The organism is Allobosea sp. CCNWLY174 (genome assembly GCF_037120455.1).
In the GTDB taxonomy this organism is placed as follows: domain Bacteria; phylum Pseudomonadota; class Alphaproteobacteria; order Rhizobiales; family Beijerinckiaceae; genus Allobosea; species Allobosea lupini.
This window is the reverse complement of sequence record NZ_JBBBBQ010000018.1, coordinates 1-44,314: the sequence shown is the minus strand read 5'-3', so window position 1 is coordinate 44,314 and position 44,314 is coordinate 1. Positions and strand designations below refer to the sequence as shown.

44 protein-coding genes are annotated in these 44,314 nt (G+C 66.0%); 25 read left to right on the top strand and 19 right to left on the bottom strand.

Translation table 11 applies throughout. From position 1 onward, the window contains the following. The 3 genes from V7S63_RS28285 to xth all read left to right on the top strand — a co-directional run. Nucleotides 1-435 (top strand): DNA translocase FtsK (locus V7S63_RS28285; protein WP_336532767.1); only part of this gene is annotated, 435 nt, incomplete at its 5' end. 154 nt (nt 436-589) lie between these two features. Then, entirely contained in the window at nt 590-1,435 is an 846-nt protein-coding gene (locus tag V7S63_RS28280; RefSeq protein WP_091835989.1) for an outer-membrane lipoprotein carrier protein LolA, read from the top strand. A gap of 78 nt (nt 1,436-1,513) precedes the next feature. Continuing rightward, nucleotides 1,514-2,329 carry an exodeoxyribonuclease III gene (xth, locus tag V7S63_RS28275; RefSeq protein WP_336532766.1) on the top strand — a complete coding sequence of 272 codons (816 nt, stop codon included), beginning with the start codon at nt 1,514-1,516 and terminating at the stop codon, nt 2,327-2,329. A gap of 6 nt (nt 2,330-2,335) precedes the next feature. Here xth and V7S63_RS28270 read toward each other — a convergent pair whose 3' ends face one another. Further along, nucleotides 2,336-2,800 (bottom strand): cyclic nucleotide-binding domain-containing protein, encoded by a 465-nt coding sequence (locus tag V7S63_RS28270; protein WP_091835983.1) that lies wholly within the window; start codon nt 2,798-2,800, stop codon nt 2,336-2,338. Between the two features lie 6 nt (nt 2,801-2,806). Further along, entirely contained in the window at nt 2,807-3,493 is a 687-nt protein-coding gene (locus V7S63_RS28265; RefSeq protein ID WP_091835979.1) for a response regulator transcription factor, read from the bottom strand. A gap of 195 nt (nt 3,494-3,688) precedes the next feature. Here V7S63_RS28265 and V7S63_RS28260 point away from each other — a divergent pair, with 195 nt between their 5' ends. The 3 genes from V7S63_RS28260 (at nt 3,689) to V7S63_RS28250 (ending at nt 6,758) form a co-directional block, all read left to right on the top strand. Further along, nucleotides 3,689-4,243: a L,D-transpeptidase family protein gene (locus V7S63_RS28260; RefSeq protein WP_100961963.1), complete on the top strand. Its 555-nt coding sequence runs from the start codon at nt 3,689-3,691 to the stop codon at nt 4,241-4,243. 132 nt (nt 4,244-4,375) lie between these two features. Continuing rightward, nucleotides 4,376-4,753, top strand: a complete 378-nt coding sequence (locus tag V7S63_RS28255) for a VOC family protein (protein WP_336532765.1) — start codon at nt 4,376-4,378, stop codon at nt 4,751-4,753. A gap of 235 nt (nt 4,754-4,988) precedes the next feature. Then, nucleotides 4,989-6,758, top strand: coding sequence for a sensor domain-containing diguanylate cyclase (locus V7S63_RS28250; protein WP_336532764.1), 1,770 nt, complete (start codon nt 4,989-4,991; stop codon nt 6,756-6,758). Nucleotides 6,759-6,767: 9 nt separating this feature from the next. Here V7S63_RS28250 and V7S63_RS28245 read toward each other — a convergent pair whose 3' ends face one another. Next, nucleotides 6,768-7,433: a YggS family pyridoxal phosphate-dependent enzyme gene (locus V7S63_RS28245; RefSeq protein ID WP_336532763.1), complete on the bottom strand. Its 666-nt coding sequence runs from the start codon at nt 7,431-7,433 to the stop codon at nt 6,768-6,770. 115 nt (nt 7,434-7,548) lie between these two features. Between V7S63_RS28245 and leuS the strand changes: the two genes are divergently transcribed. From leuS to holA, 3 genes are read left to right on the top strand one after another with little or no spacing between them, the layout of a single operon-like run. Beyond that, nucleotides 7,549-10,173 (top strand): leucine--tRNA ligase, encoded by a 2,625-nt coding sequence (leuS, locus tag V7S63_RS28240; RefSeq protein ID WP_336532762.1) that lies wholly within the window; start codon nt 7,549-7,551, stop codon nt 10,171-10,173. Further along, nucleotides 10,160-10,705, top strand: a complete 546-nt coding sequence (gene lptE / locus V7S63_RS28235) for an LPS assembly lipoprotein LptE (protein WP_100961966.1) — start codon at nt 10,160-10,162, stop codon at nt 10,703-10,705. Before leuS ends, lptE begins: the two co-directional genes overlap by 14 nt. Before the next feature lie 4 nt (nt 10,706-10,709). Next, complete coding sequence (holA, locus tag V7S63_RS28230) at nt 10,710-11,732, top strand: DNA polymerase III subunit delta (RefSeq protein WP_336532761.1); 1,023 nt, start codon at nt 10,710-10,712, stop codon at nt 11,730-11,732. On the opposite strand, the gene V7S63_RS28225 is transcribed toward holA, so the two are convergent. The 8 genes from V7S63_RS28225 to hemE all read right to left on the bottom strand — a co-directional run bounded on the left by V7S63_RS28225 (nt 11,733) and on the right by hemE (nt 21,133). Beyond that, nucleotides 11,733-12,614 (bottom strand): ParB/RepB/Spo0J family partition protein, encoded by an 882-nt coding sequence (locus V7S63_RS28225; RefSeq protein ID WP_091835958.1) that lies wholly within the window; start codon nt 12,612-12,614, stop codon nt 11,733-11,735. It abuts the gene before it with no gap. 29 nt (nt 12,615-12,643) lie between these two features. After that, complete coding sequence (locus V7S63_RS28220; RefSeq protein WP_336532760.1) at nt 12,644-13,471, bottom strand: ParA family protein; 828 nt, start codon at nt 13,469-13,471, stop codon at nt 12,644-12,646. Further along, complete coding sequence (gene rsmG, locus V7S63_RS28215; protein ID WP_336532759.1) at nt 13,471-14,073, bottom strand: 16S rRNA (guanine(527)-N(7))-methyltransferase RsmG; 603 nt, start codon at nt 14,071-14,073, stop codon at nt 13,471-13,473. Before rsmG ends, V7S63_RS28220 begins: the two co-directional genes overlap by 1 nt. A gap of 55 nt (nt 14,074-14,128) precedes the next feature. Beyond that, nucleotides 14,129-16,021: a tRNA uridine-5-carboxymethylaminomethyl(34) synthesis enzyme MnmG gene (gene mnmG, locus V7S63_RS28210; protein ID WP_336532758.1), complete on the bottom strand. Its 1,893-nt coding sequence runs from the start codon at nt 16,019-16,021 to the stop codon at nt 14,129-14,131. Between the two features lie 46 nt (nt 16,022-16,067). Then, entirely contained in the window at nt 16,068-17,372 is a 1,305-nt protein-coding gene (mnmE, locus tag V7S63_RS28205; RefSeq protein ID WP_336532757.1) for a tRNA uridine-5-carboxymethylaminomethyl(34) synthesis GTPase MnmE, read from the bottom strand. 806 nt (nt 17,373-18,178) lie between these two features. Continuing rightward, nucleotides 18,179-19,444, bottom strand: coding sequence for a transcription termination factor Rho (gene rho / locus V7S63_RS28200; protein WP_091835939.1), 1,266 nt, complete (start codon nt 19,442-19,444; stop codon nt 18,179-18,181). Between the two features lie 218 nt (nt 19,445-19,662). Continuing rightward, nucleotides 19,663-20,088, bottom strand: a complete 426-nt coding sequence (hemJ, locus tag V7S63_RS28195; RefSeq protein WP_336532756.1) for a protoporphyrinogen oxidase HemJ — start codon at nt 20,086-20,088, stop codon at nt 19,663-19,665. Between the two features lie 19 nt (nt 20,089-20,107). Further along, nucleotides 20,108-21,133: a uroporphyrinogen decarboxylase gene (gene hemE, locus V7S63_RS28190; RefSeq protein ID WP_336532755.1), complete on the bottom strand. Its 1,026-nt coding sequence runs from the start codon at nt 21,131-21,133 to the stop codon at nt 20,108-20,110. Between the two features lie 461 nt (nt 21,134-21,594). Here hemE and V7S63_RS28185 point away from each other — a divergent pair, with 461 nt between their 5' ends. From V7S63_RS28185 to dnaQ, 5 genes are read left to right on the top strand one after another with little or no spacing between them, the layout of a single operon-like run. Further along, nucleotides 21,595-22,425: a pyruvate, water dikinase regulatory protein gene (locus tag V7S63_RS28185; RefSeq protein WP_100961973.1), complete on the top strand. Its 831-nt coding sequence runs from the start codon at nt 21,595-21,597 to the stop codon at nt 22,423-22,425. Continuing rightward, entirely contained in the window at nt 22,422-23,045 is a 624-nt protein-coding gene (locus V7S63_RS28180) for a Maf family protein (RefSeq protein ID WP_336532754.1), read from the top strand. The genes V7S63_RS28185 and V7S63_RS28180 overlap by 4 nt, the downstream gene beginning before the upstream one ends. 20 nt (nt 23,046-23,065) lie before the next feature. Next, nucleotides 23,066-23,899: a shikimate dehydrogenase gene (locus V7S63_RS28175; RefSeq protein WP_336532753.1), complete on the top strand. Its 834-nt coding sequence runs from the start codon at nt 23,066-23,068 to the stop codon at nt 23,897-23,899. Nucleotides 23,900-23,921: 22 nt separating this feature from the next. Then, nucleotides 23,922-24,533 (top strand): dephospho-CoA kinase, encoded by a 612-nt coding sequence (gene coaE / locus V7S63_RS28170; RefSeq protein WP_336532752.1) that lies wholly within the window; start codon nt 23,922-23,924, stop codon nt 24,531-24,533. 1 nt (nt 24,534) lies between these two features. After that, complete coding sequence (gene dnaQ, locus V7S63_RS28165; protein ID WP_336532751.1) at nt 24,535-25,254, top strand: DNA polymerase III subunit epsilon; 720 nt, start codon at nt 24,535-24,537, stop codon at nt 25,252-25,254. Nucleotides 25,255-25,265: 11 nt separating this feature from the next. On the opposite strand, the gene V7S63_RS28160 is transcribed toward dnaQ, so the two are convergent. Then, complete coding sequence (locus V7S63_RS28160; RefSeq protein ID WP_091835913.1) at nt 25,266-26,009, bottom strand: TerC family protein; 744 nt, start codon at nt 26,007-26,009, stop codon at nt 25,266-25,268. Between the two features lie 152 nt (nt 26,010-26,161). Further along, entirely contained in the window at nt 26,162-26,662 is a 501-nt protein-coding gene (gene secB / locus V7S63_RS28155) for a protein-export chaperone SecB (RefSeq protein WP_425285444.1), read from the bottom strand. Nucleotides 26,663-26,902: 240 nt separating this feature from the next. Here secB and V7S63_RS28150 point away from each other — a divergent pair, with 240 nt between their 5' ends. From V7S63_RS28150 to V7S63_RS28130, 5 genes are read left to right on the top strand one after another with little or no spacing between them, the layout of a single operon-like run. Further along, nucleotides 26,903-27,628 carry a Tim44/TimA family putative adaptor protein gene (locus V7S63_RS28150; protein ID WP_100961979.1) on the top strand — a complete coding sequence of 242 codons (726 nt, stop codon included), beginning with the start codon at nt 26,903-26,905 and terminating at the stop codon, nt 27,626-27,628. Then, complete coding sequence (mltA, locus tag V7S63_RS28145; RefSeq protein ID WP_336532750.1) at nt 27,625-28,788, top strand: murein transglycosylase A; 1,164 nt, start codon at nt 27,625-27,627, stop codon at nt 28,786-28,788. The genes V7S63_RS28150 and mltA overlap by 4 nt, the downstream gene beginning before the upstream one ends. 3 nt (nt 28,789-28,791) lie before the next feature. Then, nucleotides 28,792-29,349: a Smr/MutS family protein gene (locus V7S63_RS28140; RefSeq protein ID WP_100961981.1), complete on the top strand. Its 558-nt coding sequence runs from the start codon at nt 28,792-28,794 to the stop codon at nt 29,347-29,349. After that, nucleotides 29,349-29,723, top strand: a complete 375-nt coding sequence (locus V7S63_RS28135; protein ID WP_091835899.1) for a helix-turn-helix domain-containing protein — start codon at nt 29,349-29,351, stop codon at nt 29,721-29,723. The genes V7S63_RS28140 and V7S63_RS28135 overlap by 1 nt, the downstream gene beginning before the upstream one ends. Before the next feature lie 56 nt (nt 29,724-29,779). Continuing rightward, entirely contained in the window at nt 29,780-30,778 is a 999-nt protein-coding gene (locus tag V7S63_RS28130) for an adenosine kinase (protein ID WP_091835896.1), read from the top strand. Between the two features lie 18 nt (nt 30,779-30,796). On the opposite strand, the gene hemA is transcribed toward V7S63_RS28130, so the two are convergent. Then, nucleotides 30,797-32,008, bottom strand: coding sequence for a 5-aminolevulinate synthase (gene hemA, locus V7S63_RS28125; RefSeq protein ID WP_336532749.1), 1,212 nt, complete (start codon nt 32,006-32,008; stop codon nt 30,797-30,799). A 183-nt stretch (nt 32,009-32,191) separates the two neighbouring features. Here hemA and V7S63_RS28120 point away from each other — a divergent pair, with 183 nt between their 5' ends. After that, nucleotides 32,192-33,823 (top strand): HAL/PAL/TAL family ammonia-lyase, encoded by a 1,632-nt coding sequence (locus V7S63_RS28120; RefSeq protein ID WP_336532748.1) that lies wholly within the window; start codon nt 32,192-32,194, stop codon nt 33,821-33,823. 120 nt (nt 33,824-33,943) lie between these two features. Here V7S63_RS28120 and V7S63_RS28115 read toward each other — a convergent pair whose 3' ends face one another. The 3 genes from V7S63_RS28115 to rpsO all read right to left on the bottom strand — a co-directional run bounded on the left by V7S63_RS28115 (nt 33,944) and on the right by rpsO (nt 37,425). Beyond that, nucleotides 33,944-34,573, bottom strand: a complete 630-nt coding sequence (locus tag V7S63_RS28115) for a pyridoxamine 5'-phosphate oxidase family protein (RefSeq protein WP_336532747.1) — start codon at nt 34,571-34,573, stop codon at nt 33,944-33,946. A gap of 128 nt (nt 34,574-34,701) precedes the next feature. After that, complete coding sequence (pnp, locus tag V7S63_RS28110) at nt 34,702-36,873, bottom strand: polyribonucleotide nucleotidyltransferase (RefSeq protein ID WP_091835883.1); 2,172 nt, start codon at nt 36,871-36,873, stop codon at nt 34,702-34,704. 282 nt (nt 36,874-37,155) lie between these two features. Beyond that, a complete protein-coding gene (rpsO, locus tag V7S63_RS28105) occupies nt 37,156-37,425 on the bottom strand; it encodes a 30S ribosomal protein S15 (protein ID WP_091836097.1) in 270 nt (89 codons plus the stop codon). Nucleotides 37,426-37,680: 255 nt separating this feature from the next. On the opposite strand from rpsO, the gene V7S63_RS28100 reads away from it, so the two are divergent. From V7S63_RS28100 to ligD, 3 genes are read left to right on the top strand one after another with little or no spacing between them, the layout of a single operon-like run. Continuing rightward, complete coding sequence (locus V7S63_RS28100; RefSeq protein ID WP_091835880.1) at nt 37,681-37,923, top strand: hypothetical protein; 243 nt, start codon at nt 37,681-37,683, stop codon at nt 37,921-37,923. After that, complete coding sequence (gene ku / locus V7S63_RS28095) at nt 37,923-38,801, top strand: non-homologous end joining protein Ku (protein ID WP_336532746.1); 879 nt, start codon at nt 37,923-37,925, stop codon at nt 38,799-38,801. Before V7S63_RS28100 ends, ku begins: the two co-directional genes overlap by 1 nt. Nucleotides 38,802-38,819: 18 nt before the next feature. Next, the gene (ligD, locus tag V7S63_RS28090) at nt 38,820-41,366 is read left to right on the top strand and encodes a DNA ligase D (protein ID WP_336532745.1); all 2,547 of its coding nucleotides are present in this window, start codon (nt 38,820-38,822) and stop codon (nt 41,364-41,366) included. Here the strand turns inward: ligD and V7S63_RS28085 are convergent, their stop codons facing one another. Beyond that, nucleotides 41,367-41,738 (bottom strand): winged helix-turn-helix transcriptional regulator, encoded by a 372-nt coding sequence (locus V7S63_RS28085; RefSeq protein WP_091835870.1) that lies wholly within the window; start codon nt 41,736-41,738, stop codon nt 41,367-41,369. Nucleotides 41,739-41,856: 118 nt separating this feature from the next. Here V7S63_RS28085 and V7S63_RS28080 point away from each other — a divergent pair, with 118 nt between their 5' ends. Beyond that, entirely contained in the window at nt 41,857-42,468 is a 612-nt protein-coding gene (locus tag V7S63_RS28080) for an NAD(P)-dependent oxidoreductase (RefSeq protein ID WP_336532744.1), read from the top strand. A gap of 39 nt (nt 42,469-42,507) precedes the next feature. Here V7S63_RS28080 and V7S63_RS28075 read toward each other — a convergent pair whose 3' ends face one another. Next, a complete protein-coding gene (locus V7S63_RS28075; protein ID WP_336532743.1) occupies nt 42,508-42,894 on the bottom strand; it encodes an Atu4866 domain-containing protein in 387 nt (128 codons plus the stop codon). Between the two features lie 300 nt (nt 42,895-43,194). Here V7S63_RS28075 and V7S63_RS28070 point away from each other — a divergent pair, with 300 nt between their 5' ends. Continuing rightward, nucleotides 43,195-44,094, top strand: coding sequence for an AraC family transcriptional regulator (locus V7S63_RS28070; protein WP_091835861.1), 900 nt, complete (start codon nt 43,195-43,197; stop codon nt 44,092-44,094). The last annotated feature ends 220 nt before the right edge of the window (nt 44,095-44,314 follow it).

Genomic DNA, 44,314 nt, shown 5'->3' with positions numbered 1-44,314 from the left:
CTGCTCGGCCAGGGCGACATGCTCTACATGGCCGGCGGCGGGCGGATCACCCGCGTGCACGGCCCGTTCGTCTCGGACGCCGAGGTCGAGAAGGTCGTCGCGCATCTGAAGACGCAGGGGCGGCCGGACTATCTCGACGCGGTCACCGCCGAGGAGGAGGCCGGAGCGGCCGAGGAAGAGGACGGGGCGGTCTTCGACAAGAGCGCCATGGGCCAGTCCGAGAGCGACGACCCCTATGAGCAGGCGGTGGCGGTCGTGCTGCGCGACAAGAAGGCCTCGACCTCCTATATCCAGCGCCGCCTGCAGATCGGCTACAACCGCGCCGCCTCGATCATGGAGCGGATGGAGAACGAAGGCATCGTCGGCCCCGCCAACCACGCCGGAAAACGCGAAATCCTCGTCGAGACCGGCAGGGCCAGAGAAGACGAGGACTAGCGAGGCTGGCTGCGGCCAAGTGGCGCGAAACCGGTCCTGAAAATGCCATCAGCCCGGTGCAACCTCGTTGCCTGCTAACGCGTTGAACCCTTGCCGGCCCGCCTGGGCGGCACGATATTTCGCCAGAAGGCCGCCAACCGGACACCGGAGCTTCATGACCAGTCTCTCGCCCATGCCAGCCCTCGCAGCCGCCGCCCTGGCGCTCGCGCTGGCGTCGGGTCCGGTCTACGCCCAGCCGCTCGACATCAAGCCGAGCGGTCAGCCCGCAGTCGCGGCCCGCCCGGTGCAGCGCGCGATCCCCTTGCCGCCGATCCGACCGCCGGGCCTGGGGATGCCGCGTACCGATGCAGTCCAGGCCGAAGCGGCCGCACCGGCTCCGGGCGCGCGCGCTCCCGCCCCTGTCGTCACCGCCAATAACGAGCCGCGCGCGGCGGCCCCGGCCCGTTCGCCCAAGCCCAGCGCCCCGCTATCGAAGGCCGAAGCTGTCGAGCGGCTCAACGCGTATTTCAACGGTTTCTCGACTCTACAGGGCGACTTCATCCAGTTTGCCGCCGACGGGCGCCGCTTCGAGGGCAAGCTCTATGTCCTGCGCCCGGGCAAGATGCGTTTCGAGTACCGCCCACCGGTGACGATGGAAGTTGTTGCCGACGGCACCTCGGTCGCGATCCGCGATCGCAAGCTCGCGACACAGGACCTCTATTCGATCGGCCAGACGCCGCTGAAATTCCTGCTCAAGGAGCAGATCAGTCTCGAGCGCGACACCACTGTCACCGGAGTCAGCACCAAGGGCGACATCCTCTCGCTCAAGCTCGAGGATCGCTCGACCCTGGGCGGCACATCCAAGATCACATTGAACTTCGACCTCACCGCCAACGAGCTCCGGCAATGGGTGGTGATCGACCCGCAGGGCTACGAAACCTCGGTCTCGCTCTATAATCTCGACACCCAGCGCCGTCCCGACCAGAAGAACTTCGTGATCGACTATCAGCGCGTGCTTTGAGCACTGCTGCACAGCGGCGCTTGCTTTTCTGGGGCTGACGACCCAGTTTCCGGCTTCCCTTTCCGCCGGAATCCCTGCGTGCAGCTCTCCGTCACCACCTGGAACATCAACTCGGTGCGCTTGCGCATCGGCCTGGTTACCGAGTTCCTCAAGAACCACCAGCCCGACATCCTCTGCCTGCAGGAGACCAAGACGCCGGACGAGCAGTTCCCGGCCAAGGCCTTCGCCGAGGCCGGCTATGTCCACCAGGCCTTCATCGGCAACAAGGGCTATAACGGCGTCGCGATCGTCTCCAGGCTGCCCTTCTCCGAGAAGGAGGCGATGGCGATGTGCGAGCGCAACGACGCCCGCCACATGACCGTGGTGCTCGACAAGGGCGCCGGCGCGGCTGCCGGGATCGCCATCCATAATTTCTACATCCCGGCCGGCGGCGACATCGCCGATCCCGAAGCGAACCCGAAATTCGCCCACAAGCTGCAATTTCTCGACTCCATCGGCGCCTGGGGCGTCTCCCGCAACCCGGCCGGACGGCCGAGCATTTTGGTCGGCGATCTCAACATCGCCCCCTACGAACACGATGTCTGGAGTCACAAGCAGCTGCTCGACGTCGTCAGCCACACCCCGATCGAGACCACGACACTGGAAAAGCTGCGCAGCGAGCTCGGCTGGACCGACGCCGCCCGCACGCTAAAGCCCGAGCCCGAGAAGCTCTACAGCTGGTGGAGCTACCGCGCCGCCGACTGGCAGGCATCTAATCGCGGACGCCGGCTCGACCATATCTGGCTCTCGGACGCCCTGAAGCCGACGCTGCGCGACCTCTCGTTCCTGAGCGAAGCACGCGGCTGGGAACGGCCTTCGGATCATGTCCCGGTGACGGTGCAGCTGGCGCTGTGAGCGCGTTCAGCGCACGTCGATCGCCCTGAGCGCGGTCCCGACTGCGGCCAGCTCGCTGTTGAACGCATGCAGCCGCTCCGCCACCGCCGCCGCGATCGCCTGTGCCGAATCCGGTGATTCGCCAAGCACCCGGCGCATCACGCTGCGCGCCAGGCGCATCACCTGCGTCGGCTCGCGCGCGATCGCGGTCACCGGCCGCTCCAGCGCCGTGAACAGCGCAAGCTCGCCGATCAGCGCGCCTGGCCCGACGACCTCGTCGGCCGGCCGGCCATCATCCTCGCGCTTCAGCGCGACGGCGCCGGAGATGATCAGGAAGGCCCCGTCCGAGCCCTCGCCGCGCCGGAACAGCACGTCTCCGGCCCGCAGGGACCTCGTCTCGGCGGCGAAGGCGAGCAGGCGCAGCGCATCGCGATCCATCAGGCCCAGCAGCGGCTGACGGGCCAACAGAGCGATGTCGTCGTTGAGCGACATTCAGGACTACGGATTCAGCCGGTAGCCACCGGCGTCGGTGACGAGCAGGCGCGCATTGGCAGGGTCCGGCTCGATCTTCTGGCGCAGGCGGTAGATATGGGTCTCGAGCGTATGCGTCGTGACCTGCGAATTATAGCCCCAGACCTCCTGCAGCAGGGTCTCGCGCGCGATCGGCTTGCGGCCGGCGCGATAGAGGAAGCGCAGGATCGCCGTCTCCTTCTCGGTGAGCTTGGTCTTCGAGCCCTTGGCGCTGACCAGCAGCTTGGACCCTGGGTGAAATGTGTACGGGCCAACTTGAAAAATGGCGTCTTCGCTGGCCTCGTATTGGCGCAGATGCGCGCGGATGCGTGCCAGCAGCACGGCGAACTTGAACGGCTTCACCACATAGTCGTTGGCGCCGGCTTCCAGCCCGAGCACGGTGTCGGCATCCGAGCCTTGCCCGGTCAGCATCACCACCGGCCCCTTGAAGCCGTTCTTACGCATCAGCTTCACCGCTTCGCGGCCATCCATGTCGGGCAGGCCGACATCCATGACCACGAGGTCGATGCGCTCGGCCTGCACCGCCTTCAGGCTCGCCGTCGCGTTCGGCGCGGACGACACCTTGAATTCGTCATAGAGGGCGAGCTGCTCGGCGAGCGCATCGCGCAACATCTGGTCGTCATCGACCAGCAGGATATGATGGATTGCAGACATGAAGGCGATTCAGCCCGTTTGCGTTGGCGCGACATTAGAGCATGTTCGGCAGAAGTGGGAGCCACCTTTGCGAAGTGCCCGCGCTCCAACATATTGAGTTCAGCGCAGATTCTGACGGCCCGGCCGAAGCCGGTCAAACGGAAACCGCGCCAGGCAACCGGAAACGGCCGGCAGATCACGCAAGATGGATGAGCTGTGAAAAGACGTGATGATCGCGCTGCGGCAGGCCGGCGCCTGACGAAACTGGTGGTGGTGCGTTCGGTGCATGATCGCCGCAAGGGCTTCCTCATCGCCGGCTCCGCCGCCTTTCCCTGCGCGCTCGGCCGCTCCGGCATCGTCGTCGCCAAGCGCGAGGGCGACGGCGGCACGCCGCGGGCGAAGCTGCCGCTGCGCCGGGTCTTCTACCGTGCCGACCGGCGGCCACGCCCCGCGAGCCTGTTGCCGGTCCGCGCCATCACACCGCGCGACGCCTGGTGCGACGACCAGACCGACCGGCGCTACAACCGCCTGATCGACCGTCCGCCCGGCGAGGCGCAGGAGCGGCTCGCCCGCGCCGACAATCTCTATGACGTCATCGTCGAGCTCGGCTGGAACGACGCGCCGATCCAGCGCGGCCGCGGCAGCGCCATTTTCTGGCACCTCGCCCGGCCTGGCTTCACCCCGACCGCAGGCTGCGTCGCAGTCACCGGCGACATCTTCGGCAAGGTCCTGCCCAGGCTGGCTCGGCGCTGCACGATCGTGGTGCGCTGACCGCTTGCAAGCCGAGCCCGTCTGGAGATACTGGCCGCCGAGCACCGTCTCATCGATCGATTTCAGGAGCGCCGGATTTGAGCGGGCACCGCCCCGCTGAGGTCCGGCCAGCTCCCAGCAAGAGACTGTGCCATGACTGATTCGCCCATGCCCGAGATCGGCTTCGGCCGCGTCGCCGCCATGTTCCCCGTCAAGGACATGGAACGCGCCTGCGCCTTCTATGTCGGCGTCCTCGGCTTCACCAAGACCTTCGAGAACGGCCAGCCGGTCGGCTTCATGATTCTCAAGCAGGGCAAGGCCGAGATCCATCTGACCCTGCAGAAGGACTATAAGGCGGCGCCGTTCAACATCGCCCATATCATGGTCGATGACGTCGATGCCTTGCACGAGCTCTGCCGCTCTCACGGCCTGCGCATCGTCAAGGGGCTGCGCGACCAGGACTACGGCTTGCGCGCCTTCGTCTTCGAGGACCCCGACGGCAACCGCATCGACGTCGGCCAGCCGATCTAGAGCATTTGCGAGCGAAGCGGACGCCGGTTGGCGTGAAGACAATGCGATAAAACAAAAATCCAGAGCAATTCCGCGATTCGCAGAATTGCGGAATTGCTCCAGGCGGGGGGCAAGCCAGCGCATTCGAATCGTGCTGTTCACCTCGGAAGAACCATCACGTCAGAGGCCTGGCGCCCGTTAACAGACGATTCGGCAGCACTATCGATCCTCTCCGACGGTTTTGCCGGAGAGGATCATGCAAAGGCGCCTGTCACTGGTTGGTCTCGCCGATCGCCTGACACTGCGGGAGCAGACCGCGGCCATGGCCGGCCTGCTCTGCATCATCGTCGTCGCGGTCTCGGCCGCAGGCGCCGCCTGGCTGGCGCGCCGGGACGCCGTGGCCGAGGCCAATCTCGAGCTCGTCGCGCTCGCCCGTACCATGTCCGACCGACTCGACCAGAACATGTTCGAGCGCTACCGCGAGATCAGGAATCTGGCGCAGATGGAGCCGCTGCGCGGTCTATGGCAGGACAATCCTGCCCGCACTCGGGCGGTCTTGATGCAGTTGCAGCAGAGTCTGAGCGATTATGCCTGGCTCGGCCTTGCCGAGCCGAACGGAAACGTCCGCGCTGCGACGCGTGGCATGCTCGAAGGCGTCTCCGTCGCCCAGCGGCCATGGTTCGTCAACGGCCTCGCTGGCCCGACCGTCGAGGATGTCCACGACGCCAAGCTGCTCGATGGCCTCCTGCGCAAGAGCCCGGACGAGGCGCCCTTCCGCTTTGTCGACGTCGCCATGCCCGTCTTCGGGCCGACCGGCGCCAAGGTCGGCGTGCTCGGCGCGCATCTGAGCTGGAACTGGGCCGGCAATCTGCGCGACAATGTTCTGCGGAACCATGATCCCGCGCTCGCTTCCGAGCTCTGGGTGATCGGGCGGGACGGCTCCGTACTGCTCGGCCCCAAGGATGCCAGGCCTTTCGACACCGCGCAGCTCGCAGGTGCGCGCTATGGCGTTTCCTTCATCGATCGCTCTGCCGATCAACCAATGCTGACAGCATTGGCCGCCACCAAGGGACAGGATGACTATCCGGGGCTGGGTTGGATCGTTGCAGCACGCCGTCCGGTCGATGTCGCACTCGCGCCCGCCAACCGTCTCACCGCCGTCATCGCCCTGCTCGGCCTGGCCGTTGCCGTCATCGGTGCAGCCTTGGCCTGGTTCCTTGCGGGGACGGTCGCAAGCCCTCTGACCCGCCTTTGCCGCTCGGTGGACCTGATCGGGCGAGACCCGAGCGCTGCCGGCATCCAGCGCCAGCATGGCTCGCGCGACATCCTCCAGCTCTCCGCCGCGCTGCGCTCGCTGCTTCGTCGACTGGGGACCGCCGAGAGAGGCGCCCGCGACGCCGAGGCGACGATCCGCGACGTGAAGGCCAAGGCCGACAAGCAGGCGCGAGAAGCCGAGGAGAAGACCCGCCGCCTCGGCTCCGACCTGCATACCCTGCAGATCCTCGCCGATACCGACCCGCTTACCAGCCTGCTCAATCGCCGCGCCTTCCTGCCCTTCGCTGAGGACGCGATGAACTATTACAAGCGCTACCGGCGCAATCTCGGCGTCCTGATGTTCGACATCGATCATTTCAAGCGCATCAACGACAGCTTCGGCCATGCCGCCGGCGATGAGGTGATCCGCGCCGTCGCCAAGATCATCGCCGGCCAGATCCGCACGACCGACAAGGTGGCCCGCTTCGGCGGCGAGGAATTCGTCGTGCTGCTGCGCGAAACCGATGCGCAGGGAGCCGAGAACCTCGCCAATCGAATCCGCGAATCGGTCGGCGCCACCGTGGTGACGCAGGGGCTGGCCCAGATCGATCTCACTATCAGCGTCGGCGCCGCGATCGTCTGCGAGCAGGACCGCGACATCGAGGACGTTATCGAGCGTGCCGACAAGGCGCTCTATGCGGCGAAGTCATCGGGCCGCAACCGGGTCGTCCTGGCGGACGCCGACCGGGCACCCGCCCCGGCCGCGACCTGAACGGCTCCGTCAGCCCCGCGCACCAAAAATCGCGCTGCCGACACGGACATGTGTGGCGCCGAGCTGGATCGCCGCCTCGTAATCGGCGCTCATGCCCATCGACAGGGTCTCGAGGCCGTTGCGCTCCGCGATCTTGCCGAGCAGGGCGAAATGCGGCGAGGGCGGGTCGTGGGCCGGGGGAATGCACATCAGACCCGCGATGGTCAGGCCATAGCGGCTCCGGCACAGCTCCAGGAAAGCGTCGGCCTCGCCTGGCAGCACGCCGCCCTTCTGCGGCTCGGCGCCGGTATTGAGCTGCACGATCAGCAGCGGCGCCTTGCCCGCGCGCTCGATCTCGCGCGCCAGCTCCTTGGCGAGGCTCTCGCGGTCGAGCGACTGGATCACATCGAACAGCGCCACCGCGTCGCGCGCCTTGTTCGACTGCAGCGGGCCGATCATGTGCACCCTGGCCTGCGGGAAGCGCTCGCGCAGCGCCGGCCACTTCTCCTTGGCCTCCTGGACATAGTTCTCGCCGAAATCGATCTGGCCGGCGCCCAAGACCGGCACGATCATCTCGACCGGCTTGGTCTTGGAGACTGCCACCAGCGTCACCGACTCCGGCTTGCGGCCGAAGTCGCGCGCGGCGCGGGCGATCGCAGTCCGCGTCTCCTGAAGTCTCGCCACGACATCTGACATTTCGACCCGTCCTCGCCTTACGCGTTCCCGCCAAGCCGTTCCGAACATTGACCCGGGGGCTACGATGGTGTCCTAGTCCGGCCCAGTCAGCTCACGCAAGAACGACACGATCAGCATGGCCGTCGAACGCTACAATCCAAAGGAAGCCGAGCCGAAATGGCGCAGGGTCTGGGATGAGCGCAAGCTCTTCGAGACCCGCAACGACGATACCCGGCCGCCCTACTACGTGCTCGAGATGTTCCCCTATCCATCGGGGCGCATCCATATGGGCCATGTCCGCAATTATGCGATGGGCGACGTCGTCGCGCGCTACAAGCGCGCCAAGGGCTTCTCGGTGCTGCACCCGATGGGTTGGGACGCGTTCGGCCTGCCGGCCGAGAATGCCGCCAAGGCCAACAAGGTCCATCCGCGTGACTGGACCTATGCCAATATCGCGACGATGCGCGGCCAGCTGCAATCGATGGGCCTGTCGCTCGACTGGAGCCGCGAGCTCGCCACCTGCGACGCCAGCTATTACAAGCACCAGCAGAAGCTCTTCCTCGACTTCCTGAAGGCAGGGCTGGTCGATCGCAAGACCGCCAAGGTCAACTGGGACCCGGTCGACGAGACCGTGCTCGCCAATGAGCAGGTCATCGACGGCCGCGGCTGGCGCTCGGGCGCGCCCGTCGAGCTCCGCGAGCTGACCCAGTGGTTCTTCAAGATCACCGCCTTCGGCCAGGAGCTGAACGACGCGCTGGAAGGCCTGACCCGCTGGCCGGACAAGGTCCGGCTGATGCAGAAGAACTGGATCGGCCGCTCGGAAGGGCTGCTTGTTCGTTTCGCTCTCGAATCGAATGCACTGGGCCAGAGCGAGGTCGAGGTCTACACGACCCGCCCCGACACATTGTTCGGCGCCAAGTTCCTGGCTGTCGCCCCCGACCACCCGCTGGCGAAGGCCGCTGCCGAAACGAATCCAGCGCTGCAGGACTTCATCGCCGAGTGCAAGAAGACCGGCACGGCGCAGGAGAACATCGACAAGGCCGAGAAGCAGGGTTTCGACACCGGCCTGCGCGCTGCCCATCCCTTTGATCCCACATGGACCCTGCCGGTCTATGTCGCGAATTTCGTCCTGCTTGAGTACGGCACCGGCGCGATCTTCGGCTGCCCGGCGCATGACCAGCGCGACCTCGACTTCGTCAACAAGTATGGGCTCGGCAACACTCCGGTCGTCTGCCCCGAGGGCACCGATCCGGCGAGCTTCGTGGTCACCGACACCGCCTATGACGGCGAAGGTCGGATGATCAATTCACGCTTCCTCGACGGCATGACCATTCCGGAGGCGAAAGAAGAAGTCGCCAGGCGGCTGGAGGCCGAGATTCTCGGCAATCGCCCTGTTGCCCAGCGCAAGGTCAATTTCCGCCTGCGCGACTGGGGCATCTCGCGCCAGCGCTACTGGGGTTGCCCGATCCCGATCGTCCATTGCCAGGATTGCGGCGTCGTTCCGGTGCCGGAGCAGGACCTGCCGGTCAAGCTCCCGGACGACGTATCCTTCGACAAGCCCGGCAACCCGCTCGATCATCACCCGAGCTGGAAGCATGTCGCCTGCCCGCAATGCGGCGGCAAGGCTCGGCGCGAAACCGACACCATGGACACCTTCGTCGACTCGTCCTGGTATTTCGCCCGCTTCACCGACCCGTGGCGGACGGACAGTCCGACGGACCGCCGGGCGGTCGACCGCTTCCTGCCGGTCGACCAGTATATCGGCGGCGTCGAGCACGCGATCCTGCATCTGCTCTATTCGCGCTTCTTCACGCGCGCGATGAAGGCGACCGGCCATACCGGGCTGGACGAGCCCTTCGCCGGCATGTTCACGCAAGGCATGGTCGTGCACGAGACCTACCGGGCTGAGGATGGCGCCTGGGTGGAGCCCGGCAATGTCCGGATCGAGACGGTCGGCAACGAGCGCCGCGGCTTCGACGTCGAGACCGGGGCCCCGATCGAGATCGGCTCGATCGAGAAGATGTCGAAGTCGAAGAAGAATGTCGTCGACCCCGACGACATCATCGCCTCCTACGGCGCCGACACCGCCCGCTGGTTCATGCTCTCCGATTCGCCGCCGGATCGCGACGTGATCTGGAGCGATGAAGGCGTCCAGGGCGCGGCCCGCTTCGTGCAGCGTCTCTGGCGCCTGGTCGCCGAGATCGGCGAGCGCGTCGGCGGTCAGCCTTCACGCCCGGCCACGTTCTCGGAGCCGGCGCTTGCCCTGCGCAAGGCGAGCCACCGCGCTTTGCACGCCGTCGGCGCCGATATCGAGCGGCTCGCCTTCAACCGTTGCATCGCGCATGTCTACACGCTGACCAACGCCATCGGCAGAGCGCTCGATGGCGCCGCCGAATCGGCTGACGTCCCGGCGGACTTGGCGTTCGCCTTGCATGAATCCGCCATGATCGCCACGCAGCTTGTCGCGCCGATGATGCCGCATCTGGCCGAGGAGTGCTGGCAGGCGCTGACGCTTCCGGGCCTCGCCGGCGAAGCGTCCTGGCCGCAGACCGAAACGGATTTGTTACAGGATGACAGCAAGATCCTGCCGGTGCAGGTCAACGGCAAGAAGCGGGCGGAGGTGACGGTGCCCGCCGATGCCGATACGGTGGCGGTCGAGGCGATCGTACGCGCCTCCGAGGCTGTCGCCAGGGCTCTGGAGAACCGGCCGATCCGCAAGGTGATCGTGGTGCCGGGGAGGATCGTGAATGTCGTCGTCTGAGACCGGCACCATGACGCGCCGCCGTCCATTGGCGCTTGCAGCTGCTCTCGGCTTTGCCGCGCTCGTCGGCGGCTGCTTTCAGCCGCTCTATGGCGAAGGCACGGTGAGCAAGGTCGGCGGCAATGTCCGCAACGCCATGCTCGGCATCGACGTGCCGGAGATCAAGGGCCTGGTCGGCCACTATCTGCGCAACGAACTCGTCTTCGAGTTCGACGGCGGCGGTGCGCCCGACCGGCAGAAGATCCTGAAGCTCGAAGCGACGACCAAGGAATCGCTCGAGGTCATCACGGTCGACTACGCCAATGGCCGCGCCGACTCCGCGACCCTGGTCGCCACGGTCGATTGGCAGCTCCTCCGTGTCGGCTCGAACGAGGTCGTCGCCTCCGGTCAGAGTGTCGTCCGGGCACCCTATGAACGCTCGCAGCAACGGTTTGCCTCGCTGCGCGCAGCACGCGACGCGCAGATTCGCGCCGCCAAGAATCTGGCCCAGCTGATCAAGGCCCGCGTCGCCGCTGCGCTCGTCGCCGGCTGAGCCGATGGCCATGATCAAGGCGCATGAGGCGGATCGCGCGCTTGCGCGCCCCGATCCCGCCTGGCGCCTCTTCCTGTTCTATGGCCCTGACGCCGGCCTGATCTCCGAACGGGCTGCCGCCCTTGCGCGCAGCAGTGTCGACGACCCGCAGGATGCCTTCCAGCTGATTCGCATGGATGGTGACGACATCGCTTCGGACCCGCTCAAGCTGGTCGACGAAGCCAACACCATCGGCCTGTTCGGCGGTCGCCGCGCCATTCGGGTGTCGCCGACCTCGCGCCCGCTCGTCGCAGCCGTCGAGCCCTTGCTGGCAACGCCGTCGCAGGATGCGGTCGTCATCATCGAGGCCGGCGACCTCCAGAAGTCCAATCCGCTGCGCACCGCCTGCGAGCGCGCCAGATCCGCGCTTGCCGTACCCTGCTATGGCGATGCCGCACGCGATCTCGGCACGATCGTCGACGAGATGGCGAGGGCAGCCGGCAAGAGCATCGATCGCGGCACGCGCGACCTCTTGACCAGCCTGCTCGGCGGCGATCGCCAGACCTCTCGCCAGGAGATCGACAAGCTGATCGTTTATGCCGGCGACGACGCGGCTCTGACGGCCGCCCATGTCGAGGCCGTCGTCGGCGATACCGCCCAGCGCGAGCAGGCGGGCGTGGTCGACGCGGTCTTCGCCGGCCGCCTGCCGAGTCTCGATCTCGCACTCGCCAAGCTCACCGGCGAAGGGCTAGATCAGGGCGTGCTGCTCGGCGCGGTCCTGCGCCATACGCTCGCCCTGCTGAAGGCGAAACTCGCCATCGAAGGCGGCAAGCCGGCGCGCGAGGCGGTCGGCGCCATGCGCCTACCCTATCCCCGCATTGCCACGGCGGAAGCGGCGCTCAACGCCTGGCCGGCAGCGAGATTGCGCGAGGCCGTGACGATCCTGGGAACGGCGATGCTGGCGGTGCGCCGTGACGGCGACATGGCCAAGCCGATCGCCGCCCGGACGCTCTGGACACTCAGCCGGATGGGCGGCAGAGGCCGCTGATCAGGCCTTCAGCCGCCGACAGAGCGCGTCGAGCTGCTCCAGCGTCTTGTAGCTGATCCTCATCTCGCCGCCGCCGCTGGCACGATGCTGGATCGAGACGCCGAGACCGAGCGCTTCCTCCAGCGCCTTCTCGACCGCGCGCGTATCCGGATCCTTTTCCGGCTTCGGCACTGCCGCCCTGACGGGCTTGTTCTCGCTACGCGCTTCGTCCTGGCCGAGCCGCTCGATGTCGCGGACCGTAAGCCCTTCCTCGACAATGCGCTTCGCGACCTGTTCCGGTTCCGAAACGGCAAGCAGCGCGCGGGCATGGCCGGCCGAGACCGCGCCCTCGCCGACCATGCGCTTGACCGGCTCCGGCAGCTTGCTCAGGCGCAGCGTGTTCGCCACATGCGAGCGGCTCTTGCCGATCACCTTGGCGAGGTCGTTCTGCGTATAGTCGAATTCGGCGATCAGCCGCTCATAGCCGGCCGCTTCTTCCATTGCATTGAGATCGGCACGCTGGACATTCTCGACGATGGCGATTTCGAGCGCCTCGCGATCATTGGCCTCGACCAGGATGACGGGGACGTCATGCAGTTCGGCCCGCTGCGCCGCCCGCCAGCGTCGCTCGCCGGCAATGATCTCATAGGCGTCGATCATGCCCGGGATGGAGCGCACGATGATCGGCTGCAGAATGCCACGCTCGCGTACCGAGGCTGCAAGGTCCTCGAGTTCGGCTTCAGCGAAGGCCTTGCGCGGATTGCGCGCATTCGGGCGCAGGAATTCGACGGGGACCTTGCGCTGTCCGCGCGCCCGTTCGATCGCACCGATCTCCTCGCCGACATCGCCGATCAACGCGGCCAGACCCCGGCCAAGACGCGAACGCCCCTGTTCCTCGACCATTGCCATTCCTCTTGAACCTTTCTTACCGATCAGGCGGCGCGCAGCGTGCGCTCGCGCTTGATCACCTCCGAGGCCAGCTTCAGATAGGCCTGCGAACCTGCACAGCGCAGGTCGTAGAGCAGCGCCGGCTTGCCATAGGACGGCGCCTCCGAGATCCTTACATTCCGCGGGATCACGGTCTCATAGACCTTGTCGCCGAGAAAATGGCGGACATCGGCCATGACCTGGCCGGAGAGGTTGTTGCGCGGGTCGTACATGGTCAGCACCACGCCCTGGATGATCAGGCGCGGATTAAGGCCGGCCCGCACCTGCTCGACCGTCTTGAGCAACTGGCTGAGGCCTTCCAGCGCGAAGAACTCGCATTGCAACGGTACCAGGACCGCGTCCGCAGCCGTCATCGCGTTGATGGTGATGAGGCTGAGCGAGGGCGGGCAATCGATCAGGATATAGGTCAGATCGCTGCAGCGCTGATCGTGAACCAGCTCGTCGATCGCCTTCTTCAGACGCAGCGCACGGTCCTTGGCCCCGGCGATCTCAAGCTCGACTCCCAGAAGGTCGAGCGTCGACGGCGCCAGGAACAAATTGGGAACAGCGGTTGACTGCATCGCCATGCCCAAGCCGATATCGCCGCAGAGCACGTCATAGGTCGACGCCTTGCGGCTCTTACGGTCGACACCGAGGCCGGTCGAGGCATTGCCCTGCGGATCGAGATCGATGATCAGCACCTTCTCGCCGATCGCGGCGAGGGCAGTGCCGAGATTGATCGCGGTCGTGGTCTTGCCGACCCCGCCCTTCTGATTGGCGAGCGCCAGTACGCGCGGGCGCGTCGGAATGGAGATAGGCTGAGAATCGGTCATCAATCGGCCCGTTTCTCGACGCCGCCTATCACCAGGATAGCGGCCGCCGAATCCGTCAAGGATGGAAACGTTGTGGCCTGAATCTTCCAATATTTAGCAGCGGCGGTCAATTCCGCATCTAGATGTTGTCCCTTGGGAAAGACTCCCGTCACCCCGGTTCTCAACAGCTCATTGCACCAGTCGAGCAGCAGCGGCAGCGGCGCAAGCGCCCGCGCCGTCACAGCCTCGACCTTGCCGACAAAGCCGTCGACGACATCCTCGATCCGGGCATTGTGCACTGTGACAGGCGAGCCTGTCAGGCGCGCGGCATGGCGCAGGAAAGCGCATTTGCGGGCATTGCTTTCGACGAGATCGATATGCCCGCCGAGCTCGGCCAGCCGGATGCCCAATACGAGACCTGGGAAGCCGCCGCCCGAGCCGAGATCGAGCCAGCGTCGTGCCTGCGGCGCATGGCCGAGCAATTGCAGGGAATCGGCGACGTGACGGGTCCAAACCTCGTCCAGCGTCGCGCCCGAGACGAGGTTCTTCGCCTGCTGCCAACGCTTGAGCTCCGTCACCAGAATGGCGAGGCGCTCCTGTGTTTCACGTGAAACAGGCGTCAAGCGAAAAGCGTGCTGCCTATCGGAGTTATCCGCCTTATCAACAGAACTCACAGGATCATGCCTCGGCATCCGCCATGCGGGCTGCCTGATGCTTACGCGCATGCGCGGCCAGCAAGGTCAAGGCCGCTGGCGTCATGCCTTCGATCCGGCCGGCCTGCGCCAGATTGCTCGGCCAGGCCGCGCGCAGCTTAAGACGCACCTCGTTCGACAGCCCCGAGATGCCATCGAGATCGAGATCGGCAGGCAGCGCCAGCGCCTGGTCGCGCTGATAGGATTCGATCTCGGCCGCCTGCCGGTCGAGATAAACCGCATAGGTCGCGTCTGCGGCGACACGCGCCCGCACCGTCTCGGAAAAGCTTGCGAGATCGGGCCAGACCCGGAGCAGGGCCTCGAAATCGACTCCCGGATAGGACAGGATCTGGAAACCCGAGCGCCTGATCCCGTCGCGATTGAGCTCCAGCCCGGCCGCCGCCGCTTCATTCGGCGAGAGAGATCGTTCGCGTAAGAGTTCGGTAAGCTTAACGATTTCTGACTGGCGGCTCGCGAAGCGCTCCTGGCGAGCGTGGGCAACGACACCAAGCCCGATGCCCAAAGGTGTCAGGCGCTCATCGGCATTGTCGACCCGTAGCGACAGCCGGAACTCGGCACGCGAGGTGAACATCCGATACGGTTCCGTAACGCCGCGTGTCACGAGATCGTCGACCATCACACCGATATAGGATTGCGTCCGGTCGAGGCGGACAGGCTCGCTGCCGCAGGAACGGCGCGCGGCATTGAGGCCCGCGAGCAGGCCCTGCGCCGCCGCTTCTTCATAGCCGGTGGTCCCGTTGATCTGGCCGGCGAGGAACAGCCCTGAGACCGCCCGTGTCTCCAATGTGGGCTTCAGCGCACGCGGATCGACATAATCGTACTCGATCGCATAGCCAGGCCGCAGCATGACGGCGCGCTCAAGACCCGGGATCGTCTTGAGAAGGCCCAGCTGTACGTCTTCCGGCAGCGAGGTCGAGATTCCGTTCGGATAGACTGTGGGATCCTCGAGCCCTTCGGGTTCGAGGAAGATCTGATGGCCGTCACGATCGCCGAAGCGGCCGACCTTGTCCTCGATCGACGGGCAATAGCGCGGTCCGCGCCCTTCGATCTGGCCGGAGAACATGGGCGCCCGATGAAGGTTGGCGCGGATCAGTTCATGCGTCGCCAGCGTCGTCCGTGTCACGCCGCAGCTGATCTGCGGCGTGGTGATCGCCTCGGTCATCGCCGAGAACGGCTCCGGTGGATTGTCGCCCGGCTGCATCTCGAGGCTGGCCCAGTCGATCGTCCGGCCGTCCAAGCGTGGCGGCGTTCCGGTCTTCAAGCGTCCGAGCGGGAATCCGTGCCGTTCCAGCGTCGCGGAGAGGCCAAGCGAGGGCGCCTCTCCGACGCGCCCTGCGGGAATCTGTCTCTCTCCGATATGGATCAGGCCACGCAGGAAGGTTCCGGTCGTCAGCACGACCGTTCCGCAGGCGAATCGACGGCCATCCGCAAGCACGACACCGGCGACCCGCTCGGAGACGATCTCGAGATCGAATGCCTCGCCCTCGATAACGGTCAGGCCGGACTGGGCGGCTAGAGCTCCCTGCACCGCCTCGCGGTAGAGCTTGCGGTCAGCCTGGGCGCGCGGCCCGCGCACCGCCGGCCCCTTTCGCCGGTTGAGCATGCGGAACTGGATGCCGCCCTGATCGGCGCAGCGGGCCATGATCCCATCGAGCGCATCGATCTCGCGCACGAGATGGCCCTTGCCGAGCCCACCGATCGCCGGGTTGCATGACATCGCGCCAACGGTCGCAATCTGCTGGGTGATAAGCGCGGTCCTCGCGCCGGCGCGTGCGGCCGCGGCCGCGGCTTCCGCCCCGGCATGGCCGCCGCCCACCACGACGACATCGTAGCGCTCGTTCGCCTGTGCATTCGACATGATGAGATCGCTAGCCAAGCCTCGCGGCGCGGTCAATGAAAACCGCCTATTTGCCGATGCAGAAGCCGGAAAACAGGCTGTCTAGCACGTCTTCGACATCGACCTTGCCGATCAGCCGCTCCAGCGCCCGGACAGCGAGGCGCAGCTCTTCCGCGATCAGCTCGGGCTGTTCATGCGGAAGCTGGGCTGCCCGTTCGATCGCGGCGGCGGCATCCGCCACCGCGACGCGCTGGCGTTCGCGGGTGACGAGAGCGGGCTCCGCCTGACCGAGCTTGCCCAGGCGAGAGGCGATAAGCGCCATCAACTCCGGTAGTCCTGACCCGGTGATGGCGGATACACCGACCTCGCCGGGCCGAACACTACCGCCAAGATCGAGCTTCGTCGCAACAACGATCTCGGTAGTGCCACTGCCTTTTCGTTCCGTTTCCGAATCAGGCGGCCGCAATCGCAGCACGAGGTCGGCATTGTCAGCCCGCTGGCGTGCGCGCCGCACGCCTTCCGCCTCGATCTCGTCGGAACTTTCGCGCAGGCCGGCGGTATCGACAAGAACGACGGGAATGCCGCCCAGATCCAGCCTGACCTCGATGGCATCCCGGGTCGTACCGGCGATCGGCGAGACGATCGCGACGTCCCTCCGGGCGATCGCATTGAGCAGGCTCGACTTGCCCGCATTCGGCGGCCCAGCGAGGACCACGACGAAGCCCTCACGCACCCGCTCGCCGGCAGCAAAACTACCGAGTGCTACCCGCAGACTACCAAGGACGCCCTGGGCGCCGGCGACAGCCTCGGCGATCAGCGGTCCGGCGACATCGCCTTCATCGGAAAAATCGATCTCGGCCTCGATCAGCGTCATGGCTTTGATCAACGCGCTGCGCCATTCAGCAGCGGCCTGGCCGAGCGCGCCTTCCATCTGCCGCAGTGCCTGTCTGCGCTGCCATTCCGTCTCCGAATCGATCAGGTCTGCGAGCCCCTCCACGGCCGCAAGATCGAGCTTGCCCGCCTCGAAGGCACGGCGGGTGAACTCGCCCGCTTCCGCCAGGCGCAGGCCCGGCAGGGCCGCGAGCACCGAGAGCAGCCGCGACAGCACCGCGCGCGAACCATGAATATGGAACTCGGCGACATCCTCGCCGGTGAAGCTTGCTGGCGCTGGAAAGAACAGCACGAGGCCGTGGTCGATGATCGCGCCATCGCCATCGCGCAATGCCCGATAGGCCGCTCTGCGCGCCTCAGGCACGGATCCAGCGATCGTTTCGATAACGAATCGGACGCTTGCTCCTGAGACACGAACCACCGCGACGCCAGCGCGTCCAGCGCCGGAGGACAACGCTACGATCGTCGGATCGGCTTTCACGTTTCGGTCCCATGGGCGCTTGAACACCCTGAGCCGGCAGCCATCGGTTCCGTGTTGTCGCACATGAGAACTTCACCCCGCTATCGATAGGGTGATGAACGAGGCCTGCGCGAACATCAAGATCGAGCACGAGGCGCGGCCCATCATCGCCATACGGCATGAGCGCGGCAGGTGCTGGACCGGACGGAAGCCTGGGATGGTCTGCGATCGGGTTTTCCTGCCGCCCATGCGCCCTTCGCAACAGCGCCGGATCGCGCTTACCAGGCGTTTTGTTTCGTATCCGAATCTAGGGCAGCACCTGTTGTGGTTCGCCAGTCCGCCCGCGCAGGCGAGCAGCGCGGCAGATCCCCAGCAGGGCAAATCGCGCATAATGATTGGCACTACCGCGGCGCCAAGTCGGGACTGCTGGAGACAATTCGGATCGACTCCGGCGGTGCCGTAGGCTCAGCGAGGCGCCGAAGATCGTGAGAAGCATTCGATTTCCGTGTGGCCATACTCGCTCCGGCAGCGCATGCCCCGATGGCTCATGGCTCGATCCTCAATGCGTGTCGCCTCGCCGGCAAATGGCATGGAAATCGTGCCCGCTGGTCCGACTCAGGAATCCTTCAGGCGGACCGCCTGGCACGACCGCATCTGACGCGATCCTGGTCGGCTGGCCCGATCCGGAGGGACCGCAACCCGTCACGGATCCGAATCGGTTGGCTAGGTGACCGCGAGCGCCCACTTGGCCACAGTTGCTATCGACAACGAAAAAGGCCCCGGCGCGATGCCGGGGCCTTTCGATATCGCTACGGAGGTGGTCGCCGTCAGGTGTTCATCGAGTCGAAGAACTCGGAGTTCTGCTTGGTCTGGCGCAGCTTGTCCAAGAGGAACTCGATCGCGTCCTGCGGGCCCATCGGGTTGAGGATCCGGCGCAGCACATAGGTCTTCTGCAGATCCGAGCGCGGCGTGATGAGCTCTTCCTTGCGGGTGCCCGACTTGATGATGTCGATCGCCGGGAAGATGCGCTTGTCGGCCACCTTGCGGTCGAGGATGATCTCGGAGTTGCCGGTGCCCTTGAATTCCTCGAAGATGACTTCGTCCATGCGGCTGCCGGTATCGATCAGCGCGGTCGCGACGATGGTCAGCGAGCCGCCTTCCTCGATATTGCGGGCCGCGCCGAAGAAGCGCTTCGGCCGCTGCAGGGCGTTTGCATCGACACCGCCGGTGAGCACCTTGCCGGAAGACGGCACCACCGTGTTGTAGGCGCGGCCGAGGCGGGTGATCGAATCGAGCAGGATGACGACGTCGCGGCCATGCTCGACCAGGCGCTTGGCCTTCTCGATCACCATCTCCGCGACCTGGACGTGGCGGGTCGCCGGCTCATCGAAGGTCGAGGACACGACCTCGCCCTTGACCGAGCGCTGCATGTCCGTGACTTCCTCGGGCCGCTCGTCGATCAGCAGCACGATCAGATAGCACTCGGGATGATTGGTCGTGATCGACTGCGCGATGTTCTGCAGCAGCACGGTCTTGCCGGTGCGCGGCGGGGCCACGATCAGGGCGCGCTGGCCCTTGCCGATCGGCGCGACGATGTCGATGACGCGCGGCGAGAAGTCCTTCTTCGTCGGATCCTGCACCTCAAGTCTGAGCCGCTCGTCAGGATAGAGCGGGGTCAGGTTGTCGAAGTGGATCTTGTGCTTGATCTTCTCCGGATCCTCGAAGTTGATCGTGTTGACCTTGAGCAGGGCGAAGTAGCGCTCGCCATCCTTCGGGCCGCGGATCGGGCCTTCGACGGTGTCGCCGGTGCGCAGGCCGAACTTCCGGATCTGCGAGGGCGAGACGTAGATGTCGTCAGGACCCGGCAGGTAGTTCGAATCGGAGGAGCGCAGGAAGCCAAAGCCATCCTGCAGCACCTCGACGACGCCTTCGCCGAGGATTTCGGTTTCCTGAGAGGCGAGCTGCTTCAGGATGGCGAACATGAGCTCCTGCTTGCGCATGGTGCTCGCGTTCTCGACCTCCATGCCTTCGGCGAAGGTGAGCAGCTCGGTCGGCGACTTCGCCTTGAGTTCGTGGAGTTTGATTTCCCGCATGGGGTACCCGGAGTAACAGGCCCGCGATCAGGCAGGCCGGACGGCAGTGGAGGGATCGACGGGACGAAAGGCCTGCAGGCCCACTTGTCAGGACGTCGTGTCGGCCGAGAAAGCAGCCGCGGCACGAGCCGTCGACGATAAGGAAGGACGCGTACGAAAAGCGCAGAGGCTTGATAACCGCTTTCCCTGAATCGCTCAAGCGGGAAACCGCGGCGATCTCAGAAGGGCTTGACGACGACCAGGATGACGATAGCCGCCATCAGCAGCGCCGGTACCTCGTTGAGGATGCGATAGAAACGCGCCGGCTTGTCGTTGCGGTCTTCGGCGAAGACCCTGACCCGGCCGCTGAGATAGCCATGTATGCCCGAGAGGACAAGGACCAGCGCGATCTTGCCGTGCAGCCAGCCGCCCTTGAAGCCGAAGGCGCTCCAGGCGAGGTAGAGCCCGAGCACCCAGGTGACGATCATCGCGGGGTTGATGATCCCCTTGAGCAGCCGGCGCTCCATGATCTTGAAGGTCTCGGACTGGATCGAGCCGATCTGCGCCTCGGCGTGATAGACCATCAGCCGCGGCAGATAGAGCATCCCGGCCATCCAGGCGATCACCGCCATCACGTGGAAAGCCTTGATCCATTCGTAGGCCATGGCGGTAGTCCTCTAGGCTTCAGGCGCGAACCAGTTCGACCAGCCGCTCGACATGAGCGATCGGCGTGTCCGGCAGGATGCCATGCCCCAGATTGAAGACGAAGGGACCTCCGCCGAATGCCGCACGGATCGCCTCGATCTCGCGATCGAGCTCGGGTCCGCCCGCCCGCAACAGCTGCGGATCGAGATGACCCTGCACCGGCACGAGTGGCTGAATCGCCTCGCGCACGAAACTGCGTTCGATCTCGGTCTCGAGCCCGACTGCGTCGATGCCGGTTCCCCGGACGTAAGCCGGAATGCCGGCTCCGGCTCCGCGCGGAAAGCCAATGATCTTCGCCTGGGGATGGCGCCCCCGAACGAGATCGACGATCCGCCTGGTTGGCTCGATGCACCAGCGCTTGAAATCCTCAGGACCAAGCGAGCCCGCCCAGCTGTCGAAAATCTGCACGGTATCGACCCCAGCATCGATCTGGGCATTGAGATAGGCTGAGGAACTGACAACGAGCCGATCGATCAGCCGCGCGAAGAGGGCAGGGTCGCGCTGGAACAGGGCCTTGGCCGGGCCCTGATCAGGTGTGCCGCGACCGGCGACCATATAGGTCGCGACAGTCCAGGGCGCGCCGCAGAAGCCGATCAGCGCAGTTTCCTTGGGAAGCGCTGCCTTCACGCGCCGGACAGTCTCGTAGACCGGCGCCAGCACGTCGGGATCGATCTCGTCGCGGATCTCGCCGAAGCGGACCGCATCGGCCACTGGCTCCAGCCTAGGTCCTTCACCTTGCGCGAACCAGAGCTTCTGGCCGAGCGCGTGGGGGATCACCAGGATATCGGAAAACAGGATCGCCGCATCGAAGCCGAAACGCCGGATCGGCTGCAGCGTGACCTCTGTTGCCCATTCCGGATTATAGCAGAGATCGAGGAAGCCGCCGGCCTTGGCACGAAGCTCGCGATACTCCGGCAGATATCGGCCAGCCTGACGCATCAGCCAGAGCGGTGGCTTCGGCAGCGTCTCGCCGGAGAGAGCGCGGAGGTAAAGGCTTTGGGTCATGAAGCGCACCGGGCCTTGAGCCCATCTTCCTAAAAGATTCTTTTCTAAGAGAGTCTTCTGTTTAGACTCTTGGATGGGGGCACATAGCCCGCCCCAAGATTGTCCACAACCGGTCCACAGGGCGCCCGCAAGTCAGTGGGCCGACCGATTCTGGGCTGGCCGACCCTTAAGACTTTCTTAACGAATTGGATTTCGTTCCCGGGCGCGGCTTGGCGCCGCGTTCAAAAATGATTCACGTGAAACATCCGGATTCCGCCCACAGGCCAATGCCTGTTGAGGCTTTGGCCGGGTTATCCCGAGCCGTCGAGACGGATTCCTGGAAGCGCCGGGTTATCCCCACTTGTCCCAGCTTTGTGAATCAGCGGTCCGCCGGCGACCGAAGCATCGAAAAGGGATTCCCAGGCCGGCGGAACAGCTCTAGAGCTGAGCCGGACAAGAGGCCGGCAGGGGCGACGGAAACCGTGGCGCGCAACTATTTTCACCTGCATCTGGTCTCCGACGCGACCGGCGAGACCCTGATCGCGGTCAGCCGCGCCGCTGCAGCACAGTACGAAGCGGTCTCCGCGATCGAGCATGTCTACCCGCTGGTTCGATCGGAGAACCAGCTGTCGCGCGTGCTCGCCGAGATCGAAACCTCTCCCGGCGTGGTTCTTTATACGTTGGTCGAGCCGGAATGGGCCGAGCGGCTGGAGAGCTTCTGCCGCGATATCGGCTGCCCCTGCCTGTCGGTGCTGCAGCCGGTCCTGTCGCTGTTCCAGTCCTATCTCGGCCAGGCTTCGGCACCCCGGCCGGGCGCGCAGCACATGCTCAATGCCGAGTATTTCCGCCGCATCGACGCGATGAATTATACGCTGATGCACGATGACGGCCAGCTCGGCGGCGATATCGAAAATGCCGATGTCGTCCTCGTCGGCATCAGCCGGACCTCGAAGACGCCGACCAGCATCTATCTGGCCAATCGTGGGATCAAGACCGCCAACATCCCGCTTGTGCCGAACGTGCCGCTCCCGGCCGAGCTCGACGGCCTGAAGAAACCGCTGATCGTCGGCCTCGTCGCCAGCGCAGAGCGCATCATCCAGATCCGCCAGAACCGCCTGTTGTCGCTGAAGGCCGATGACGAGACGCCCTATGTCGACCCCGATGCGGTCGCGGACGAGATCACCCAGTCGCGCCGGCTTTGCGCCCGCCGGGGCTGGCCCGTGATCGATGTCACGCGCCGCTCGATCGAGGAGACGGCAGCCGCCATCCTCGACCTGCTGCGCGACCACCGCATGAAATTCATCGCGACGTGACCGGGCAGGCGATATTCTGGCGCGGCGATGCGCCGCTCATCCTCGCGTCCGGCAGCGCGACGCGGCGGCAGCTGCTCGAAGCCGCAGGGCTCCCGGTCGAGGCGATCAGGCCGGATGTCGACGAGCGTACGATCGAAGCCGATTTCCTTGCCATGGGCCGTCTACCCGCCGGCGTGGCAGCCGCGCTGGCGGATGCCAAAGCCCAGTCGGTCTCGCCGCAGCATCCTGGCCGGATCATCCTTGCGGCGGACCAGATGCTGGTCTGCGAAGGCCGTCCGTTCCACAAGCCCGAGGGCACGGTAGCGGCGGAGCGGCAGATCGCCATGCTCGCCGGTCGCAAGCACGAACTCACCTCGGCTTTCACCCTGGCTCGCGATGGCGAGATCATCGGCCGCGGCACCAGCAGCGCGGTGCTCGTCATGCGCCCGCTGACCTCGGACTTCATCAGGGATTACGTCGCACTGGCTGGCGAGGCAGCGACCACCAGCGTCGGTGGCTATCAGCTCGAAGGTCTTGGAATCCACCTGTTCGAGACGATCGAGGGCGATCATTCGACCATCCTCGGCCTGCCGATGCTGAGCCTGCTCGCCACGCTGCGCGAGCTTGACCTCGTCGCATGATCCTTAGCTCCACGACTGCCATGACCAGACGCTGCTTCATCATCGGACATCCCGTCGCGCATTCCCGCTCACCGCTGATCCATGGTCACTGGCTCGTCGAGAATGGCCTTGCCGGCAGCTATGAGCGCGTCGACGTCCCACCCGCCGAGGTGCGGGGCTTCATCGCCAGGCTGCGGGCCGGTGAGTTTGTCGGCGGCAATGTCACCGTGCCGAACAAGGAAGTCGTGCTGCCTCTGCTCGACGTGGCCAGCGAGACAGCGCGGGCGATGGGCGCGGCCAACACGCTGTGGATGGAAGGCAGCACGCTCCGCGGCGACAATACTGACGCCTATGGCTTCCTGGCCCACCTCGACGCCTGCGTGCCCGATTGGGCTCGGCGGAGCGGCACGGCGCTCCTTCTCGGCGCCGGCGGCGCGGCGCGCGCCGTCATCCATGGTCTCGTCGAACGCAGCGTCGGCCGCATCCTGCTGGTCAATCGCAGCCCGGAGCGTGCAGTCGAACTGGCAGCTTCGTTCCCGCGAACGGTCGAAGCCCGGCCTTGGCAGGATGTCGCTGAGCTCGTCGGCGAGAGCGACCTGATCGTCAACACCACCTCGCTCGGCATGCATGGCCAGCCGCCGCTCGAGATCGACCTCTCGGCTTTGCGCCCGGGCACGATCGTCGACGACATCGTCTATGTCCCGCTGGAAACGCCGCTGCTTGCCGAAGCCCGGCGTCGCGGGGGCATCCCGGTCGACGGCCTCGGCATGCTGCTGCACCAGGCAGTCCCGGGCTTCGAGCGCTGGTTCGGCGTCCGTCCGCAGGTGACGCCGGAGCTGCGGGCGAAGCTCGAAGTCGACATTCCCCGCGTGTGAGCGCGATGGCGGAGGCGCTGCGATGACCTTCCTGCTCGGCCTCACCGGCTCGATCGGCATGGGCAAGTCGACGACCTCGGCGATGTTCCGTGCCGCTGGCGTCCCCGTCCACGACGCCGACCAGGCAGTGCACGACCTCTATGCCGGCGCGGCAGCGCCGCAGATCGAGGCGGCTTTCCAGGGGACCACAACGAAGGGTGTCGTCGATCGGGCCAGGCTTTCCGCCGCCGTGCTCGGCCGTCCCGAGGCGCTGGCGAAACTCGAGGCGATCGTCCATCCGCTGGTGCGCGCCGAGGAGCAGGCCTTCCTGGTGAAGGCTCGCAAGAGCGGCGCTGGCGTCGCCGTGCTGGACGTGCCGCTGCTGCTGGAGACTGGCGGAGAGGCGCGTTGCGACGCAGTCGTCGTCGTCACCGCTCCGGCCGAGGTTCAGCGCAAGCGCGTCCTTTCCCGCCCCGGCATGAGCGAGGAGAAGCTCGCCGCGATCCTCGCCCGCCAGATGCCGGATGCGGAGAAGCGCCGCCGCGCCCACTTCCTTGTGGACACCTCGCGCGGGCTCGTGGCCGCCGAGCACCAGGTCCGCTCTATCCTGAATGCCGTCGCTGGCCGCTTCGGCCGGACGCAAAGGGCGGGCTGATATGCGCGAGATCGTTCTCGACACGGAAACCACCGGCGTCGAACCGCTGAAAGGCGATCGCATCGTCGAGATCGGCTGTGTCGAGCTGGTCAATCATTGTCCGACCGGCCGCAACTACCATGTCTACATCAACCCCGAGCGCGACATGCCGGATGGCGCCTTCCGGGTGCACGGGCTGTCCGCGGCCTTCCTGTCCGACAAGCCGGTCTTTGCTGCGATCGCCGGCGAGTTCGCGGCCTTCATCGCGGATGCCAAGCTGGTCATCCACAACGCTGCCTTCGACGTCGGCTTCATCAACATGGAGTTCGGCCGGCTCGGCCTGCCTGCGATCGCGCCGGCGCTCGTCGTCGATACGCTCGCCATGGCCCGCCGCAAGCATCCCGGCGCCAGCAACAGCCTGGACGCGCTCTGCTCGCGCTACGGCATCGACAACAGCCGCCGCACCAAGCACGGCGCGCTGCTCGATTCCGAGATCCTGGCCGAGGTCTATATCGAGCTGATCGGCGGCAAGCAGACCAGCCTCGGTTTCGGCGGCGCCGTTGCCGGCAAGGCGGGCGCCGGGCTTGCGGTCGCGATCGAGCGCCCGGTGCGCCAGCGGGCGCTCGCGCCGCGGCTGACGCCGGAGGAAAGAGCGGCCCATGAGGCCTTCGTGATGAAGCTCAAGGGGCCGCTCTGGCGCGATTATCTCGGCGTGCCCGAGGAGGCCTGTGGCCGAGCCTGACGACGTTCTGGCTACTGCCCCTGTTTCCGGCTCGCCCGGCGCGACATCATGTTGAGGCCCTCGATCAGGGCCGAGAAGGCCATGGCAGCGTAGATGTAGCCCTTGGGGATATGGGCGCCGAAGCCCTCGCCGATCAGCGTGCCGCCAATCATCAGCAGGAAGCCGAGCGCCAGCATCACGATCGTCGGGTTCTTGTCGATGAAGCGAGCCAGCGGGTCGGCGGCGAGCAGCATCACCGCGACGGCGACCACGACGGCGATCACCATCACCGGAATATGCTCGGTCATGCCGACCGCGGTGATGATGCTGTCGATCGAGAAGACCAGGTCGAGCAGCAGGATCTGGAAGATCACGCCGCCGAAGGTCACGGCCGCGGCCGCACTGCCGTCGAACATGTCGGGCCCGTGATCGGGATCGACCTTGTGATGGATCTCCTTGGTCGCCTTCCAGACCAGGAACAGGCCACCGGCGATCAGGATGATGTCGCGCCAGGAAAAGGCCTTGCCGAAGACCGAGAACACCGGCGCGGTCAGCTGCACGATGAAGGCGACGGTCGAGAGCAGGCCGAGGCGCAGGATCAGCGCCAGGCCGATGCCGATCCGCCGTCCGCGCGAGCGCTGATGCTCCGGCAGCTTGTTGGTCAGGATCGAGATGAAGATGAGGTTGTCGATACCGAGGACGACCTCCATGGCGATCAGGGCGCCGAGCGCCACCCAGACTGCTGGATCGGCGGCGAGCGTCATAAGGGAATCCATGGAAGTCGTGTACCTCGCGGGAATGGCGCGCGGGGATGGCGCGCCTCTGGCCCGCGGGACATGGAAACGCCCGGGCGATTTTCAACGGTCGACCCAACAAAAAAGAGCCCATGAGGGCTCTTTCCTGTCGAATTCGTGATGTCGGACGCTATTCAGGCGTTCGGTGCGCCCTGCTGCGCCTGCAACTCTTCGAGGCGCTGGCGGTAGAGCTGGGCAAAGTCGATCGGGTCGATATAGAGCGGCGGGAAGCCGCCATTGCGGACAGCTTCGGCGACGATCGCCCGGGCGAACGGGAAAAGCAGGCGCGGGCAGTCGATCATCACGACCGCGTGCAGCTGTTCCTGCGGCACGCCGAGGATGCGGAAGACGCCGGCATAGCTGAGCTCGAACGCGAACAGCGTCTCGTCGTTAAGGGTCGCCTTGCCTTCGAGCGTCAGGATCGTTTCGACGTCGTTCTCGCCGAGCGCGTTGGCATGGACGTTGACCTGCAGGCCGATCTGCGGCCCACCCTGCTGTTGCTGCTGGGTCAGCGAGCGCGGAGCATTGGGGTTCTCGAAGGAGAGATCCTTGATGTACTGGACCAGCGTGTTGAGGCTGGGCCCCTGCTGGTCGGCGGCGGCGCCGTTGCCGTTTTCGTTGGCCATGGGTCCCATCATCATTGTCTATAAAACCATCGGGAAATTCCGTGCCAGGGCCGGAATTGCCCGGCAAGCGGCGGCGCCGGGCTCGCGTCGGCTATCATGGCGGCGGGGCCGGCACAAGCGACCCACGCTTTCGCGCCCTTGTCGCCTCCGGGGGTGGATGTTACGAGCCTCCCTCACCATATCCGTTCGTGACGGGCGACGACGTATGCCTGTGTGGGAACGAGTTTTCGAGGTTCGGATCAGCCGGCGATGCAGAATTTCGATATGACGACCCTGGTCTTCCTGGCCCTGGCCGTTTTCGTCGCCTGGAAACTGCGCTCGGTTCTGGGCCAGAAGACCGGGCACGAGAAGCCGCCGGCCGATCCGTTCGCACGGCGCGAGACGCCGCCGCTGCGCCCGGATCAGCCTGGCAATGGCGACAGACGCGACAATGTCGTCCGCTTGCCGGGCGCCGCCAACGACGCAGCAGCTGCCCCCGTGGCGGATGCCGAGCGCTGGAAGGACATTGCCGAGCCGGGCTCGCCCATCGCTGTCGGCCTCGACGCCATCCTCCGCCAGGAACCGCGCTTCGACGCGCCGGGCTTCCTCATCGGCGCGAAATCGGCCTATGAGACCATCGTCACCGCCTTCGCCCGCGGCGACCGCAAGACCTTGAAGGGCCTGCTCGCCAAGGAAGTTTATGACGGCTTCGAGCAGGCGATCGCCGAGCGCGAGAAGCGCGGCGAGAAGGCCGAGTCCAACTTCGTCTCGATCGACAAGGCGCAGATCGTTGGCGTCGACGTCAAGGGCAAGGCCGCCCAGGTCACCATCGCCTTCGTCTCGCAATTGATCAGCGCGGTCCGCGATGCGCAGGGCAACGTCGTCGACGGCAGCGCCGAGGCGGTCTCCGAGGTCAACGACGTCTGGACCTTTGCGCGCCAGCTCGGCAGCCGCGATCCGAACTGGCTGCTGGTCGCCACCGAATCGGCCGCGTGATCCGTGTCGTCGGTCTCGTTCTGGGGGTTCTGGTCGCAGGCCCGTCGATGACCGGCGCAAACGCCTCTCCCCCATCTCTGCCGCAGGGCGCCCGGGCCGAACCCGTGGCGCCCGCTTCGCTTGCCGGCTGGAGCGCCGACGATCAGCTTGCTGTGCTGCGGCTGTTCGCGCAGGGTTGCGAGACCGATCCGCCGCTGCGGCAGGGCGCCCCTGCGCCTGCGGCGCTGCCGGGGCTATGCACGCAGGCCGCAGCCCTGCTCGCCAAGGGCGATGTGAACCCGGATGTGGCCCGCCGCTTCTTCGCGGACAACTTCGCCTTCTGGCGCATCCGGCCGGCCGGTGCCGAACACGGCTTCATGACCGGCTATTTCGAGCCGGAATTCGAGGGCTCGCTGACCCGTTCCGACGCCTTCCCGACGCCGCTCTATGGCCGCCCGGCCGATCTCGTCACCAAGATGCCGGGCGATGATTGGCCCGGCCTCGACCCGGCCCTGACCTCGGCGCGCCGGACGGCGAGCGGCCTGGAGCCCTTCCCGGACCGTGCCGAGATCGAGGAAGGCGCGCTCGCCGGCCAGGGGCTCGAGATCCTCTTCATGCGCGATCCTGTCGATCGCTTCGTGCTGCAGGTCCAAGGCTCGGGCCGGATCCGCCTGCCGGACGGCAAGGTGACACGCCTGGTCTATGCCGGGCGCAACGGCCACCCCTACACCTCGCTCGGGCGCGAGCTGAGCCGGCGCGAGAACATCCCGCCCGAGCAGATGACGATGGACAAGCTCATCGCCCGGCTGAAGGCCGATGCCGGCTTTGCCCGCGACCTCATCCGGCTCAACCGCTCCTTCGTCTTCTATGCCCGCAACGACGATCTCCTCGCTGAGTCCGGCCCGATCGGCGGGGCCGGCCTGCCGCTGACCCCGCTGCGCAGCATCGCGGTCGACCGCTCGCTCTGGCCTTATGGCATGCCGGCCTGGATCGAGACCGAGATCCCCGACGGCAAGGGTGGCAGCGAGAAGCTGGCCCGGCTGATGCTCGCGCAGGATACGGGCACCGCGATCGTCGGGCCGGCGCGGATCGATCTCTTCGTCGGCTCCGGTGCGCAAGCGGGGCATCGCGCCGGCCTGATCCGGCATCCTGTCGATTTCATCGTACTTTGGCCGCGCTGAGCCATGCGCCGGCGCGGCAAGCTTCTTTCCGAGGCGGAACTCGCGCTCTGGCGCCAGGTCGCGCGCACGGTGAAGCCGCTGGCCGGCCGTGCACCGGTCGAGCCTGAACCGGAAGCAGCACGGCCCGAACCCGCGCCGATTGCGGACAACGTCTCGCCTCCAGCCATGTTGACACCAGCCCGGCCCGCCAAGCCGGCACCGCCGCCTCTGGTTCCGCTGGACCGGCGCCTGCGCACGCAATTGCGCCGCGGCCAGCAGGGCGTCGAGGCTGTCATCGACCTGCACGGCCTGCGCCAGGACGAGGCGCATTCGGCCTTGCGCGGCTTCCTGCGCCTGCAGCAGCAGCGCGGCGCCAGGCTTGTGCTGGTGGTGACCGGCAAGGGCATAGCCGGCGAGGTGCCTTATGGCGAGGAGAGGGGCATCCTGCGCCGCAACGTGCCGCATTGGCTGCGCCTTCCCGACCTGCGCCCGCTGGTGCTCGGCTTCGACGAGGCCGAGCAGCGACATGGCGGCGCAGGTGCGCTCTATATCCGCCTGCGTCGCAGCCGGGAGGTCGACTGATGACGCCGTTCGGCCGCCGCGTCCGTGAACTGCGTGCCGCCCGCGGCGTCACGCTGGCGCAGATGGCGCAGGCGCTCGGTGTCACCCCGGCCTATCTGTCGGCACTGGAGCACGGCAAGCGCGGCCAGCCCACCTTCACCCTGATCCAGAGCGCAATCCATCACCTCGGCGTGATCTGGGACGAGGCCGACGAATTGATCCGCCTCGCCGAGCTCTCTCACCCGCGCATCGTCATCGACACCGCCGGCCTCGAACCGGAAGCGACCCTGTTCGCCAATCGCCTCGCCCATGAGGTACAATGGCTCGGCCCGTCGGACCTGGCGGCGCTGACCTCGATCCTCGACAGTGCAGCGCGCAGGCGCGGAAGCGCTTGACCTGACCTGCCGGCAATGCAACACGCCGCCATCCTCCCGCCATCACGGATCGTTCAATGACCTCCAAGCGCTACGACGTGCTCGCCTTGGGCAACGCCATCGTCGACGTCTTCGCTTCGGCGGAGGAAGACTTCCTGATGAAGTACGAGCTGGTCAAAGGCTCGATGGCGCTGATCGACGAGCCGCGGGCCGAGCTGCTCTACGGCGCGATGGGCCCGGGCAAGGTGGTCTCGGGTGGCTCGGCCGCCAACACCATCGCCGGCCTCGCCTCCTTCGGCGGCAAGGGTGCCTTCATCGGCAAGGTCAAGGCCGACGAGCTCGGCAAGCTCTACCGTCACGACCTCACCTCGCTCGGGGTTGCCTTCGACACCGCCGCGGCGACCGACGGCCCGGCGACGGCACGCTCCTTCATCATCGTCACCCCCGATGGCGAGCGCACGATGAACACCTATCTCGGCGCCTGCCAGGGCCTGTCGCCGGCCGATGTCGATCCGGCCACTGTCGAGAACGCCGACATCGTCTATCTCGAAGGCTATCTCTGGGACCCGCCGGCGGCCAAGGACGCCTTCCGCAAGGCTTCCGAGATCGCCCACAAGGCCGGCGGCCGCGTCGCCATCACCTTGTCCGACTCTTTCTGCGTCGATCGCTACCGCGACGAATTCCTCGGCCTGATCCGCAACCGCATGGTCGACCTCGTCTTCGCCAACGAGCACGAGCTCAAGAGCCTGTATCAAAGCGCGGATTTCGACACGGCGCTGGCGGCTCTTCGGGCCGAGAACGTGCTTGCTGTCATCACCCGCTCGGAGAACGGCGCGCTGGCGCTGACGCCGGACGGCGTCGTGGCCGAGCCCGTCTTCCCGATCGAGCGCGTCGTCGATGCGACCGGCGCCGGCGATCTCTTCGCCGCGGGCTTCCTGCATGGCCTGACCTCGGGCCGCGAAGCGCGCGACTGCCTGCGGCTCGGTGCGCTTGCCGCCGCCGAGGTCATCAGCCATGTCGGCGCGCGCCCGGACGTCAACCTGAAGACGCTCGCCGGCAATAACGGTTTGCTCTGAGATGTGAGGGCGGGCGGCTCAGGCCGCCCGCTGCAGCCCCGTCGCGCTCCAGATCTCGCTGAGCGCGCCGACCAGGGTGGCGATGTCCTCGTCCGAATGCAGCGGCGTCGGCGTGATCCGCAGGCGCTCGGTGCCACGCGCCACGGTCGGGTAGTTGATCGGCTGGACGTAGATCGCAAAGCGCTCCAGCAACTCGTCGCTGATCCGCTTGCACAGGGCTGCATCGCCGACCATCACCGGCACGATATGGCTGGGATTGCTGAGATGCGGGATGCCGGCCCGGTCGAGCTGCCCGCGCAGCTTGCGGACACGGTCCTGCTGGCCCTGGCGCTCGGCCGAGCTCGTCTTGAGATGCCGGATCGCGGCCAGCGCGCCCGCGGCGAGCGCCGGCGGCAGCGAGCTCGAGAAGATGAAGCCCGAGGCGAAGCTGCGGATGAAGTCGCACAGCGCTGCAGAGCCGGTGACATAGCCGCCCATCACGCCGAAGGATTTCGCCAGCGTGCCCTCGATCAGGTCGAGCCGGTGGGTCAGCCCGTCGCGCTCGCTGACGCCGCCGCCACGGGCGCCGTAGAGCCCGACGGCATGGACCTCGTCGATATAGGTCAGCGCGCCGAATTCCTCGGCGAGATCGCAGAATTCGGCGACCGGCGCGATGTCGCCATCCATCGAATAGACCGATTCGAAAGCGATCAGCTTCGGCCGTGCCGGATCGATCGCCTGCAGCTTGCGGCGCAGATCCTGCGCGTCGTTATGGGCGAAGATCAGCTTCTCGGCGCGCGAATGCCGGATGCCCTCGATCATCGAGGCATGGTTGGCGGCGTCGGTCAGCACGACGCAGCCGGGAATGCGCGCGGCCAGCGTCGAGAGCGAGGCCCAGTTCGACATATAACCGGAGTTAAACAGCAGTGCCGCCTCCTTGCCGTGCAGATCGGCAAGCTCGCGCTCCAGCAGGACATGGTAGTGGTTTGTGCCGGCGATGTTGCGCGTGCCGCCTGCGCCTGCGCCGCAGGCATCGAGCGCTTCGCGCATCGCGGCGAGCACGGCGGGGTGCTGGCCCATGCCGAGATAATCGTTCGAGCACCAGACGGTGACCTCGCGCGACCCGTTCGGGCCGTGGAAGGCGGCGCGCGGAAAGCGGCCGGCGCGGCGCTCCAGATCGGCGAAGACGCGGTAGCGGCCCTCGGCCTTGAGGCCGTCGAGCTCGCTGCGGAAAAAGGCCTCGAAATCCATTGGGGAGCCTCCTGGCGCCACCTTTGAGGGATTCCAGGCACAGGGTAAAGGCGCGCCGATGTCGCGCCGCAGTAAGGCCGCGTCGCATCGTGCAAGGTCCTTTTCGCTTCCGGCAGGGAATGGGCCTTTCCCTTTGACGCGCTCGCCCTTTAGATCGTCGGCAAAGCTGACGAGGACCAGGCGATGGCGGTAACGATCGACGGACGAACCCTGAAGGGTAGGCAGGTGCTGCGCGTGGCGCGGCCCGGCGCCTCCGGCCGCTATGAGAAGGCGACCTTGGCCAAATCGGCCCGCGAGGCGATCGCGGCGACGCGCGCCCATATCGACGCCAATTTCATGAACGACGAAGCGCCGTTCATGTACTCCTTCAACACCGGCGTCGGCCTGTTCAAGGACCAGCGCGTGCTGATGTCGGAAATGACCGAATATCAGCGCAAGAGCGTCTACGCCCACGCCACCGGCATCGGCGAGCCCTTCGCGGAGGATGTCACGCGCGCCACCATGCTGCTGCGCGCCAATGCCTTCGCCTCGAACTATTCCGGCCCGCAGGTCGCCCTGGTCGAGCGCCTGCTCGCCTGCCTCAATGCCGGCATCCACCCGGTGATCCCGCAGAAGGGCTCGGTCGGCGCCTCCGGCGACCTCGCTCCGCTCGCCCATATGTCGGCCGCGGTCTGCGGCTTCGAGGAGGCGGAGGCGGTCTACAAGGGCAGGCGGATGAAGGCCCGCGACGCGCTGGCCAAGGCCGGGCTCGAGCCCGACTTCAAGCTCGGCGCCAAGGATGCCTCGGCCCTGATCAACGGGTCGACGGTATCGCTGGCACTCGGCGTGCTCGCGACCGAGGACGCCAAGCGGCTGATCAAGGCCGCCGATATCGGTCTTGCCCTCTCGCTCGAAGCGATGCGCGGGGAGCTTGCCGCCTTCGATCCGCGCGTCCATGCCGCCCGCCCGCATCCTGGCCAGGCCCTGGTCGCGCGCAACCTGCTCAAGATCACGCAGGGTTCGAAGCGCTGCTCGGCCTCGGCCCGCGAGACGATCTATCCCGACGAAATCGGCCGCACGCCAGGCAAGCCGCCGGCCCCGCGCGTGCAAGACGTCTATTCGCTGCGCTGCGCCCCGCAGGTGCATGGGCCCGCCCGCGAGGCGCTCGATTATGTCTCGCGCATCATCGCGACCGAGACCAATTCGGCGACCGACAACCCGCTCATCTTCCCCGAGGATGACGGCTACCGCGTCATTTCCGGCGGCCATTTCCACGGCCAGTATGTCGCGCAGGCGATGGACCTGCTCGCCATCGCCATGACCGACCTGGGCTCGATCTGCGAGCGTCGCCTCGCCCGCCTGGTCGACCCGACGCTGAGCTATGGCCTGCCGCGCAACCTGCTCGCCGGCAAGCGCGGCCTCAATACCGGCTTTGCGACCGTGCAGTGCTCGATGTCGGCGCTGGTGATGGAGAACCGCACGCTGTCCTCGCCCGGCTCGGTCGACTCGATCCCCGGCAAGTCGAATGCCGAGGACCATGTCTCGAACTCGACCTGGTGCGGCCGCAAGGCGCGCACGATCGTCGAGAATGTCGAGATGATCATCGCGGCCGAGATCCTGATGGCCTGCCAGGCACTCTCGCTGATCGCCGAGACCGCCAAGGCCCATCCGCTCGGAAAGGGCACGCAGGCGGCTCTGGATGCGCTGCGCGAGACGATCCCGCCGGCGCTCGACGGCGACCGCTGGTACGCCGCCGAGATGAACCAGGCGACGGCTCTGGTGCGCTCCGGCGCGATCGTCGAGGCGGTCGAGGCGGCTGTGGGGGGACTGGAGTAAATCCCCAACCGTAGTCATCCTGGACAAGCCGCGAAGCGGCGCCGATCCGGGATCCATTCCTGAACCGTTCCGGAATGGATCCCGGGTCTCCCTGCGGTCGCCCGGGACGACTCGCGCCTATCAGTACAGCGTCGCCCTGACCCGCTCCGGCAGCGCCTTGTCATAAGCGTCGCCATCGAACGCTTCCGTCGCTCGCCCCGAGATGTCGCGCAGGATCGTGCCGGCGCTCGGCAGCGAGCGCTTGTCGACTTGCGCCGCGGGGTTCCAGAGATCGGCCCGCACCACCGCTCGCGAGCACTGGAAATAGGCGGCCTCGACCGTGACCACGATCACGCAGGCCGGCAGCTTCCCCGCCATCTCGAAGCGCGCACACAGCTCCGGATCGGTCGAGAGCACCGCGGTGCCGTTCACACGCAGGGTTTCGCCGTAACCGGGGATCAGAAAGAGTATTCCGATTCGATTGTCGGACAGAAGATTCTTCAATGAATCCAGTCTGTTATTGCCTCTTCTGTCCGGAATCAGCAGCGTTTTGGCGTCGCTGACGGTGACAAAGCCCGGCTGATCCCCACGCGGTGAGCAATCCAGCCCCTCCGGACCATTGGTCGCGAGCACGAAAAACGGCGACGCCGCGATCAGCGCGCCGTAGTTGGCGTCGATGTGATCGATCTCCTTGATGACCGAGGCCGGTGCGACCGGATTCGGATAGACCACGGCGAGCTGATCAAGCGACGTTATGCGATGGGGGGTCATGCCAGCCTCCGAAGACAATAAGTCTAGACTATTCGACTTCGCTGCGACGCACCAGAGGGACCCCAAAAGAAAACGCCCCGCACCATCAGGTGCGGGGCGTCTGATTCACGTGAAACGCCGATCGCGGATCAGTCCTCGGCGCCCTGGCGCTCGCGGGACTTCTCGGCCTCGCGCTCCGCCTTCAGCTTCTCGGTGATGTCCTCGCCGGTGGTCTGGTCGACCACCTTCATCGACAGGCGCACCTTGCCGCGCTCGTCCATGCCGAGGAACTTGACCTTGACCTTGTCGCCTTCCTTGACGACGTCCTGCACCTTCTGGACCCGGCGCGGGGCCAGCTCCGAGATGTGGACGAGACCGTCCTTGGCGCCGAAGAAGTTCACGAAGGCGCCGAACTCCATGACCTTCACGACGGTGCCGTCATAGATCATGCCCGGCTCGGCTTCGGAGACGATCGACTTGATCCACTTGATCGCCGCTTCGATCGACTTGCCGTCGGCCGAGGCGATCTTGATGGTGCCGTCGTCCTCGATGTTGACCTTGGCGCCGGTCTTCTCGACGATCTCGCGAATGACCTTGCCGCCCGAACCGATGACTTCGCGGATCTTGTCGACCGGGATCTTCATCGTCTCGATGCGCGGCGCATACTCGCCGAGCTGGCCACGCGAGGCCGACAGCGCCTTGTTCATCTCGCCGAGGATGTGATCGCGACCGCCCTTGGCCTGGTCGAGGGCGACCTTCATGATCTCCTCGGTGATGCCGGCGATCTTGATGTCCATCTGCAGCGAGGTGATGCCCTCGGCGGTGCCGGCGACCTTGAAGTCCATGTCGCCGAGATGGTCCTCGTCGCCGAGGATGTCGGAGAGCACCGCGAAGCGCTCGCCTTCCAGGATCAGGCCCATGGCGATGCCCGCGACCGGTGCCTTCAGCGGCACGCCGGCATCCATCAGCGCCAGCGAGGTGCCGCAGACGGTAGCCATCGAGGACGAACCGTTCGACTCGGTGATCTCCGAGACGACGCGGATCGTGTAGGGGAACTCCGACTTCGCCGGCAGCATCGGGCGAATGGCGCGCCAAGCGAGCTTGCCATGGCCGATTTCGCGACGGCCGGGCGAACCCATGCGGCCGGCTTCACCCACCGAATAGGGGGGGAAGTTGTAGTGCAGCAGGAAGGTCTCCTTGTAGGTGCCTTCCAGCGAGTCGATGAACTGCTCGTCGTCGCCGGTGCCGAGCGTGGTCACAACCAGCGCCTGGGTCTCGCCGCGGGTGAACAGCGCCGAACCGTGGGTGCGCGGCAGGATGCCGGCTTCCGAGACGATCTTGCGGACCGTCTTCAGGTCGCGGCCGTCGATGCGGACGCCGTCGTCGAGGATGGTCCAGCGCACCACCTTGGCCTGGGCTTCCTTGAACTGGCCGGCGACCTGTTCCTTGGTGAAGGTGGTCTTGCCGTCCGGCGTCTCGGAGACGAGCGCCTGAACCTTGGCCTTGGCGGCGTCCAGCGCCTTGTAGCGCTCGGCCTTGGTGGTGATCTTGTAGGCGGCGCGGATATCCGCATCGACCAGCTTCAGCACCGCCTCGAGCACGACCGAATTGTCGGCCGGCACGTAGTCGCGCGGCTCCTTGGCGGCCTTCTCTGCCAGGCGAATGATCGCGTCGATCACCGGCTGGAAGTGCTTGTGGCCGAACATCACGGCGCCGAGCATGACCTCCTCGGAGAGCTGCTTGGCCTCCGACTCGACCATCAGGACGGCGTCGGGCGTGCCGGCGACGACGAGATCGAGCTGCGATTCCTTGATCTCGTCGACCAGCGGGTTGAGCTTGTAAGCGCCGTCGAAATAGCCGACGCGGGCAGCGCCGACCGGGCCCATGAACGGCACGCCGGAGAGCGTCAGCGCGGCGGAGGCCGCAACCATGGCGACGATGTCGGGGTCGTTCTCGAGGTCATGCTGCAGCACGGTGCAGACGACCTGCGTCTCGTTGCGATAGCCTTCGACGAAGAGCGGGCGGATCGGCCGGTCGATCAGGCGCGAAACCAGCGTCTCCTTCTCGGTCGGGCGTCCCTCGCGCTTGAAATAGCCGCCGGGAATGCGGCCGGCGGCGAAGGTCTTTTCCTGGTAGTTCACCGTCAGCGGGAAGAAGTCGATCCCGGGCTTGGGCGACTTGGCGGAGACGACGGTCGCGAGCACCACGGTCTCGCCATAGGTGGCGAGCACGGCGGCATCGGCCTGGCGGGCGATTTTGCCGGTTTCGAGCACGAGCTTGCGCCCGCCCCAGATCAGCTCTTCGGTCTGTACATCGAACATAGAGTTTTCTTTCGGTCGGATGCGATCCGTCCGGCGTCGATCGTGCCCATGGGCAAGACGGCTAAACGTCCGGGAGGTGCTTGCAGGAAGCGCGCCCGGGCGCTCGGCGATCCTGCCATGAGCGTCGCTGACGCCGGCGGATCATGCGGGAAGCCGCCCCATGCGGTTGCCGCACTGGAATGGGAGGTCGCGTCATTGCGGCGCTCCCGGATTGAGGCCGATCAATTGGCCCCTAGCAGAACCGCCCGGAGCAGCGAGGCACCGGGCGGAATTCCGTCTCGATCAGCGGCGGATGCCGAGCTTCTCGATCAGCGTCTTGTAGCGCGCCTCTTCCTTGCCCTTGAGGTAGTCGAGCAGGGAGCGGCGCTGCGAGACCAGCTTGAGCAGGCCGCGACGCGAATGGTTGTCCTTGGTGTGGGACTTGAAGTGGCCGGTCAGGTTGTTGATGCGCTCGGTGAGGATCGCGACCTGGACTTCCGGCGAGCCGGTATCGTTCGGCTTGGTGGCATGTTCCTTGATGAGCGCGGTCTTGCGCTCGGCAGTGATCGACATCGTGATGTCCTTTGGTTCGGTGTTGATCTGGCGGGCCAGGCCGGGATGTCGTCCAGCAAGGTCCGAAGCCCGCATCCGCTTCATCGCGGAAGGAATGCGCAGCCGGCTGTCGGGCCGGTTGCCCGGGCATATACACGAAATCCAGGGAAACGCTAGGGTGCTGCAGCGCAGCACGGGGAAAGCGCAGCTCTCGGAACCTCTGTTGGCTCCGCAGGTTGACTTGTCGCAGGTTTCCAAACCCGGGAGCAGCGTATCATGCCCGCCATGCCGAAGGACCGCCTCATCGCCGCGCTCGGAGCCCAGCTTCGGGCAGAGCGCGAGACCCGCGATGCGCTCCGCGACGTGATCGCCAATGGTCAGCTCGACCGCGAGGTCCTGCTCGCAATCCTCTCGGATCCGGTGCCGATCGTGACCCGCGACGAGATTGTCAGGGCCGAAGCCTGGCTGCGCGGCCTGCCGCCGGCCTTGCCCGCCCCGCCCAAGCTGAGGGCGGCCTGATGGCGCCCCGGCCGGCCTGGAAGGGCTATCTCAAGCTCTCGCTGGTCTCCTGCGCCGTCGAATTGACCTCGGCGACTGACCATAGCGAGAAGGTGTCCTTCCGCGTCATCAACCGCAAGACCGGCAACACGGTCAGGCGCCAATATATCGATAGCGTCAGCGGCAAGCCGGTCGATACCGACGACGAGGTCAAGGGCTACGAGATCGGCGGCGACGAATACCTGCTGATCGAGGAAGACGAGATCGATGCGGTCCAGATCGAGAGCTCGCACACACTCTCGATCGAGCAATTCGTCGACCGCGCCGCGATCCCGCAGATCTATTTCGACCAGCCCTATTATCTCAGCCCCTCCGACGAGGTTTCGGAGGAAGCCTTCGCCGTGATCCGCGAGGCCATGGCGAAGCAGAAGAAGGCCGGCATCGCGCGCATCGTGCTCTATCGCCGCGAGCGTCCGGTGATGATCGAGCCCTTCGACAAGGGACTGCTGCTGACCACGCTGCGCTACGACAAGACCGTGCGCCAGCCGGACGAGATCTTCGACGGCCTGAAGAAGGGCAAGCTCGACGAGGAACTGGTCGAGCTCGCCACGCACATCATCGAGAAGAAGCAGGCGAAGTTCGATCCGAGCGGCTTCGAGGACCGGTATGAGGAGGCGCTGCTCGAGCTGATCGCGGCCAAGCGCAAGGGCAAGAAGCCGCCGGTGGCGAAGCCGGCCGAGCGCCCCTCCAACGTCGTCAATCTGTTCGAGGCGCTGAAGAAGAGCCTTGGCGAGGAAAGCGGTTCGCCCGGCAAGTCGGCGGCTCGCGAAAGGAAACCGGCGAGCGCGCGCAAGCCGACGAAGAAGACCGCTGCCGGCAAGGCCAAAAAGAGCGCCTGACGCGCGTCGGAGGGCGCCATGGCCAATCTCAACCTCTACCGTTCGAAGCGTGATTTCTCCCGCACACGTGAGCCTAAAGGGGCTGTCAGCCGCCGCAAGGCAGCCCGGAGCGGCGGCGCCTTCGTCATACACAAGCACGCCGCGCGCCGTCTCCACTACGATCTCAGGCTCGAGCATGACGGCGTGCTCTGGTCCTGGGCGGTGACGCGCGGGCCGAGCCTCGATCCGGCCGAGAAGCGCCTCGCCGTCCATGTCGAGGACCACCCGCTTGAATACGGCGCTTTTGAAGGCACGATTCCGGAAGGCGAGTACGGTGCCGGCTCGGTCGTCATCTGGGATGAGGGCAAATGGGTCCCGGAAGGCGACCCTGTCCGCGGCATGGAGAAGGGCCATCTCGCCTTTGCGCTCGAAGGCCACAAGCTCGGCGGCCACTGGCATCTGGTCAGGTTGAAGCCACGGCGTGGCGAGAGGAGCGACAACTGGCTGCTGATCAAGGTCGACGACGATTTTGCCCGCGACGACGAGGACATCCTCGAGACCGCGCCTGATTCGGTGAAATCCGGCCGCAGCGTCGAGGAAGTCGGCGAGGATCCCGTAGGCGACGTCTGGTCGACCGATGAGAAGCCCGCGAAGGGGCGCAAGCCCAAGGGCGCAAAGGCCAAGACCGCCACGGCAAAACCAGCGAAGGCCAAGGCGGCCCGCCGCTCACAGAAAGCCGATGGTGAGTCGCTACCGCCTTTCGTCGAGCCCTGTCTCGCGACCTTGCAGGACAAGCCCCCGGCCGGCGACGCCTGGCTGCATGAGGTCAAGTTCGACGGCTATCGCCTGCAGGCGCGCATCTCCGCCGGCAAGATCAAGCTGCTCACCCGCTCCGGGCTCGACTGGACCGAGCGCTTCGGCGAGCGCATCGCCGATGCACTGGCTGCGCTGCCTTGCGAGACCGCGTTGATCGACGGCGAGGTCGTGGCGTTGGGCGAGAACGGCATCTCCTCCTTTTCCGCGCTTCAGGCCGCGCTGTCGGAGGGGAAGACTGCGAACCTCGTCTTCTTCGCCTTCGACTTGCTCCATCTCGATGGCGCAAACCTGCAAACCGAGCCGCTGCTCGCCCGCAAGGAGCAGCTGGAAGAGCTGCTCAAGGTCGCCGACGTGGACTCGCCGCTGCGTTATTCCGAGCATTTCCTCGAGCCGGGCCAGACCATGCTGCGCCACGCCTGCCGCATGGGACTGGAGGGCGTGATCTCCAAGCGCGCCGAAGCGCCCTATCGCAGCGGCCGCGGGCGCGACTGGATCAAGTCGAAATGTACGCAGCGCCAGGAATTCGTCATCGCCGGCTATGTGCCGTCGAAAGCCTCGCGCAATCAGCTCGGCTCCCTCGTTCTCGGCTATCACGAGGATGGCGAGCTGAAGCCTGCGGGCCGCGTCGGCACCGGCTTTACCCGCAACTCCGCAGCCGCGTTGAAGAAGACGCTCGACGCCATCGCCGCAAAAGCCTCGCCATTCCGCGGCGAAGCTGGACGTGAGCGTGGTATCGTCTGGGTGAAGCCCGAACTCGTGGCAGAGATCGCTTTCGGTTCCTGGACGGCCTCGAAGACGCTCCGGCACTCGGCTTTCCTCGGCCTGCGCGAGGACAAGCCGGCCGATGAAGTCGTCGCGGAGAAGCCGGTCAAGGCCGAAGCGAAGAAGGCCCAGCGTGCGACGAAGACCAGCCGCAAGGCCGGCCCGGAGACGACCGTGACGCTGAGCAATCCCGACAAGCTGCTCTGGCCCGACATCGGTTTCAGCAAGCAGGATCTGCTCGACTACTACGCCCGCGTCTGGGAGCGCATGGCACCTTTCGTGGTGGACCGCCCCCTCAGCCTGTTGCGGGCGCCCGATGGCGTCGGCGGGCAGGTCTTCTTCCAGAAGCACGCTGGCGCCGGCCTGCATAAGGCGGTGGCGCGGATGAAGGACAAGGATGGCGAGGAGCTTCTGTTCATCCGCGATTTCGACGGGCTCGCGGCGCTCGTCCAGCTCGGCACCGTCGAAGTCCACGTCTGGGGCGCAAAAATCGATGCGGTCGAGATGCCGGACCAGATCATCTTCGATCTCGATCCCGACAAGGGCGTGCCGATGGAGCGTGTGCGCGAGGCGGCGCTCACCGTACGCGAGCGCCTCGACGAGCTCGGCTTCGAGAGCTTTCTCAAGACCTCCGGCGGCAAGGGCTTCCATGTCGTCCTGCCGCTGAAGCCGAAAGCGGATTGGGACGCGGTCAAGGGCTTCGCCCGCGACTTCGCCAAGGCGATGGAGCAGGCCGAGCCGAAGCTCTACACCGCCACGCTCTCGAAGAAGGCGCGCAAGGGCCGCATCTTCATCGACTATCTCAGGAATGGCCGCGGCTCGACCGCGATCGCGCCGTTCTCGACAAGGGCGCGGCCCGGCGCCGCGGTGGCCATGCCGGTCGCCTGGGAGCTGCTGGAGAAGGATCTGGCGCCCGATGCCTACAAGGCTCCAGAGGTCACGAAGAAGGGACCGCCTGACGACGCCTGGGCCGCTTTCTTCAAGCCGAAGCGAGCACTGAAGCGCTGATCAGGCGGCGATGTCGCCGCGATCGTAGCGGCGCTGCGCTTCCTCGACCTCGCCGATATGGGCCTCGGCCCATTGCGTCAGCGCCGCGACCGTACCGGCGAGCGTGCGCCCGAGCGGTGTCAGCGAGTATTCGACCGTGACCGGCACGGTCGGGAAGGCCCGGCGTGAGATCAGCCCGTCGCGCTCCAGGCTCTTCAGCGTCTGCGACAGCATCTTCTGTGAGATCGAGTCGATCCGCCGGCGCAATTCGTTGAAGCGCAACGTCTCCTGCTCGAGCAGGATCAACACCAGAACCGCCCATTTGTCGCCGATGCGGTCGAGCACCTGCCGCGTCGGGCAGCGGGCGTTGAAGGCGTCGGGGCGATGAAGCATGGCGGTTTCCAGCAGGTGACCTTGTGGCGTGAAAGTGCCTTCTTGAGAGAAAGTCGCATGGCTGCCATCTGGTGTCCATCGGGATGTAGGTTCCCAACGGATACTAGGGAAGATCACCATGAAGATTGCTCTCATCGGCGCCACCGGCTTCATCGGCTCGCGCCTGCTCGCCGAGCTGACCAGCCGCGGCCACGAGGTCACCGCCATCGTCCGCAATCCCGAAAAGGTGCCGCAAGGCGCGGGCATCGTGGCGGAGAAGGGCGATGTCTACGACAAGGACGGGCTCGCTGCGCTGCTCGCTGGCCATGACGCGGTGATCAGCTCGGTGCACTACACCGCCAGCGATCCGGCGGTTCTGCTCGCGGCGGTCAAGCAGTCCGGCGTGAAGCGCTATCTCGTCGTCGGCGGCGCCGGCAGCCTCGAGGTCGCGCCGGGCGTCAAGCTGTTCGACACCAAGGAATTCCCGGCACTCTATCTCGACGAGGCCAGGAAGGGCGGCGCCTATCTCGATCAGCTGAAGGGCGAGAGCGATCTCGACTGGACCTTCCTCTCGCCCTCCGCCCTGATCGACCCGGGCGAGCGCACCGGCAAGTTCCGCCTCGGCAAGGACGAGCTCCTGGTCGACGATAACGGCCAGAGCCGGATCTCGGCCGAGGACTATGCCATTGCCCTGGTCGACGAGCTGGAAAAGCCGGCGCATTCGCGCCGGCGCTTTACCGTCGGCTACTGAGACGGGACCTGCTAGCGTCCCCTCTCAGCATGGGCGCCGTTACCGGCCAGATTGCATCAGTCTGGCCGGGGCCAGCTGCAAAATCCGGCGGAAACGCTTCTCGCCGAAGGCGAGCTGGCCGCGGCGCAGTTCGCCGCTCCAGACATGGCCGGCGTCGCTCTCGAAATAGAGCTGCGACGCATCGACCTCGTAGCGGCCGCCATGACCCGGTGCCTGGTCGCGCTGCTTGCCGAAGCGGCCATTGGGACGAAGATCGAGCCGGATGGCGCCATCCTCGCTGACCCAGCGGCCGAGCACGGCGAGTTCGGCCTTGGTCAGCGGCTCCGGAAGCTCGAGATCGATCTCGAGCGGACGAACCGACGGCTTGGTCGGCACGATGATCGACGCGATCGCGCCAAGCGACTGGAAGACCTGGTTGAAGGGCATGATGATCTCCTTTCGTTCAGGTTGTTGGGCGGTGCGGATAGCGCCGCCTTTGACAGGAATATGTCAGTAGCGGGCGGCTCGGGGCGCCAGGGCGTTCCGCTCCTGGGTCCGTTGGTCGACGACGCTGCCGGTATGGCGGGACAATGCACCGGAGCGAGGCTGGAGCGGTAGACCGATCCGCCGCGATCATTGCCTGATCCTCCAGCGCTGCAGCCCACCCATGGCAAAGCACAACCAATTCCTTATATGGAACTCCAGGCAGCTGGGCCGTCTTCCAGCGACCTGCCAGGAGGTCGGCACATGTCCCAGGTCGAGGAACTCGCCAGGTTGATCGCGCGCTTTGCGCCGAGCGACGGCGTCCACCAGACCGCGATCCCGCGCTTGAAGGTCGTCCGTCTCTCGCAACCCAGCGAGCCGATGCATGGCCTGCACGAGCCGGCGCTTTGCATCATCGCCCAGGGCGCCAAGCAGGTGATTCTGGGCGACCAGATCTATCGCTACGACGCCGCCCATTGCCTCGTCGTCTCGCTCGACCTGCCGGTCATCGGCCAGGTGATCGAGGCGACTCCGGAAGAGCCCTATCTCTGCGTCAAGCTCGAGCTGGATCCGGCCGCCATCGGCGCTCTGATGCTGGAAGCGCCGCCGCTGACCGAGCGGGAATTGTCATCCGGTCCGGGCCTGACAGTCGGACCGATGACTCCAGCCTTGCGCGACGCCGTGATCAGGCTGACCAGCCTGTTGGAGGCTCCCGCAGACATTGCGGTGCTGGCGCCGCTGGTCGAGCGCGAGATCCTCTATCGCCTGCTCACCGGAGAGCAGGCGGCGCGCCTGCGCCAGGTCGCGGTGGCGGAGAGCAAGCTGCAGCAGGTCAACCGCGCCATCGCCTGGATCAAGCGCAATTACCGTAGCCCCTTCAGCGTCGAAATCGTCGCGGCTGAGGCGCGGATGAGCCCTTCGGCGCTGCACCAGCATTTCAAGGCGGTAACGGCAATGAGCCCGCTGCAGTACCAGAAGCAGCTGAGATTGCAGGAAGCCCGCCGGCTGATCCTGGCCAGGGCGCATGACGCTGCCTCGGCCGGATTCCAGGTAGGCTATGAGAGCCCCTCGCAGTTCAGCCGGGAATATAGCCGCCTGTTCGGCGCTCCGCCGCTGCGTGATGTCGCGCGCCTGCGCGGTGCCTCGGCGGCTGACGCCGCCTAGAGCATTTCCGTGCTTCTCCGAATCGCGGAAATGCTCCAGGTCTTTGTTTTATCGCATTTTCTTCACGCGAACCGGTATCCACCTCGCTTGAGAATGCTCTAGAATTCCTCCCATCCCGCATCGCTGGCGCGTCCGTTCGCGGTCTTCCGGGGCTGGGGCGCAGCGGCCTTGCTCTGGGCGAAGGCGGCTTCGGCGAGCTGGCGCAAACGCTCCGGCTCGG

Coding starts and splice junctions, on each gene's coding strand:
- V7S63_RS28085 (WP_091835870.1), bottom strand. CDS start 41,738: ATGCTTCATCGCCCCGACGCCTTCAACGCCCGCTGCCCGACGCGGCAG.
- V7S63_RS28140 (WP_100961981.1), top strand. CDS start 28,792: ATGCGCCGGCGCGGCAAGCTTCTTTCCGAGGCGGAACTCGCGCTCTGG.
- pnp (WP_091835883.1), bottom strand. CDS start 36,873: ATGTTCGATGTACAGACCGAAGAGCTGATCTGGGGCGGGCGCAAGCTC.
- V7S63_RS28270 (WP_091835983.1), bottom strand. CDS start 2,800: ATGTCGCTCAACGACGACATCGCTCTGTTGGCCCGTCAGCCGCTGCTG.
- V7S63_RS28070 (WP_091835861.1), top strand. CDS start 43,195: ATGTCCCAGGTCGAGGAACTCGCCAGGTTGATCGCGCGCTTTGCGCCG.
- V7S63_RS28115 (WP_336532747.1), bottom strand. CDS start 34,573: ATGACCCCCCATCGCATAACGTCGCTTGATCAGCTCGCCGTGGTCTAT.
- secB (WP_425285444.1), bottom strand. CDS start 26,662: ATGGGACCCATGGCCAACGAAAACGGCAACGGCGCCGCCGCCGACCAG.
- V7S63_RS28075 (WP_336532743.1), bottom strand. CDS start 42,894: ATGCCCTTCAACCAGGTCTTCCAGTCGCTTGGCGCGATCGCGTCGATC.
- hemJ (WP_336532756.1), bottom strand. CDS start 20,088: ATGGCCTACGAATGGATCAAGGCTTTCCACGTGATGGCGGTGATCGCC.
- V7S63_RS28135 (WP_091835899.1), top strand. CDS start 29,349: ATGACGCCGTTCGGCCGCCGCGTCCGTGAACTGCGTGCCGCCCGCGGC.
- V7S63_RS28220 (WP_336532760.1), bottom strand. CDS start 13,471: ATGACCGATTCTCAGCCTATCTCCATTCCGACGCGCCCGCGCGTACTG.
- coaE (WP_336532752.1), top strand. CDS start 23,922: ATGACCTTCCTGCTCGGCCTCACCGGCTCGATCGGCATGGGCAAGTCG.
- V7S63_RS28150 (WP_100961979.1), top strand. CDS start 26,903: ATGCAGAATTTCGATATGACGACCCTGGTCTTCCTGGCCCTGGCCGTT.
- V7S63_RS28130 (WP_091835896.1), top strand. CDS start 29,780: ATGACCTCCAAGCGCTACGACGTGCTCGCCTTGGGCAACGCCATCGTC.
- V7S63_RS28175 (WP_336532753.1), top strand. CDS start 23,066: ATGACCAGACGCTGCTTCATCATCGGACATCCCGTCGCGCATTCCCGC.
- V7S63_RS28225 (WP_091835958.1), bottom strand. CDS start 12,614: ATGGTCGAGGAACAGGGGCGTTCGCGTCTTGGCCGGGGTCTGGCCGCG.
- V7S63_RS28160 (WP_091835913.1), bottom strand. CDS start 26,009: ATGGATTCCCTTATGACGCTCGCCGCCGATCCAGCAGTCTGGGTGGCG.
- hemE (WP_336532755.1), bottom strand. CDS start 21,133: ATGACCCAAAGCCTTTACCTCCGCGCTCTCTCCGGCGAGACGCTGCCG.
- V7S63_RS28245 (WP_336532763.1), bottom strand. CDS start 7,433: ATGTCAGATGTCGTGGCGAGACTTCAGGAGACGCGGACTGCGATCGCC.
- V7S63_RS28280 (WP_091835989.1), top strand. CDS start 590: ATGACCAGTCTCTCGCCCATGCCAGCCCTCGCAGCCGCCGCCCTGGCG.
- lptE (WP_100961966.1), top strand. CDS start 10,160: ATGTCGTCGTCTGAGACCGGCACCATGACGCGCCGCCGTCCATTGGCG.
- V7S63_RS28250 (WP_336532764.1), top strand. CDS start 4,989: ATGCAAAGGCGCCTGTCACTGGTTGGTCTCGCCGATCGCCTGACACTG.
- V7S63_RS28120 (WP_336532748.1), top strand. CDS start 32,192: ATGGCGGTAACGATCGACGGACGAACCCTGAAGGGTAGGCAGGTGCTG.
- V7S63_RS28080 (WP_336532744.1), top strand. CDS start 41,857: ATGAAGATTGCTCTCATCGGCGCCACCGGCTTCATCGGCTCGCGCCTG.
- ku (WP_336532746.1), top strand. CDS start 37,923: ATGGCGCCCCGGCCGGCCTGGAAGGGCTATCTCAAGCTCTCGCTGGTC.
- V7S63_RS28265 (WP_091835979.1), bottom strand. CDS start 3,493: ATGTCTGCAATCCATCATATCCTGCTGGTCGATGACGACCAGATGTTG.
- dnaQ (WP_336532751.1), top strand. CDS start 24,535: ATGCGCGAGATCGTTCTCGACACGGAAACCACCGGCGTCGAACCGCTG.
- rho (WP_091835939.1), bottom strand. CDS start 19,444: ATGCGGGAAATCAAACTCCACGAACTCAAGGCGAAGTCGCCGACCGAG.
- rpsO (WP_091836097.1), bottom strand. CDS start 37,425: ATGTCGATCACTGCCGAGCGCAAGACCGCGCTCATCAAGGAACATGCC.
- holA (WP_336532761.1), top strand. CDS start 10,710: ATGGCCATGATCAAGGCGCATGAGGCGGATCGCGCGCTTGCGCGCCCC.
- ligD (WP_336532745.1), top strand. CDS start 38,820: ATGGCCAATCTCAACCTCTACCGTTCGAAGCGTGATTTCTCCCGCACA.
- V7S63_RS28255 (WP_336532765.1), top strand. CDS start 4,376: ATGACTGATTCGCCCATGCCCGAGATCGGCTTCGGCCGCGTCGCCGCC.
- mnmG (WP_336532758.1), bottom strand. CDS start 16,021: ATGTCGAATGCACAGGCGAACGAGCGCTACGATGTCGTCGTGGTGGGC.
- V7S63_RS28100 (WP_091835880.1), top strand. CDS start 37,681: ATGCCCGCCATGCCGAAGGACCGCCTCATCGCCGCGCTCGGAGCCCAG.
- hemA (WP_336532749.1), bottom strand. CDS start 32,008: ATGGATTTCGAGGCCTTTTTCCGCAGCGAGCTCGACGGCCTCAAGGCC.
- leuS (WP_336532762.1), top strand. CDS start 7,549: ATGGCCGTCGAACGCTACAATCCAAAGGAAGCCGAGCCGAAATGGCGC.